Source organism: Sulfuriferula plumbiphila (genome assembly GCF_009938015.1).
Classification (GTDB): Bacteria; Pseudomonadota; Gammaproteobacteria; order Burkholderiales; family Sulfuriferulaceae; genus Sulfuriferula; species Sulfuriferula plumbiphila.
This window is the reverse complement of the sequence record NZ_AP021884.1, coordinates 1996904-2054574: the sequence shown is the minus strand read 5'-3', so window position 1 is coordinate 2054574 and position 57671 is coordinate 1996904. Positions and strand designations below refer to the sequence as shown.

Annotated in this window: 50 protein-coding genes (2 of these 50 running past the window's edge); 21 read left to right on the top strand and 29 right to left on the bottom strand. The window is 60.3% G+C overall.

Annotated features, from left to right (window positions below):
- Positions 1 to 945, top strand: partial view of a multicopper oxidase family protein gene (locus tag GZH91_RS10670; protein ID WP_147074834.1) — the 3' portion only. Its footprint begins 543 nt before the window's first position; 945 of the gene's 1488 nt are visible here — the last part of the coding sequence; the start codon falls outside the window, past its left edge; its stop codon occupies positions 943 to 945.
- Between the two features lie 106 nt (positions 946 to 1051).
- On the opposite strand, the gene GZH91_RS10665 is transcribed toward GZH91_RS10670, so the two are convergent.
- The 4 genes from GZH91_RS10665 to GZH91_RS10650 form a co-directional block, all read right to left on the bottom strand.
- Positions 1052 to 1189, bottom strand: coding sequence for a hypothetical protein (locus tag GZH91_RS10665; protein WP_161984246.1), 138 nt, complete (start codon positions 1187 to 1189; stop codon positions 1052 to 1054).
- Positions 1190 to 1453: 264 nt separating this feature from the next.
- Positions 1454 to 2221, bottom strand: a complete 768-nt coding sequence (gene istB / locus GZH91_RS10660; RefSeq protein ID WP_147074833.1) for an IS21-like element helper ATPase IstB — start codon at positions 2219 to 2221, stop codon at positions 1454 to 1456.
- Between the two features lie 11 nt (positions 2222 to 2232).
- On the bottom strand, positions 2233 to 3756 hold the full coding sequence (gene istA, locus GZH91_RS10655) for an IS21 family transposase (protein WP_147074832.1): 1524 nt from the start codon (positions 3754 to 3756) through the stop codon (positions 2233 to 2235).
- A gap of 214 nt (positions 3757 to 3970) precedes the next feature.
- Positions 3971 to 4432 carry a tyrosine-type recombinase/integrase gene (locus GZH91_RS10650; protein WP_371860387.1) on the bottom strand — a complete coding sequence of 154 codons (462 nt, stop codon included), beginning with the start codon at positions 4430 to 4432 and terminating at the stop codon, positions 3971 to 3973.
- A gap of 177 nt (positions 4433 to 4609) precedes the next feature.
- On the opposite strand from GZH91_RS10650, the gene GZH91_RS10645 reads away from it, so the two are divergent.
- The 3 genes from GZH91_RS10645 to GZH91_RS10635 are packed head-to-tail and all read left to right on the top strand — an operon-like array spanning position 4610 to position 6917.
- Positions 4610 to 5116 (top strand): DUF2924 domain-containing protein, encoded by a 507-nt coding sequence (locus tag GZH91_RS10645; protein ID WP_147074830.1) that lies wholly within the window; start codon positions 4610 to 4612, stop codon positions 5114 to 5116.
- Positions 5113 to 6468 carry a recombinase family protein gene (locus GZH91_RS10640; protein ID WP_147074829.1) on the top strand — a complete coding sequence of 452 codons (1356 nt, stop codon included), beginning with the start codon at positions 5113 to 5115 and terminating at the stop codon, positions 6466 to 6468. The genes GZH91_RS10645 and GZH91_RS10640 overlap by 4 nt, the downstream gene beginning before the upstream one ends.
- Entirely contained in the window at positions 6465 to 6917 is a 453-nt protein-coding gene (locus GZH91_RS10635) for a LacI family transcriptional regulator (RefSeq protein WP_147074828.1), read from the top strand. The genes GZH91_RS10640 and GZH91_RS10635 overlap by 4 nt, the downstream gene beginning before the upstream one ends.
- Here the strand turns inward: GZH91_RS10635 and GZH91_RS10630 are convergent.
- Complete coding sequence (locus GZH91_RS10630) at positions 6911 to 7915, bottom strand: nucleotidyl transferase AbiEii/AbiGii toxin family protein (RefSeq protein WP_147074827.1); 1005 nt, start codon at positions 7913 to 7915, stop codon at positions 6911 to 6913. The two genes, GZH91_RS10635 and GZH91_RS10630, sit on opposite strands and share 7 nt — an antisense overlap.
- Positions 7908 to 8528: a DUF6088 family protein gene (locus GZH91_RS10625; RefSeq protein WP_147074826.1), complete on the bottom strand. Its 621-nt coding sequence runs from the start codon at positions 8526 to 8528 to the stop codon at positions 7908 to 7910. Before GZH91_RS10625 ends, GZH91_RS10630 begins: the two co-directional genes overlap by 8 nt.
- A gap of 617 nt (positions 8529 to 9145) precedes the next feature.
- On the opposite strand from GZH91_RS10625, the gene GZH91_RS10620 reads away from it, so the two are divergent.
- From GZH91_RS10620 to GZH91_RS10590, 7 genes are all read left to right on the top strand, one after another.
- The gene (locus GZH91_RS10620) at positions 9146 to 10414 is read left to right on the top strand and encodes an AAA family ATPase (RefSeq protein ID WP_147073207.1); all 1269 of its coding nucleotides are present in this window, start codon (positions 9146 to 9148) and stop codon (positions 10412 to 10414) included.
- Positions 10414 to 11088, top strand: coding sequence for an RloB family protein (locus GZH91_RS10615; protein ID WP_147073209.1), 675 nt, complete (start codon positions 10414 to 10416; stop codon positions 11086 to 11088). The genes GZH91_RS10620 and GZH91_RS10615 overlap by 1 nt, the downstream gene beginning before the upstream one ends.
- Before the next feature lie 344 nt (positions 11089 to 11432).
- Positions 11433 to 11711 carry a hypothetical protein gene (locus GZH91_RS10610; protein WP_198415292.1) on the top strand — a complete coding sequence of 93 codons (279 nt, stop codon included), beginning with the start codon at positions 11433 to 11435 and terminating at the stop codon, positions 11709 to 11711.
- Between the two features lie 171 nt (positions 11712 to 11882).
- Complete coding sequence (locus tag GZH91_RS10605) at positions 11883 to 13448, top strand: recombinase family protein (protein ID WP_223264563.1); 1566 nt, start codon at positions 11883 to 11885, stop codon at positions 13446 to 13448.
- Complete coding sequence (locus GZH91_RS10600; protein ID WP_058719320.1) at positions 13445 to 14347, top strand: plasmid partitioning protein RepB C-terminal domain-containing protein; 903 nt, start codon at positions 13445 to 13447, stop codon at positions 14345 to 14347. Before GZH91_RS10605 ends, GZH91_RS10600 begins: the two co-directional genes overlap by 4 nt.
- Positions 14344 to 15225, top strand: a complete 882-nt coding sequence (locus tag GZH91_RS10595; RefSeq protein WP_147073216.1) for a plasmid partitioning protein RepB C-terminal domain-containing protein — start codon at positions 14344 to 14346, stop codon at positions 15223 to 15225. Before GZH91_RS10600 ends, GZH91_RS10595 begins: the two co-directional genes overlap by 4 nt.
- A gap of 18 nt (positions 15226 to 15243) precedes the next feature.
- Positions 15244 to 16608 (top strand): DUF3987 domain-containing protein, encoded by a 1365-nt coding sequence (locus tag GZH91_RS10590; RefSeq protein ID WP_232522175.1) that lies wholly within the window; start codon positions 15244 to 15246, stop codon positions 16606 to 16608.
- 142 nt (positions 16609 to 16750) lie between these two features.
- Here GZH91_RS10590 and GZH91_RS10585 read toward each other — a convergent pair whose 3' ends face one another.
- The 4 genes from GZH91_RS10585 to GZH91_RS10570 are packed head-to-tail and all read right to left on the bottom strand — an operon-like array spanning position 16751 to position 21180.
- Positions 16751 to 17500: a hypothetical protein gene (locus tag GZH91_RS10585; RefSeq protein WP_161984245.1), complete on the bottom strand. Its 750-nt coding sequence runs from the start codon at positions 17498 to 17500 to the stop codon at positions 16751 to 16753.
- A gap of 57 nt (positions 17501 to 17557) precedes the next feature.
- Complete coding sequence (locus tag GZH91_RS10580) at positions 17558 to 18607, bottom strand: hypothetical protein (RefSeq protein WP_147073221.1); 1050 nt, start codon at positions 18605 to 18607, stop codon at positions 17558 to 17560.
- An 11-nt stretch (positions 18608 to 18618) separates the two neighbouring features.
- Entirely contained in the window at positions 18619 to 19152 is a 534-nt protein-coding gene (locus GZH91_RS10575) for an HD domain-containing protein (RefSeq protein ID WP_147073222.1), read from the bottom strand.
- 27 nt (positions 19153 to 19179) lie between these two features.
- Complete coding sequence (locus tag GZH91_RS10570) at positions 19180 to 21180, bottom strand: NUDIX hydrolase (protein WP_161984244.1); 2001 nt, start codon at positions 21178 to 21180, stop codon at positions 19180 to 19182.
- A 151-nt stretch (positions 21181 to 21331) separates the two neighbouring features.
- On the opposite strand from GZH91_RS10570, the gene GZH91_RS10565 reads away from it, so the two are divergent.
- Genes GZH91_RS10565 through mcrC form a run of 10 tightly spaced genes read left to right on the top strand, consistent with a single transcriptional unit; the run spans position 21332 to position 39565 of the window.
- Positions 21332 to 22246: a WYL domain-containing protein gene (locus GZH91_RS10565; protein WP_147073226.1), complete on the top strand. Its 915-nt coding sequence runs from the start codon at positions 21332 to 21334 to the stop codon at positions 22244 to 22246.
- A 10-nt stretch (positions 22247 to 22256) separates the two neighbouring features.
- Positions 22257 to 22712: a BREX-3 system P-loop-containing protein BrxF gene (gene brxF, locus GZH91_RS10560; protein ID WP_147073228.1), complete on the top strand. Its 456-nt coding sequence runs from the start codon at positions 22257 to 22259 to the stop codon at positions 22710 to 22712.
- A 22-nt stretch (positions 22713 to 22734) separates the two neighbouring features.
- On the top strand, positions 22735 to 26487 hold the full coding sequence (locus tag GZH91_RS10555; RefSeq protein WP_198415290.1) for a DUF6079 family protein: 3753 nt from the start codon (positions 22735 to 22737) through the stop codon (positions 26485 to 26487).
- Between the two features lie 11 nt (positions 26488 to 26498).
- A complete protein-coding gene (locus GZH91_RS10550; protein ID WP_174861852.1) occupies positions 26499 to 27845 on the top strand; it encodes a hypothetical protein in 1347 nt (448 codons plus the stop codon).
- Entirely contained in the window at positions 27838 to 30618 is a 2781-nt protein-coding gene (locus GZH91_RS10545) for a DNA methyltransferase (protein WP_147073230.1), read from the top strand. Before GZH91_RS10550 ends, GZH91_RS10545 begins: the two co-directional genes overlap by 8 nt.
- Positions 30619 to 30620: 2 nt before the next feature.
- Entirely contained in the window at positions 30621 to 33464 is a 2844-nt protein-coding gene (locus GZH91_RS10540) for a DEAD/DEAH box helicase (protein WP_147073232.1), read from the top strand.
- Positions 33461 to 35482 carry a BREX-3 system phosphatase PglZ gene (pglZ, locus tag GZH91_RS10535; RefSeq protein ID WP_147073235.1) on the top strand — a complete coding sequence of 674 codons (2022 nt, stop codon included), beginning with the start codon at positions 33461 to 33463 and terminating at the stop codon, positions 35480 to 35482. Before GZH91_RS10540 ends, pglZ begins: the two co-directional genes overlap by 4 nt.
- Positions 35479 to 36201, top strand: a complete 723-nt coding sequence (locus GZH91_RS10530) for a hypothetical protein (RefSeq protein ID WP_147073237.1) — start codon at positions 35479 to 35481, stop codon at positions 36199 to 36201. The genes pglZ and GZH91_RS10530 overlap by 4 nt, the downstream gene beginning before the upstream one ends.
- Positions 36202 to 36209: 8 nt before the next feature.
- Positions 36210 to 38441: an AAA family ATPase gene (locus tag GZH91_RS10525; protein ID WP_147073239.1), complete on the top strand. Its 2232-nt coding sequence runs from the start codon at positions 36210 to 36212 to the stop codon at positions 38439 to 38441.
- A complete protein-coding gene (gene mcrC, locus GZH91_RS10520; RefSeq protein WP_147073241.1) occupies positions 38441 to 39565 on the top strand; it encodes a 5-methylcytosine-specific restriction endonuclease system specificity protein McrC in 1125 nt (374 codons plus the stop codon). The genes GZH91_RS10525 and mcrC overlap by 1 nt, the downstream gene beginning before the upstream one ends.
- On the opposite strand, the gene GZH91_RS10515 is transcribed toward mcrC, so the two are convergent.
- From GZH91_RS10515 to GZH91_RS10425, 19 genes are all read right to left on the bottom strand, one after another.
- Positions 39559 to 40026 carry a lysozyme gene (locus GZH91_RS10515; protein ID WP_170227448.1) on the bottom strand — a complete coding sequence of 156 codons (468 nt, stop codon included), beginning with the start codon at positions 40024 to 40026 and terminating at the stop codon, positions 39559 to 39561. The two genes, mcrC and GZH91_RS10515, sit on opposite strands and share 7 nt — an antisense overlap.
- On the bottom strand, positions 40023 to 40499 hold the full coding sequence (locus GZH91_RS10510; protein WP_147073244.1) for a hypothetical protein: 477 nt from the start codon (positions 40497 to 40499) through the stop codon (positions 40023 to 40025). The genes GZH91_RS10515 and GZH91_RS10510 overlap by 4 nt, the downstream gene beginning before the upstream one ends.
- Entirely contained in the window at positions 40496 to 40798 is a 303-nt protein-coding gene (locus GZH91_RS10505) for a DUF6127 family protein (protein ID WP_147073246.1), read from the bottom strand. Before GZH91_RS10505 ends, GZH91_RS10510 begins: the two co-directional genes overlap by 4 nt.
- A 76-nt stretch (positions 40799 to 40874) precedes the next feature.
- Positions 40875 to 41096, bottom strand: a complete 222-nt coding sequence (locus GZH91_RS10500; protein WP_147073248.1) for a hypothetical protein — start codon at positions 41094 to 41096, stop codon at positions 40875 to 40877.
- Positions 41089 to 43104, bottom strand: a complete 2016-nt coding sequence (locus tag GZH91_RS10495; protein ID WP_147073250.1) for a hypothetical protein — start codon at positions 43102 to 43104, stop codon at positions 41089 to 41091. The genes GZH91_RS10500 and GZH91_RS10495 overlap by 8 nt, the downstream gene beginning before the upstream one ends.
- A 3-nt stretch (positions 43105 to 43107) precedes the next feature.
- Complete coding sequence (locus GZH91_RS10490) at positions 43108 to 43503, bottom strand: hypothetical protein (protein WP_147073252.1); 396 nt, start codon at positions 43501 to 43503, stop codon at positions 43108 to 43110.
- Entirely contained in the window at positions 43500 to 44585 is a 1086-nt protein-coding gene (locus GZH91_RS10485) for a hypothetical protein (RefSeq protein ID WP_147073254.1), read from the bottom strand. The genes GZH91_RS10490 and GZH91_RS10485 overlap by 4 nt, the downstream gene beginning before the upstream one ends.
- Before the next feature lie 3 nt (positions 44586 to 44588).
- The gene (locus GZH91_RS10480) at positions 44589 to 45854 is read right to left on the bottom strand and encodes a hypothetical protein (RefSeq protein ID WP_147073256.1); all 1266 of its coding nucleotides are present in this window, start codon (positions 45852 to 45854) and stop codon (positions 44589 to 44591) included.
- 23 nt (positions 45855 to 45877) lie between these two features.
- The gene (locus GZH91_RS10475; protein ID WP_147073258.1) at positions 45878 to 49441 is read right to left on the bottom strand and encodes a hypothetical protein; all 3564 of its coding nucleotides are present in this window, start codon (positions 49439 to 49441) and stop codon (positions 45878 to 45880) included.
- A gap of 1 nt (position 49442) precedes the next feature.
- Positions 49443 to 49850, bottom strand: a complete 408-nt coding sequence (locus GZH91_RS10470) for a hypothetical protein (protein WP_147073260.1) — start codon at positions 49848 to 49850, stop codon at positions 49443 to 49445.
- Between the two features lie 10 nt (positions 49851 to 49860).
- On the bottom strand, positions 49861 to 53904 hold the full coding sequence (locus tag GZH91_RS10465; RefSeq protein WP_147073261.1) for a tape measure protein: 4044 nt from the start codon (positions 53902 to 53904) through the stop codon (positions 49861 to 49863).
- Between the two features lie 3 nt (positions 53905 to 53907).
- Positions 53908 to 54558 carry a DUF6441 family protein gene (locus GZH91_RS10460; RefSeq protein ID WP_198415289.1) on the bottom strand — a complete coding sequence of 217 codons (651 nt, stop codon included), beginning with the start codon at positions 54556 to 54558 and terminating at the stop codon, positions 53908 to 53910.
- Positions 54558 to 54740: a hypothetical protein gene (locus GZH91_RS10455; RefSeq protein WP_198415288.1), complete on the bottom strand. Its 183-nt coding sequence runs from the start codon at positions 54738 to 54740 to the stop codon at positions 54558 to 54560. The genes GZH91_RS10460 and GZH91_RS10455 overlap by 1 nt, the downstream gene beginning before the upstream one ends.
- A 17-nt stretch (positions 54741 to 54757) precedes the next feature.
- A complete protein-coding gene (locus GZH91_RS10450) occupies positions 54758 to 55159 on the bottom strand; it encodes a hypothetical protein (protein WP_147073266.1) in 402 nt (133 codons plus the stop codon).
- A gap of 11 nt (positions 55160 to 55170) precedes the next feature.
- On the bottom strand, positions 55171 to 55923 hold the full coding sequence (locus GZH91_RS10445; protein WP_147073268.1) for a phage tail tube protein: 753 nt from the start codon (positions 55921 to 55923) through the stop codon (positions 55171 to 55173).
- Positions 55920 to 56114 (bottom strand): DUF7210 family protein, encoded by a 195-nt coding sequence (locus GZH91_RS10440; protein ID WP_147073270.1) that lies wholly within the window; start codon positions 56112 to 56114, stop codon positions 55920 to 55922. The genes GZH91_RS10445 and GZH91_RS10440 overlap by 4 nt, the downstream gene beginning before the upstream one ends.
- Before the next feature lie 5 nt (positions 56115 to 56119).
- On the bottom strand, positions 56120 to 56566 hold the full coding sequence (locus GZH91_RS10435) for a hypothetical protein (protein ID WP_147073272.1): 447 nt from the start codon (positions 56564 to 56566) through the stop codon (positions 56120 to 56122).
- Positions 56567 to 56570: 4 nt separating this feature from the next.
- The gene (locus tag GZH91_RS10430; protein ID WP_147073273.1) at positions 56571 to 56873 is read right to left on the bottom strand and encodes a hypothetical protein; all 303 of its coding nucleotides are present in this window, start codon (positions 56871 to 56873) and stop codon (positions 56571 to 56573) included.
- Positions 56870 to 57671, bottom strand: partial view of a major capsid protein gene (locus GZH91_RS10425; protein ID WP_058719286.1) — the 3' portion only. Its footprint extends 218 nt past the window's final position; only the last 802 of its 1020 coding nucleotides appear in the window; its start codon lies beyond the right edge, outside the window; it ends in the stop codon at positions 56870 to 56872. Before GZH91_RS10425 ends, GZH91_RS10430 begins: the two co-directional genes overlap by 4 nt.

The window sequence follows — 57671 nt, the reverse complement described above, 5'->3', positions numbered from 1 at the left end:
CTCAAGGAATTTGATCCGTTCTTCAGCAAGGGTGGCGACATGGCGATGGACTTTCTAAGCCCCGGCGATCGTAACCGCACACTGGAGGAGCGCGGCGAGACTGCGATGAAAAACTCGCTGGCCCGGGGCCAGCCACATGGCTACGAGGTCGGCTATCAATCTTTTGCGATCAACGGCCGCATGCGCGGCCACGGTGAGCCGGTCCGGGTGAAGGCCGGCGAGCGTGTGCTGTTCCATGTGCTGAATGGCAGCGCCACAGAAATCCGCAGCCTGGCACTACCGGGTCACCACTTTAAAGTCGTGGCACTGGATGGCAACCCGGTGCCGCACCCGGCCGAGGTGCCGGTGCTGTGGATCGGCACCGCCGAACGGGTGTCGGCAATTGTTGAGATGAAGCATCCCGGGGTGTGGGTGCTGGGCGATCTGGCCGACGACGATCGCAATCGCGGCATGGGTATCGTGATCGAGTATGCGGGGCATCGCGGCAAACCCCGGTGGGTGAGCCCCAGGCCCTTCTCGTGGGACTACCGGCGCTTCGCGCAGCCTGATGCACGTCCGGTGGCGCCCGACGACGTGATTGAGATGACTTTTGCCAAGCTGAATGCGGCCGATCGCGGGTTCAACGCCTGGACCATCAATGGTGTTCAGTTCGACATGGCGGCGATGAAACCGATGTTTCATCTGCGGCACGGCAAACGTTATCGCCTGCGCATGCACAACGCCAGCGACGACATCCATCCGATGCACTTGCACCGGCACAGCTTCGAGATCACACGCATTGCCGGCCAGCCGACCGGTGGCGTGATCAAGGACGTGGCCATGCTGGGCGGATACCAGACGATGGAGGTCGACTTCACCGCCGATCAGTTGGGCCTGACGCTGTTTCATTGCCACATGCAGTTGCATATGGACTACGGCTTCATGGCGCTGTTCGACTGCGTCTGATTGTTGCTGACGTGATTTCTGGCCGACGGCGTCAGAGTAACGCGCCCTTATACCCCGTCGCTCAACTTTTCTTCGGATGACGCGTTTGCCGGTTGCGCGTCGACGCCTATGCCTTACACTCCGGTTTCCGGCGGATTTTCCCGTCGTCGCCTGCCTTGATGATGCCTTCCGGGACCGGGCGCTCTTGCACCGGCACGCCTTTTAGCACTGCCTGCATGTAGCCGGTCCAGATCGGAAGGGCCACGATGCCTCCGGTAGCGTGCCTGTCAAGATTCCTTGGCCGGTCATATCCCATCCACGTGATGCCGGCGATTTTCGGCTGATAAAGCCGCCTTTGTAGCCTTGGATAGCGCGCAACAGGTTGCCTATTGCCTTCGGATCAGTGAGCGCCGGGTAGTGTGTTTCTTTGGCTGGCTGCGTATTCCGGTGAACGTGACCGGTGATTCCGGCGTATCGTGACCACTTGCGCATGGCATGGTGTTACGCAGTTAAATTGTAATGCCTGCGGTCACGATGGGGTGGTTTTTTCCTCCTTTTTGCTTGTTTTTGATTGTTCTGTTCGCAGCGACTCGCCGGTCAGCGTGAAGCGGTGGTTGCGCTGCATGATGCGGTCGAGGATGGCGTCGGCGATGGTGGCATCGCCTATCCAGGCGTGCCAGTGCTCCACCGGCAACTGACTGGTGATGATGGTGGCCTTGTTGGCGGCACGGTCGTCGATGATCTCCAGCAAGTCGGAACGGGTCATGCTGTCGATAGCGCCCATGCCCCAGTCATCGAGAACCAATACGTCGGTCTTGGCCAGTTGCAGCAGCCATTTGCCGAAGGTGCCGCTGCCGTGCCGGATGCGCAGTTCTTCCTGCATGCGGGGTACGCGCTGATAGATGGCTGAGTAACCACGGCGGCAGACGTATTGTGCCAATGCGCAGGCCAGCCAGGATTTACCGGCGCCGGTCGGTCCTGTAATCAGGATGCTGTGGCCGGCGTTGACCCAGTCGCCCAAAGCCAGGCTCATCACCTCGCGCCGGTCGATACCGCGTCCTGCGCGGCTGTCGATATCCTCGATGGCCGCCTGCCCGTATTTCAGGCGAGCGTTCTTGAGCAGGCGCGCCAGTTTGCGGTCATTACGGGCATGGACTTCCCGGTCCACCAACAGTGCTACGCGTTCTTCGAAGCTGAGTGCAGCCATACCGGGCTGTGCCAGTTGTTCTTCCAGCCCCGTCGCCAGGCCATCCAGTTTCAGGCTGCGCAATTGCGTCAGCGTGGTATGCATCATCATGTTGTCTTTCCTTATTGGTAGTAGCCAGGACCGCGCACGTGGACATGGTTGGGGCTGACCCATTCTTCAGTGCTGAGCGGCGCGGCTGCGTCGCGGTTATTCTTCAGGATGTCGCGCACATGGCGGTACTGGCAGACGCCGATCTGCAAAGCCAGCGTACAGGCCGCCTCCAGTCTGGGTTTGCCATAACGCTTGACCAGCGACAGCAGCCCAAGGCAGGCGCGGTAGCCATGTTCGGGATGCTTGTACTTGTTCAGTAGCCGTGTCACCACTTCGGCGGCGGCAGGGCCAATGCTTTGGCCCCAGTGGATCAGCCGTTGTGGCGACCATTCCATCTGGGCGCGATGCGCCGCCGGCATGTGCGCGGCGGTGGTGGTAAAGCCACCGGCCAGACTGCTGCGGGCATGGCTGGCCACGCGGTTACCGCGATGCAGGATCTCGACCACTGCCACTGTGATCCGTGCTTCAAGTACTTGTCCGACCAATGAATGCGGCACGCTGTAGCGGTGTCGTTCGACTTCTACGTGATAGTCGATGTGAACCTTGACCGTCTTGAAGTGTGCCATCTCATAAGCTTGCAGCGGCAACGGAGCCAAGGCGGGTGCGCCGATTTCGGCAAATGCACTGGCGCGACTGCCGGGCAGCTTCTGGAATGGCTTCTCGTTGAGCCTGGCAAGCAGCGGTGCGATGGCCTGATTGACATCATCTACGCTGGCAAATTGCTGGTGGCGCAGGCGCGCCATGATCCAGCGTTCGACGATCTGTACCGCCGATTCTGCTTTGGCTTTGTCCTGCGGGTGGTAGGGTCGTGCTGGCAACACCGACGTCCCATAGTGGCGCGCGAAATCGAGCACGGTATCGTTGCTGCGCGGCTCGTAACGGTTGGCGTCCGCAATCAGCGCCTTCGGGTTGTCGGGCACGATCATCTGGGGCATGCCGCCGATGAAGCTTAACGCGCGCGCTGTCGATTTCAGCCAGTCGGTCATGGTCTCGCGCGGCGTGGCGCAGGCAAAGGTATAGCTGGAAGCGCCCAGTGCCGCGACGAAGATGTGCGCGCGACTGCCGTCGGTCAGCGCGATGGTGGGGCCGGCGAAATCAATGAACAGCTTCTCGCCGGCACGGTGAACCTGGCGCATGGAGCGCTTGAGTTGCCTGGCGAAGCGCCGGTAGTTGTCGCAGAACTGCGAGTAAGCATAGGTCTGCCGGTCGGCGTGGTCGGCTCGGTACTCTTCCCAGAGCAACATCAATGTCATGCCTTTGCGCCGCAGCTCTTGATGCAAACGGCCGTAGTCCGGCTGAACATGATCGCGCGGTCGCTCGGGGGTAACCAGCAGGCGCCGCCCCAACGTGGTTTCGTCAATGTCTTGCACGGCAGCCCAATCCAGGCCTGCGGCGGCGGCCAGACCGACATACTTGGTGACGACTCCCTTCGATATGCCCAGCGCAGCGGCGATCTGCTGGTGCGACAGCCTGGCGTCCAGTTTCAAACGCAATACGTCTTTAATTTTACGCATGGTGATCCTTGATACGGGCACGCTGTCTCCAGACAAAAGGCTGGAAGCGTACTCGTTCGGTTGCTCTATGCGTAACACCATTTCCATGCGGTACGACACCATTCCGCTATCGTGACCGATGATTCCGCTATCGTGACCACTGATTCCGGAAACCCTGCAAAATCGGTCACGATAGACCGGAATCGCCGGTCACGATGCGCCGGAATGACCGGTCACGATAGCCCGGAATCAGCGGTCACGATGATCCAGAATACCCAGCTGGCGGCAATGCGCCGCGCAAGTCGGGGCTAGGATCGCGTTCAGCGCGCCCAGTGGCGATTGCATAGCGGAACACTTGCCCGCAGTTTTGATGCGCACGGTGCGCCGTATCTAGCGCGCCTCGGTTTTCAATGCGGCGTAAGACGGCTAACAGTTCAGGTGCGGTGATCTCGGCAATAGGGCGTTTACCGATCCAGGGAAACAGGTCGCGTTCTAATCTGCGGATGATTTTTTCGCCATGGCTAGGCACCCATTCGCCCGAGAATTTTGCATACCATTCTCTCGCTATTGCTTCAAAACTGTTTTCAGCAGACACGCGCGATGCGCGCTTAGTCACCTGTTTGAGCATAGCCGGGTCTACATCATTGGAAAGCAGCTTGCGTGCCTCATATCGCTTGTTTCTCGCAACAGATAGCGTCACGTCAGGATAGACGCCCAGTGCTAAACAGCGTCGTCACGAGATCGCGTCGTTGCTGGCCAACGGCCTGGCACGCTTGCGTATCACCGGCACAGAACAGTCCGCAACCAGGGCAGAAGCGAGCGAGTTTGAGCTTGGCTTCTCTGGCAACCAGCGCGTTCATACAGACCCCGTCAACAAGACAACTACGGAGTCGAAATGAGCACGCAAACACCATCATTTTCCACGCCGCCATCGGTGGCGGCGCAGATCGCCAGGCTGCCCGAGATGCCGATGGCAGAGATCCGGGCCCTCTGGCAGAAGCTGGTCGGTGGCGACACTCCCACCCACAACCGCCAGTTCCTCGAACGCCGGATTGCCTACCGGCTGCAGGAGCTGGAATTCCGCAAGGCCGACGCCAACCTGCTGGATCGCAACCAGCGTCGCATCGCATCTCTGGTGGAAACAGGCAAGGTGAAAAAGCGTGACCGCGATTACCGTCCGGCGGCAGGCACGGTGCTGGTCCGGGAATACAAAGGCGTCGAATACCGCGTGATCGCAACCGCCGACGGCCAGTATGACTTCCAGGGACGCATGTACCCGAGCCTATCGATGATCGCCCGCGAAATCACCGGCATGCGCTGGTCGGGGCCGCTGTTCTTCGGGCTCAAGCCGCCGTCCAACGCCAAGGCCAAGCCGTCCACCAAGAAGAGAGGTGGACGATGAGCGAAGTCTTGAAGCGCCGCATGCGCTGTGCGGTCTACACGCGCAAATCCACCGATGAAGGGCTGGACCAGGAATACAACTCCATCGATGCCCAGCGCGACGCCGGCCATGCCTACATCGCCAGCCAGCGCGCCGAAGGCTGGATACCGGTCGCCGACGATTACGACGATCCAGCTTTTTCCGGCGGCAACATGGAACGCCCGGCGCTCCAGCGAATGATGGCGGACATCGAAGCCGGCAAGATCGACGTGGTCGTCATCTACAAGATCGACCGCCTGACGCGCAGCCTGGCGGACTTCTCCAAGATGGTCGAAGTGTTCGAGCGCTATGGCGTGTCGTTCGTGTCGGTCACCCAGCAGTTCAACACGACGACCTCGATGGGCAGGTTGATGTTGAACATCCTGCTGTCCTTTGCGCAGTTTGAGCGCGAGGTCACCGGTGAGCGCATCAGAGACAAGATCGCGGCCAGCAAGCGCAAGGGTATGTGGATGGGTGGCGTGCCGCCGCTGGGCTACGACGTCGAGAACCGGCGGTTGGTGCCCAACGAGCGTGAGTCCAAGCTGATCCGGCACATCTTCCAGCGCTTCGTTGAACTCGGTTCCAGCACCGCACTGGTCAAGGAGCTGAAACTGGATGGCGTGACGTCGAAGGCGTGGACCACACAAGACGGCAAGACCCGCGATGGCAGGCCGATCGACAAGGGCCACATTTACAAGCTCCTGAGCAACCGGACCTACCTTGGCGAGTTGCGGCACAAGGACCAGTGGTACCAGGCCGAACACCCGCCGATCGTCAGCCGCGAACTGTGGGACAGCGTCCACGCGATCCTGGAGACGAATGGCCGGGTGCGGGGCAACAAGACGCGGGCCAAGGTTCCCTATCTGCTCAAGGGCATCGTGTTCGGCAACGATGGCCGCGCACTGTCGCCGTGGCACACCACCAAGAAGAATGGCCGGCGCTACCGTTACTACGTGCCCCAGCGCGACGCCAAGGAACACGCGGGTGCCTCGGGGCTGCCGCGACTGCCCGCCGCAGAACTGGAGTCGGCGGTACTCGATCAACTACGCGCGATTTTGCATGCCCCGAATCTGCTCGGCAACATGCTGCCACAGGCGATCAAGCTCGACCCGACGCTGGACGAGGCCAAGATCACCGTGGCCATGACCCGGCTTGATGCGATTTGGGATCAGCTATTCCCGGCGGAGCAGACCCGGATCGTGAAATTGCTGGTCGAGAAAGTCATCGTGTCACCCAACGACCTCGAAGTGCGCCTGCGCACCAACGGCATCGAACGCCTGGTGCTGGAACTGCGTCCCGAGCCGGTCGAGCAAACTGAGGAGGCCCTGGCATGAGCGACATCCGCATCCAGAAAACCGGCGAGCCGGACATCCTGCAGACCAGCGACGGCAGGCTGACCCTGTCTGTACCGATCCAGATCAAGCGCCGTAGCGGCCGCAAGCTGGTCACCTTGCCGAACGGAGAAACCGCGCCGGTCAGACCGTGGGACATGGCGCCGACCTCCATCCAGCTGGCGTTGGCCAGGGGCCACCGCTGGTTGGCGATGCTGGAATCAGGAGAAGCGAAGTCCTTGAAGGAGATCGCCACACGGGAAGGCATCGACAACAGCTACGTCAGCCGTATGGTCAACCTGACCACGCTAGCCCCCGACATCGTGGCCGCCATCCTGGACGACGCACTGCCGAACCACATCACGCTGTTTGATCTGGCGGTTGATCCGCCAGCCTTGTGGGATGAGCAGCGGGCGAGGATTGCCGACTCAACGCCAGCGGGAGGTCACTGATTGATTGTTGTTTCCAGCGCGCGCAGGCGATCGACGATGGCATCGAAGGCGGGAGGCTCGCCGATGAACATGCCGGCACCGATCATGCGCTGGAAGTCATCGCGCAGCGCGGCCAGTGCAGCATCTTCCGGAATTAGTCTGAGCTGCCCGGACAGGCATGCGTCGTAGTTGGCGTAGCTCGCGTTGTAGAAGACCTTCTTGTGCTTGACAACATCCGCGAGCAGAGCGCGATCGGCCACAGCGGCTTGCCCATGGGCAAGATCGGCCAGCATGGCCAGGTCGTACCAGTGGCGTGACAGACGTTCGGCGCCTGTGCGGAACTCGTCGCGCTGACACTCGACGTGTATCAGCGTCGCCTTTTCCCAGAAGGTACGTGTCGGAGACAGCACACTGACCGTCGAGCGAGGGAAATCGAGTTCAGCGACATGTTCCGCGATGTCGGGTCGCACCTCACGCTCCTCATTCGGCTCGGTGATGTTACGGCCACCGAACTCGATCAGGACACTGTTGCCCACATAGTCTCCTGGTGCCTCCAGCACGCTCGGGTAGTGCACCCGCATCTGCTCGCCGTCATCGCTGACTTCAAGCTGGAATGCATCGGCATCGAACTCGTCCGCCAGCATCTTCTGAAAGTGCGGCGCCACGACACCGTGGGCATGGCCGCGCACGAAGGACTTGAGATCCTCGCTGAATTTCTTCAGCCGATTGCGTGAGACGCCTTCGGCAAACGGGTCGAAGGAGCCGTCTAAGCCACGGTAGTCGAGCGTGATGTCCACGTCCTCGGAGAAGCGCGCAATGGCGCCGAACACCTTGGAGAGTGATGTGCCGCCCTTGAAGGCCATCGGCAGTCGGTCGGGCATGGTGAACAGGGTCTGCAGCACCCAGCAGACCCAGACATCTTTTTCCAGTACGACGGGCGTGCGGGCAAGCTGCGGAGCCAGTGCCCGATAGATCTGGGACTGCTCTTGAGGCTTCAGGTGCAGGAAGGACTCAGGCATGAGCGGCCATCCGCTCGTTTCGGAAGATGGCGTCGCTCATCCACGCAGGCATCGAGCTGGTGGCTGACTTCAGCACCTCGAACTCGCTCGATCCCAGCTTGCGCCGAATCTTCTCGACGAGGGCCGGCGTCACTTCCTTCTTGCCGAGATACCACATCGCCGCAAGCGCGAGCCCGGCGGGTCGACCTGCCAGGGCCAACTTGCGCTGACAGACGTGCTGCAGACGGATCTCCATCTTCCCCACGCGGATGCGCTTCGACGGGCCGGATGTCACGAATACCGACTGGGTCGGAACCTGCGTGGTTAGTTCGAGCCGACGCGCCGCTTCGGCACCGTGAACCTGGACGACGGCACCCGTGGTCTTGGCGACGGTCTCGGCCACCTTCAGCGGCGAGGGGCTAACCTTGCCGACGAAACGGCTGACCTCGGGACGCACAAAGACACCGCGCGTCACGCGCTCGATCAACCCTGCCTTGACGAGGCGGGAGAGGGTCTGATCGACGGACGCACGCGTGCCGCACTCCAGGAATGCTGTCGGGGTGAAAGGCTCCCCGATCGGCATCGCCTCGATGCGCTCGCGAATCAGCTCGGCAGTCTTGGTCGTCGTGTTCATGTACGAAAATATATGCGAGTTTCTGACAAACTGCAAGTGCAATAGCTCGCTGGGGCAAGCGTGTGTCCCCTCCGGTAGCCAATGCCGCAATCCAACCACTTGATTAGTCCGCGCGTAACTCTTTGATCTGTATAGGTCTGAATTGCGGCCTTTGCGGACTTCGGGCCAGTTCCAGGGAGCGAGGTCGGAGCGAGGAATGGCCAGGAGAGAGTGGAATGTGGCCCGGAACGGGCTGGAAGGCTGACCGGTGCAGTCCGCAGGCTTCCGCAGGAAGCCCCAACAACACGCGGAAACCGGCGCGATCAGGCAAGAAAAAACCCCAACCGAGAACGGTTGGGGTTTCATTATTGGTGGTGGAACACGGAACCGAACCCGCGTCCGCTTTCAGAACCAGATAGTAACGCACGGGTCTTTAGGGCGCGGATTCGACGATTTGGCCGAACCGCAGCTGGGTGCCACGTCAAGGCTCCAGCGAAGTTCAAACGGGGACTTGACACCCGGCAGGCCTGCGATGCCAACCCAGATCACTCAAACCACCCCAGAATTCAAAAATATATTTGTTTTTTGCACTTTTGAGTCATAATAAGACTCTATTTTATAAAAATGAGGTGAATGCAATGCTGGTCGAGTTCCGCGTCAAGAACTTCCGCAGTCTGCGCGACGAGCAGGTGCTTAGTCTTGTTGCGTCCAAGGACAAGACCCTGCAGGACACCCACACCCAAGCCACCGGCATCAGTGCCGCACCCACCCTGGTGCGCAGTGCTGTGGTCTATGGTGCCAACGCGAGCGGCAAGTCCAATCTCATTAAAGCCCTGCAGTACATGCGCGGCGTGGTGACCGAGTCCGCGACGGCGATCCAGCCGGGCCAGACCTTCGCAGTTCAGCCCTTCCGACTCGATGTCGATTCCGCCAGTCAACCCAGCGAGTTCGAAGTCACGTTCCTGCTCGATGGTGTGCGCTACCAGTATGGCTTTTCCATGACAGCTCAGCGGATCGTCAGTGAGCACCTGCTGGTTTACAAGGCGTTCAAGCCCCAGCGTTGGTTCACACGCCGCTTTGACACTGAGACCGGCAAGGATGTCTACGACTTCGGTCCCGGCCTGAAAGGACCCAAGAACCTGTGGGAAGGTGCCACCCGACCGAACGCCCTCTTCCTGTCGATGGCCGTACAACTCAACAGCGAAGCCTTGCGACCGGTGTTCGACTGGTTTGTGAATCGCCTGGTGATCTTCAACGAGCAAGCCCAACTCAGTCCACAGGTGTCCATTCAGATGCTCAAGCAGGATGACGGCCGCAAGGAGATTTGCAACTTCCTCTCTGCTGCCGACATCAGCATCGCCGACATTGATGTGGAAACACGCAAAGTCCCTGGGCAGGCCGTTCACTTTGACTTGGTGGCCGGTAAAACTGAAGTGCGCTCGGAAGAAATGGAAGAACACAAGCTGCGCTTCCATCACGTCACCGAACAGGGCAAAGCCGTGTTTGAATTGATGGACGAATCCAACGGCACGCGCAATTTGCTGTTTCTTGCAGGACCAGTGCTCGACATCCTCCGCAAAGGGCTAACGCTGGTCATCGACGAGCTCGACACCAGCTTGCACACCTTGCTGGTGCGCGAACTCGTGCGACTGTTCCACCGCCCAGAGATCAACACCGGCGGCGCACAACTGATATTCACGACGCACGACACGTCGCTGCTGGACGCACCAGATTTGTTCCGACGCGATCAAGTGTGGTTCGTAGAAAAAGACCGTGATCAGACCTCGGCGTTAGTCAGCTTATCCGAATTCAGCCCGCGCAAGAACGAGGCACTGGAACGCGGCTACCTGATGGGACGGTATGGCGGCGTGCCATTCCTCAGCCACACCCTGGGGCTGAAACACTGATGGCTCGCGACAACTCCCCCAAAGAGCGACAACAGAAACAGCTTGAGCGCAAGCAGGGACGGCGGGCGAGCTACGACCGCATCTTGATCGTTTCTGAAGGCAGCAAGACCGAGCCGAATTACTTTCGTGAGATCCGTGCGGCCTTCCGCTTGCACACTGCCAATGTGGAAGTTCGACCCAGCGAATTAGGCACTGCACCTATCCAGGTGGTGCAGTACGCCCAAGCATTGTTTGAAGATGGCGACCGCCACAAGAACATTCAGCGTCGCGCGTTCGAGAAGGTCTATGCCGTGTTTGACCGCGATGACCATGACAGTTATCACGAGGCGCTGACGCTGGCTGCCTCGCTCGATGGCAAGCTCAGGAACGATGCCAAGCAGCCGGTAGCCTTTCAGGCCATTGCTTCCGTGCCCAGTTTTGAGTTGTGGCTGTTGCTGCATTTTGAGGATATTCAGGCTCCGCTGCATCGTGATGAAGTGATGCGCCGCCTCAAGCTGCACATTCCAGGGTACGACAAAGGTGCTGGCAACGCGTTCGCGATCACCGGCGCGCATTTATCGGTCGCCACCCTGCGTTCAGAACGGTTGTCAGCGCGTTTCACGGCGCACACAGATCCCGAACCGTTCACTGCCATTGTCGAATTGGTGAGGTTGCTGACAACACTTCGTGGCTGACATCGCAGCGATAAGCGCAGCCATTGCGGAGCGCACCGTCGTGTCATGACATCGTTGTGACGATTCGTCTCACTTGTAAAGACAAGGAGAAGAAATGGGTGTGAATGGGTGCTTGATTGGTTTGCAGCCATACCGAGTCGCCAACATCGTTGCACAAGGCAATAGGCCACCAGAGTTGGCCAGCGGGTTCCATACAAATTTTCGTATGGAGAAACTCGATGCCCACCAAAAATTGCGCCTGCTGCGGCGAGCCGTTTACACCCCGACCTCAGGTCCCCGATCAATCCTACTGTTCGGCACCCGCCTGTCAACGCGAGAGACGACTTCGGTGGCAAAGCGTCAAGATGCAGACCGATCCCGACTACCGTGAAAACCAGTCACGCAGCCAGCGCGCGTGGCTTGATCGTAATCCTGATTACTGGCGAACGTACAGGAGCCAGACTGACAAAAGTAGCCCAGCACCGGTGGCGACCGTGGTGACCAAAGGCACCCCACTATCCGGCCTGTACTGGATCAAGTTCCAGCAAGAACCGTCTGCAAAGAGTGACGTCTGGATCGCGGAAATCACCCCGGCGCGCGTGGAATGTCCCTGCAAAAAGGACGCGTGCAAAGAGAGGACGTGATGGTCATCTCACATGCCGGGTATTACCGTTGCGCCCAAATGAGCTCTCGAACACCTGCATGGCAACCGCCTCAACGGTACCTCGACGCTGGCAACCACCGGCGCCACAGCTACAGATGAAGTGAAACGCAGGGCCCGAGAGCACCAATCAAAAATTGTGTGATCGGTCCCTATGCAATCAGAAGAATCAGAAAGTGGAAAGCCAGACCAACCTGCCTTGTTCCGGGCCGCCGAATACGTCCGGATGTCGACCGAGCACCAACAGTACTCGACCGAAAACCAGGCCGACAAGATCCGCGAGTACGCTGCTCAACGCGGCATCGAGATCGTGCGGACCTATGCCGACGAAGGCAAAAGCGGCCTGAACATTGGCGGGCGGCTGGCGCTGCAGCAATTGATTAAGGACGTGGAGTCCGGTACCACCGACTTCCAGATGGTGCTGGTATACGACGTCAGCCGCTGGGGTCGGTTCCAGGACGCTGATGAAAGCGCCTATTACGAGTACATCTGTCGCCGCGCTGGCATCCACGTCACCTACGTGGCCGAACAGTTTGAAAACGACGGCTCACCGGTTTCCACCATCGTCAAAGGTGTCAAACGTGCCATGGCGGGCGAGTACAGCCGGGAACTGTCCGCCAAGGTGTTTGCCGGGCAGTGCCGCCTGATCGAATTGGGGTACCGCCAAGGTGGCCCGGCCGGTTACGGCCTGCGCCGCGTCCTGATCGACCAGAGTGGCTCCGTCAAAAGTGAGTTGACTCGCGGAGAGCACAAAAGCCTGCAAACGGATCGGGTGATCCTGATGCCAGGCCCCGACTCCGAGGTACAGACGGTCAACCAGATCTACAAGTGGTTCATCGATGGCGGCATACCGGAGTCGGAAATCGCGGCCCGACTCAATGGCCAGGGAATTCGTACCGACTTGGACCGGGATTGGACCCGGGCCACTGTCCGCGAGGTGCTGACCAACGAAAAGTACATCGGCAACAACGTCTACAACCGGATCTCCTTCAAGCTCAAAAAACACCGGATCACGAACCAGCCGGACATGTGGATCAAGAAGGAAGGCGCCTTCGAGGCGATCGTGCCGCCGGAGGTGTTCTACATGGCTCAAGGCATCATCCGGGCCCGGGCGCACCGTTTCAGTAGCGAGGAGTTGATCGAAAAACTGCGCAACCTTTACCAGCATCGTGGCTTTTTGTCGGGTCTGATCATCGATGAGGCCGAAGGGATGCCGTCGGCCGCCGCTTACATCCACCGCTTCGGCAGCCTGATCCGGGCCTACGAAGCGGTGGGCTTCACCCCCGATCGGGACTACCAGTTCCTGGAGGTCAACAAGTTCCTGCGCAAGCTGCACCCGGAAATCATCGGCCAGACCGAACGAGCCATCGCGCAACTCGGTGGCACGGTCGTGCGAGACCCGGCCACCGACCTGCTGACGGTGAACCGGGAGTTCAGCATTTCGGTCGTTTTGGCCCGGTGCCAAACCCACGACAGCGGGCGTCTGCGCTGGAAGGTTCGCTTCGACACCAGTCTGGCACCTGACATCACGGTGGCCGTGCGCCTGGACCAACCGAACCAAGCTCCACTGGATTACTACTTGCTCCCGCGCCTGGACTTCGGCCTGCCACGCATCAGCCTGGCCGAACACAACGGCATCGAGTTCGAGAGCTACCGCTTTGACAGCCTGGACTATCTCCACGGCATGGCAGAACGTACCCGCGTCAGGAGGGCCGCATGAGCAAAGAACATCCGTCCAGCAATCTCCAGATGATTCCGATCGACAAGATCGAAGTCCTCAATCCGCGCGACCGCAATGGTCGAATCTTCGATGACATCGTCGGAAACATCAAGAACATTGGCTTGAAGAAGCCGATCACGGTCACGCCGCGCAAGGACGGCGATGGCCGGGAGAAATTCTTGCTGATCTGCGGTGAAGGTCGGCTCAAGGCCTTCAAGTCCCTGGGCGAGACCACCATCCCGGCCATGGTCGTCGATGTCAGCGACGAAGACGGTTTCATCATGAGCCTGGCTGAAAACATCGCCCGCCGCCAGGGGCGAACCCTGGAGTTGCTGGCGGGCATCGAACAGATGCGCGATCAGGGCTACGACAAAAAGGCCATCGCCCAAAAGACGGGGCTGGGCCAGGACTACGTTCATGGCATCTTGCAGTTACTCAAAAACGGTGAGGAGCGGCTACTGATTGCGGTTGAAAGTGGCCGCATCCCGCTCAACGCTGCGCTGGCCATCGCAGGGGCTGGTAGTAATGACAAGGACATCCAGGCGGCCTTGCAAGAGGCCTATGAAAACGGCCAATTGCGCGGCAACCACCTGATCCAGGCGCGCAAGGTCATCGAAAAACGCCGATCGCTGGGGCGGTCCATCGCAAGGGGGGCGCCGCGCAAGGTCCCGGACGTGACGTCCTCCAGCCTGATCAGGACGTACCAGCACGAGGTCGAACGGCAAAAGCTCATGGTCAAGAAAGCGGAATTCGCCCAGCAGCGACTGCTCTTCGTGGCTGAAGCCATGCGTCAACTCATGGCCGATGAGAACTTCACAAACCTGCTGCGCGCCGAGGGGCTGGATAGTCTGCCGAAATACATTGCTGAACGCGTCTGGCCCGCAGGAAACGCCTCATGACGCAAAGCAACCTGGGATTCATCCCTGAACCCATTACAGTGGCCTTCGAAAAACTGTTGCCCTCTCGCAAAGCCCCTGACGGGCTCATGAGTTCGCGCAAGTTCAAGCAGATCATTTCCTCTATCGATGCCGTTGGCCTGATCGAACCCCTGACGATCGCCAAAGCAGACAGGACCAGTGGTATGCACCTGCTGCTGGACGGGCACATCCGAATGTTTGCCTTGCAGGAATTGGGCTTCACTGATGCTCCATGCCTGATCGCCAAGGACGACGAGAGCTACACCTACAACAACCGTATCAACCGGTTGTCGACCATCCAGGAACATTTCATGATTCGGCGGGCGGTGGACCGTGGCGTCACACCGGCTCGGTTGGCGAAATCATTGGAACTGGACCTGGAGCACATCACCAAGAAGATCAACCTGCTGGACGGGATCTGCGCGGAGGCTGTTCGACTGCTCCGAGACAAGCACTTTTCGGCCAACCTGAGTCCGGTCCTGCGCAAGCTCAAACCGACGCGCCAGGTCGAGTGCGTCGAACTGATGGTGGCCACCAACAACATCACGGTGTCCTACGCCCAGGCCTTGCTGGCGGCCACGCCCCCAAACATGCTGGTCAACGAGGGAGGCCCAAAGAAAGTCAAAGGTGTCACCGCCGATCAAATGGCGAAGATGGAGCGCGAAATGGCAAACCTGGAAAGTCAGTTCAAGCTGGTCGAGCAGTCGTACGGGCAGGACGTCCTCAACCTGGTGCTGGCCAGGGGCTATCTGACGAAACTGCTGGACAACGAAGCCGTGATCCGGTTCCTGTCGCAGAACAACCCCGACATCCTGCGCGAGTTTTCGGGGATCGTCCAGGCCACGGCTCTGGACAAGTAGTGAATGCAGGGCCCTGGAATGCCCAGGGAGGATGTATCAGGTCCTCCGCTCGGCTCCTCCCTCGATGAGGTTTCGCCTTTTGCGAACTCAGGAGCTGGCATCCATCGAAATGCGCCGCACCCCCACCGGTCTTGCCTTTACGGCTTGGTTGGCGAGGTGGCCTGTGCTGGCGGCGAGGGCACGGAAACCAATCCCTATGCCATCGCGGCCAATTTCATCGCTTACCTTTCCTGCGCCATTGGACGGGGCGTGTACCTGCCCATCGGGAATACTTGGCACCACACTCGAATTTTCTGCCTGCACATCGGGCGCTCGGGGCGTGGCCGCAAAGGCGACGCCGTGCAACTGGTCTTGCGAATCGATCAGGCTCTGCGCGAGTTGGATGATCGGTATGCACCGCAGATTCACCGTGGCGGTCTGTCCAGCCGCGAGGGCCTTGTGGCCCTGATGCACGACGGCTATCGACAAGGCAAACAGGAGATTCCGGCGATTGACGACAAGCGACTGTGGGTGGTCGAGTCCGAATTCGCGAACGTTCTGCACCAGGGACGCCGCGAAGGCAATACGCTATCTGCCGCTCTGCGAGATTGCTGGGATGGCGTCAGTCTCAAACCCGCGACGAAGTCGAACCGGATGTACGCCAGTCATCCACACGTATGCCTCAGTGGTGCGATTTCGCCCAGCGAACTGACGGAAATGATGACTTCTCGAGAGTTGACCAATGGCTTTGCCAACCGGTTTCTGATGATCTGGGCCGAGCGATCGCAAATCTTGCCTTTTCCGAAAGCGACACCACAGGCCACCGTGAATGCCTTGGCAAGCAGGGTTCTGGAGATACTCAGATTCACAGGAGCCGATCAGGTGGATCAGCGTGACCACTTGCGGATGGAGTTGTCTGCGCAGGCACAGTGGCGGTACGCCCAACTCTATCGAACCGAACTCAACGAGGATCAGGGTAGCGAAGTGGTCAATTCGATGCTGGAACGCCGTGCACCGATGTTGCTGCGCTTGGCGATGTTGTTCGCGCTGACCGATTTGCAGACTCGAGTCGATGTGCCGCACATCGATGCAGCGATGGCTTGGATACAGTACATCACGGCATCCGTCCGGTACGTTTTTGTGAGTGCTGCTGACGATGCCAGGATGGCCCAAGCGCTCGAACTTTCCAACCGGGTGCTGGCTTTCCTGCACGATAGAGGTCAGGCCACGCGCAGTCAGATCAGCACAGAATGCTTCCGTGGCAAGGTGCCGAAGTCGTTGATCGATGACAGTCTGCAATGCCTTCTGACGAGTACGCCGCCAAAGATTACTGTGCGACAGGCCGACCGCAGCGACGGCGCACCTGGCGCGCCACTACGGGTGTACAGGCTGGCAGCGCCATAGCGCCAGGCTGAGGGGGGTTTTTTCGCTGACTTCGCCGACGTTGGTCACCCGCAAGTGCTTGTCGCATCACTAATTTCGCTGATTTCGCTGATTTCGCCTAAGTCCTTGCACGGACGTTCCCAGGAGAAAATCCAAAACTGGGTCACATCCTGTAGCGCATTGGCGCCGATTGCTTTTCCTTGATCAGTTTGCCAATGAGGTTGCTGGTTACGCCGACATCTCGTTGGTCAAGTGTCAGAATTACTTTCTGGGACTCATCAAAGCGACCCTGCTCTCGGTACAGCTCTGCAAGCTCCATGGTGTACCCAGGTCGCGAGGCGAAGCCCCATTTCTGCAGTATCGCGCTCAGTAGCTTCATGTTTTCAAGCTGCGCGTCTGTGGCTTCGAACGCCGGATACGTGAACGGGCTGTCCACCGGCCTGCTGTAGCTGGGCGGTTTCTGGCGGCGCAACTTATCCCACCAAGTTCGGCGATCGGGGTTGGCGGCCTCCCATACCGCCTTGGTGGTGGCTTCTTCCGCATCCCTGTGCTGACGGTAAGCCTGTCGATATTCGTGATTGAGATGTCGCCAGTACCCGAGCCTTGCCGCGACCTCCATTTCCTCGCTTGCTGCCTTGGAAATGCACTCGGGTAAAAGCTCATCTGGTACACGATCCATATACGGCAGCTCCGAGGAGTCAGCGGCATCGACTGCGACCATGTCTTTCAGCAAGACAAATTGACCGCAAGTGCAGCGACGAATCCCCTCATCGTTAGGCATTAGTGAGTACTCTCGCCAGCCGTCGGTCCAGTATTCGAATGCCGAAAAGTTCATCGACACATACCTGGGAAAGGAATACTGTGCCCCACAACACGGCGAAGCCATAATTCTGACGCCACGAACAATGGTCATACTGAACTTTGCCTTGCAAGCTCACCACAGCCGCGAGCGCTGTCGAGGTTCCGAGATTTACCCAAGGCTGTATCCATCACGATCCGGGTCAATCATGCTGTTTTCGAGTATCTGCGTCACACCCATCGACAGCACTTCGTTTTCCGACTCGGGGAACCCGTAGGTATCAAACAGGTAGTTAACGGCTGCAAATCCTCTCTCCAGAAAGTGCTTCAGACCTTCCGAATCGATGTGCGCGGCACCGGGTGCAACTTCAATCGCCGAGGCCAAGCACATTGCGACCACTTTGATGGACTCATCTGCCTGATTGAAGAAAAATAGCCAGAACGGCCATTCGGCATCCAGCGCGCGCAAGTAATGGCAGACCTCAGAAATCTCGTACAGCTCTCGCGGATCACTGTCATACCCGCTGATCATCAACGACAAGCGCCCCTTGTAGGCCCATGCGTGTTCAGGGCGTTCGACGGGAACGAGGGACCGGAGGAAATCGAGAGAGCTTTCAACATCCACGTCATCGATCAGCTGCCTAGTGATAACAAAAACCACCGGGTCAGCTACTGCAGGTCGCAGGTCGAAAAATCGCTTTGTGGTTTCCGCTTGCTCTTCTGCTCCATCGTCATCCAGTTCCTCGTCATCCTCATCTTCCTCGAGTTCGTCGTAGCCATCCTCGTGGCGCGCGAGAAACTTCGTGATGCGCGAGTTCGAATAATTGGCTGCCGCTGACAACAACTCATCCTTCAGCTTGCTGACAATTTCATCTTCTGAGACAGGGACGTCACGAACGCCGTCTGTGTCTGCCTGGTGGTCATCAACATAGTCCGAATCCTCGTCGGTAACTGCCCACAAGGCCATGCGCGCGTCCCTATCCAGCAACTCGACGAAGCCAGTCAAAAGACCCTCCATAGTCTCGAGGTAGGCATCCCAAAAGATGGACTCTTCCTGTTGTACCTGGACGCAAATCTCCTCCCACACATTTTTCAGGCCCGAGTCATCTCCGGAGAGCATTTCATTGGCATCCATCTGCTCCAAAGCCGCGATGGAATCCTTGATGAGCTTGTCGCTCAGTTGCCTTGCCCAGGCTGCAACGATGTGCTGTTCGATTCGCATCCGCGCCACCGTTAAAGCAGTTCAGCCTGTCGGCCGTACAGCCCGTCAAAAACAGCCTCTAGCGCAGGATGCACACCACGAAGCCCTGCCACCACCCTTGCGGCCCAGTCAAAGTACGCCCGTTTTCGGTCAGCGCTCCAGTCCGCTGGCGGGGATGCCAGGATGTCCCTGAGATTGCAGATCTTGTCGGCCAGCTTGACGAGTTTGGCCTCCGGCGAAATGTGCGGGGCATGGCGTACCTGTTCTTCTTTTCGCACCGCCTTGTCGAGACTCTTATCGTCGGTCACCTCCAGCACGATGCCAGTCACCGTGGCGCCGAAGATGGCCGCCAGTTCCTCAGCAGTGGTTTCTGTGTCCTCGACGGTGTCGTGCAGCAGTGCGGCACAAATTACTTCCGGCGTTTCACCCCCCCCCTCAACGGCCAACACACTGGCCAACGCCAGGGGGTGATTGATGTACGGGGACGCATCGGCATCCTTTCGACGTTGGTTCTTGTGTTTCTCGGCCGCAAACTGGGCTGCCTTCACAATCGCTGCTGCACTCATCTCTGCTCCCTTCTTTGCATTTAAACCTCACTGTTCTTCATCTACGAAGATTTTCAGGACATTGCCCCATTCATCCCAATCGATCACAAGGCCTTTTTTCTTCCGGGTCTGCAAGGCCTTGAAAACTCGATCGCAAAACTCCGAATGAACCGTCAGAGGATGAAGTTGAGTCCACGGGTGTGCATCAAGTTGCTTCAGGGCACTGCGCCACGTTCCCACCCATGGACGCTCCGGCAGATCCGTCATATCCTCATCGTCCTCCAGTGCAGATTCATTGGTTTCAACCCGGAACTGCCAGCCCTCGGGAGACTGCACGCCGTACAAGGTCAATGAACCACCTTCGGAACCCACGTCGACGATGACCTGCTTATTCCCGGCTCCGGCGGCAATCGGCACCCACTGAAAGTCGCTCAAGGTCTTCCCGCCAGACAGCACCGTATTGGTGCCAAGAAGAACTGTCACCACGAACTGATGAAGCGCGTTGAGTTGAACCAGCGCGTGCTCCTCCCAATTGGCGGCAGGGTCCTGCAAGAAACCACCCAGCATTTCCTGCAACTTGGCAATTAACGCGGTCATGCCGTTACCAATGATCTCTGCCAGGTGCTCGCCCTGATCGCTGCCGATGAGGTACTTTTTGATGTAGCCCCCCATCTGCTCGGCGCTGTGCCAACCCGGCATCCGGGTGTAGCCCGCGTTGTCATCCGTAAACGCTGCAATCACCTTCCCTACGGCTTCGACGAAGTCTTTCTCGGTCGCTACTTCGGCCAACGCGCGAATGGCGACGTCGAAAATATCTTTGACCAGCGCTGTCACCACCTCTGGTGATCCGAGGTATTTCGGTTGCATGGCCAGACCCATTGCCTTCACGAAGCCATCCACCTCCGGCTCCTCCAACGGCTGAAGCAAGTGAGACCGAATGATCTCCTCCAGCAACTTCAGGTCTTCATCGTCATCCGTGTTGCTGTACTCCCGGCTTTCCCGGTTCACGATCACGTCGGCGACGTAGGCGGCACCCTTGGGGTCAAAGGCGAATCCCACGTCAAAGATCAGGACGCCAGTCCAGCTCCGGTGCATCCTTAGCCGTTCGCCGGTGAAGTACAAAAACCACTTCTGCTCCATTACCGTGGGGAAGAAGCCGCGACGGATGTTCGCCATCTCATCGGGGTTGAAGCACAGCTTCGGATAGAGCACGGTGTGCCGCTCAGGCATGGACTTGAGGTCCGTCCAGTCTTCCGGCTGGACATTCGGGTGTTCCTTGTAAGCGATGATCCCGGCCACCTTCTCCGCCGCGTCAAGAATGGCCAGATCCCGATCGCGACCTTCGGCGTTCGGTGACTGCCGAAGCAGATCGCGAGCCTCATCAAAATTTACCCAACGCAAGGCAGCGGTCTGCCAGCTCGGCTTCGCAGGGGGATGCTTGGCATCCATCACGTAGTAGCAGGTGTTGGACGAGGAGCCTTTGAAGACGCCCGGGACGCTGATGCGGATTTCCGCGTCGTAGCCCGTTTTCTCTCGCACGGCGCGGATGGCAGCATCGCGCGGTGACTCTCCCTCCTTGGCCACGGTCTTGGCAAAGGTCCAGGCATACCCACCGTGGTGCTTGGCTGGCTCGCGAAGAAGAACTTTGTGCCCACCACTGACCACCACGCCACCATAGCTGTCTGCGGTGGGTTCTGTTTCGACAAAATTTGGGGAGGTCTGCAACTGGTAGAGCACATCCCAAACCTGGTGATACAGGCTCGCGCGCTTGGGCCCCTGCTTTTTGGCCACCTCTGACTTGAAGTTGCCATAGTCCAAGTCTTCGATCATCCGCGCCATCGCGGCGGAGACCTCGGCGCGCGGCGCGACCGCCCTGAAACGGTAGTCGGTATCGAGACTCTCCTGGATCGGCCCCAAGCCAGGAAGATAGTGCTGCTTGAGAGCTGCCAGGTCGCTACGGACTCGCGAGCGCACCGTCAACGTGCCGTTTTGCTTGTCGCCCGGCTTCTGTACAACGCTGAAAAATCCGATGGAGGTGATGAGCCACATAGTTTTGCTCTCCTTGACTTGCACAATCATACTTCAATCAGACTCTTTTTGATGCTGATTATTTAACTACCGGATCGTATCGACACACAACAATCGCTCCCTTATACTCTCGACGATCTACACCAGTCCACTTGGAATCGAGTAACAGAAGATGACCACAGATCGCCTACAAGAACTTGGACACGCCCAGCGTGACCGAATGGCGTACATCGAGCTGCGACTATGGTTCGTGGGCGAAATCCGCCGCCAGGACATGGCGTCACGCTTCGGAATCCAAACAGCCGCAGCTACCCGAGACCTGGGGCTCTACAAAGAGATGGCCCCAGCAAACATCGAGTACGACGGAAGCTCCAAGACATACATCATTGGGCGAGCGTTCACACCCCTGTTTGACTTTCCAGCCGAGCGAGTCCTGACGTGGCTGGCTGAAGGCTTTGGGGATGGAGAACCGGTCCGCTCCCGCACCGGTATCACCTGCGACATTCCCAACAAACTGGGGCAGCCCGATCTCAGCACGCTGGCCAGCATCACCCGGGCCATCAGTCACAAGTGCCCCGTGCGTATCAAGTACCAATCTGTCGAAAACGGCCAAAGCGAGCGTGAGATCGTCCCTTTCGCCTTACTGGACACTGGCTTGCGCTGGCACACCCGCGCCTTCGACCGCAAGTCGGGTGAGTTTCGAGACTTTGTGCTGACCCGGATTCAAGATCCTGCCGTGTTGAAAGATGCCCCGGTTGAGGCACATGAGCGTCCTGATCAGGATATCCAGTGGACTCGTATCGTTGAACTGGAGCTCGTTCCCCACCCAGATCAGTCACGACCAGAGGTCACACTGCTGGACTACGGCATGCGCGATGGCCTGCTCAAGATGAATCTGCGCGCCGCCACTGCCGGTTATGTGTTGCGCAAGTGGAGCGTGGACTGCTCCCCCGATCACAGCCTGCGAGGCCCTGAATATCGACTGTGGCTGCGGGATCACCTGGCGCTCTATGGCGTGAAGAACGCGCTGCTCGCTCCCGGCTACCGCTCGCCTGACCACCTTCGGCCAGAAGCCGAAGTGGAATGAGGGGCTGCTGATGCTGACAAAACTGGAACGGTACGTAGACCAGCTTGGCGAGCTACACACAAAACTCATCGTGCTGGCTGGGCCGCGCGGCAGTGGCAAAACCAAGTTGCTGCAAGAGTTGGGAGCCAAACTGGGTGTCCAGCCGCTGAACGTCAACCTGGAGTTGGGGCGTCGCTTGTCGGCTACGCCGCACGCAGCGCGTGGCTTTTCTGCGGGCCAGCTGCTGCGGGATATCGCTGACAAGCAGGGTAAAGAAGCGGTGCTGCTGCTCGACAACATCGAGTTGTTGTTTGAGCGTGGCTTGGAGATCAATCCGCTGGATCTGATCAAACGGCTGGCGCACTCCAAGCGCGTCGTGGCCGTTTGGCCCGGCGAACTGCGCGGGAATCGGCTGTATTACGCCGAGATGACGCACCCGGAATACCGCGACTACGACGCTGATGGCGTGGTCGCACTTGAGATTTAAAGCTTAGGGGAACGAGGAAAACATGGCTAACAAGATGAAATACGGTGATCTGGTCCAGTTCGAACAAATCGAATCGGTCATTCAATTGCTCGACGCCGGGCGGCCCGATGAGGCAAAGAAGCTCGTCACCACCTATGTCATTTCCGATGACATGGCCGAGCGGATCGCCAAGCTCATGATTCCTCAAATCAGCTTCGACGACACCGTTGACCATAAAGGTGTGCTGATCGTCGGCAACTACGGAACGGGTAAGTCGCACCTGATGTCGGTGTTGTCGCTGGTGGCCGAAGATGCGGCCTACGCCCCGATGCTTCGCCATCCGAAGGTGGCCGAAGCCGCTGCGTCCATCGCGGGCAAGTTCAAGGTGCTGCGTATCGAGGTGGGTGGTCTGGAGATGCCCCTGCGCCAGATCATCACCCGTAGGCTGCAAGAGTTCCTGGCCAACCTTGGCGTCTCCTACACGTTCCCCACGGCTGACCAGGAGCTGGACAACAAGCACTCCTTCGAAGAAATGATGGGAGCGTTTGAAGACGTCTACCCGGGCCAGGGCATCCTGTTGGTGGTGGACGAGTTCCTTGAATACCTCGATTCGCGTCGCGGCCACGAACTGGCACTCGATCTGGCCATCCTGCGCCAGATTGGCGAAGTCACCAAGCACCTCAAGTTCCGCTTTGTTGCAGGTGTGCAGGAAGCCATTTTTGATAGTGCCCGCTTCGAGCACGTGGCCAGCAGCATGCGCCGCGTGCACGAACGCTTTACGCAAATTCTGATCGACCGCAATGACGTCAGCTTTGTGGTCGCCGCGCGTTTGCTGAAAAAGAGTGCCGATCAGCAAAACAAGATCCGCGAGTACCTCACGCCCTTCACCAAGTTCTACGGCTCCATGAACGAACGCATGGACGAGTACGTCCGGCTGTTCCCCGTTCACCCGGACTACCTCAAAACCTTTGAGCAGATCCACTTCGCCGAAAAGCGGGGCGCACTGACCACCATCGAAGCCGCGATGAAGGCGCTCCTCGATCAGGAAGTGCCAACCGACAAGCCAGAGCTCATCAGCTATGAGACGTACTGGCAGACCATCAAGAAGAATTCCGCTCTGCGCCCAGATGCCAACATCAAGGAGGTTCTGCGCGTCTCCGACGTGCTGGAGTCTCGCGTGCAGCAGTCGTTCACGCGCCCGGCCTACAAAGGGATGGCACTGCGCGTCATCAACGCACTGGCCGTGCATCGCTTGACCACCGGCGGTGACATCCATGTGCCGATCGGCCCCACGGCAGCAGAGTTGCGTGATGCGCTTTGCTTGTTTGACCCGACCATTGCTGATTTGCCGGGTGATGCTGCGGAGAACCTGCTCTCCAAGGTCGTCACGGTCCTGCGGGAAGTGCTCAAAACCGTCAACGGCCAGTTCATTTCCAAGGCCGCTGACACCGAGCAGTACTACCTCGACCTGAAGAAAGACATCGATTACGATGCGCAAATCGAAAACCGCACCGGCAGCCTTGATGACGACCAGCTTGACCGCGCCTATTACGCGGCACTGCTGCAGTTGGTTCGAGAAAACCCGAACGACCCGAGCTATGTCTCGGGTTTCCAGATCTGGCAGTACCAAATCGAATGGCAAGAACGCCGTGCCGATCGCATCGGTTACCTGTTCTTTGGCGCACCGAACGACCGGCCCACAGCCCAGCCCGAGCGGGACTTCTACATCTACTTCATCCCGCCGTTCGAGAAGCGTAAGTTCACGGACAACAACCTGGCCGATGAGGTCTTCTTCCGCCTGAAAGGCCTGGACGAAGACATCAAACGCCACCTGTCTTCCTACGCTGCGGCGCTGGAGTTGGCTTCCACCGCCAGTGGCGGAGCCAAGGCCATCTACATGTCCAAGGCCCAGGACTTCCTCAAGGCCATGGGCAAATGGCTGCAGGAAAAGCAGATGACTGCCTTCGAAGTGACCTACCAGGGCAAAACCAAGACTCTGCAAGACTGGTCCAAAGGCATCTCCCTGCGTGACCGTGCGCGCCTTGGGCCGGATGAGCGCATCAACTTCCGCGACGTGGTCAACATCACCTCCGGTCTGGCCCTGAGCCAGCACTTCGTCGATCTGGCCCCGGAGTACCCCACGTTCTCGGTTCTGTTCACCGAAGGCAACCGCAAGCAACTGGTCGGCAACGCACTGCGCGCCCTGGCCGGTGGCAACCGCACCAAAGACGCCATTGCCGTTCTGGATGCACTGGAGTTGCTGGATGGCGATCGTGTCGAGCCAGCCAACTCCCGCTATGCCCAGGAGGTGCTGAAGCGCTTGAAGGAAAAAGGCCACGGCCAGGTACTCAACCGCAGCGAACTACTCTCGGGCAATGCGGATGTCGAATACTTTGCGCCCATTAAGTACCGTTTGGAACCCGACCTGCTGGTCACCGTGTTGAGCGGCTTGGTGTACTCCGGTGACTTGGTGCTGTCCATCACCGGCGACAAGATCGATTCCGGCAAGCTGGCGCAACTGGCTGAGCGCTCGCTGGAAGATCTCAAGCAGTTCAAACACATCGAAGCGCCCAAGGAAATCAATGTCGCCGTCCTGAAAGCCTTGTTCGAGTTCTTTGGCTTGGCCTCCGGCTGGGCGCAAAAGGCCACGCAAGGCGACCCAGAGGCAGTGCGTGAACTGCAAGACCGCATCAGCGCCATGACGCCGCGTGTGCTTAAGGCGGGCTCGGATCTGCAACAAGGCAAGCTCGGCTTTTGGGGCCAAAACCTGCTGCGCGAAGAAGAATCCAAGGGCTGGCACGCCCGGCTGGATTCGCTCAAGAAGTTCACCGAAGACCTGTCGCCGTACAACACCGTCGGCAAGCTGAAGAATCTGCGCGTCACCCAAGAGGACATCGAAGCGCAGAAAAAGAATCTGGAGGTCCTGGCCGCCGTTGAGCGCATGCTCGATCTGGTGGTGGAGCTGGGCAGCACGGCTGCCTACCTCTCGCAGGCCGAAATGGTGCTGCCTGCAGGGCACGAGTGGGTCAAGCAGGCCGAAGCCGCGCGCAAGGCGATGCAAGAAAAGCTGAGCAAGGACCGCACGACCGAACACGCCAGCGAGTACCGCCAAACGCTCAACCAGCTCAAGGAAGACTACAAAAAAGCCTACATCGCCAGCCACACCAAGGCGCGGCTTGGCGTGTCGGAAGAAAAGAGCCGGAACACCCTGCGTAACGACCCGCGTCTGCAAGGCCTGCGCGTTCTGGCTGGTGTGGAAATGATGAATGTCAGCCAGCTCACCACGTTTGAAGAAGCGCTGAATGGCCTCAAGAGCTGCTCTGCACTGGACGAGCCCACCCTCAACACGGTCGCCGTGTGCCCGCACTGCCAATACCGCCCCTCGGCCGAACAGTTGGAGCTCAGCATCCCTGCAGCCAAAGCACTGCACAAGCTGGATGACGATCTGGATCAGCTCGTCGCCAACTGGCAGCAAACCTTGCTGGAAAACCTGGAAGACCCCTTCACACAGGAAAGCCTCGGCCTGCTGCCGGACGCCAGCAAGAAGCTGATCAACTCCTTCCTGTCGTCACGCACGTTGCCAGACCCAGTCACCAGCGAGTTTGCCAACGCAGTGCAGATGGCGCTGGTTGGCTTGGAGAAAGTGGTGGTCAAAGCTGACGAGATAAAGCAGGCACTGCTGCTGGGGGGGTCACCTGCCACGCTCAAGGATGTGCGCGAGCGCTTCGAAGCCTTCCTGAAAGAGCGCTGCAAGGGCAAGGAAGATCCCGAAAAGCTACGCTTCATCATTGAGTAATGTGAAAGCAAATGGCTAAAGCAAGCGGCTTCGTCGCTGTTCTCTCCAAGAGTCGGATGACAGCTTTCCTCGCGTGTGTCGAGGAGGAACAGCCGTTTGCCGAGCCCGTGGCAGACTTTCAACATAGTCGCAATGCGGCTTTGGTCTGCTTCATTCTCGATGGCCGAAAGATTACGCATATTGCAATGGGGCGCAGAGGTAGTCGCGCGGGTACTGGCCTTCGACGACTCAATTTCGACAAAGCAGAGACGCTACCGGAGCCATTGGCACTACACCGGATATTCAAGCTATTGCCAAAGCGCAACCTGTCGTCAGTCCAAAAGCGGTTCGAGTCTGGCGGGCTGCTTACTGAAAAAGGTTTCGCCGTCGTTGTTGAGGCAATCCGTAAGCTTGCGCCGAAAGCCAGCTCACTACTTGAGCGATTCAGCCAGGAGCGCGCAGAGCGTATTCAGCGGCTGTCTGCCAAAACCCGAAACGGCCTGGCGCAGCAGAAAGAAGCACTGCTAACCGCTTTGTCGATTGCCAACCTGAGCAGGGAATCAGTACAGGAATGGACGCCGACTGATCGTCCCCCTGTCTCTTTTCTTGATGGACTGCCCAACACGCGTTTGCGTGAGGACCCGATGGTCATTCATGACCTGATGCATCTGCCCGGTTTTGACATCATCAAGACCTACCCATACAACGCAGCGGTATTTGAATCAGGGGCGACGTCTGAACGACTCACTGTCATCCTTGCCAACAGGCTCCCCCTGGAAGAGCAAACCGGCACCGATCTCATCTATTTCAATGAGACGTTCCAGAGTTTCGTCATGGTCCAGTACAAAGCGATGGAGCGTGAAGATGGAGCTGACGGTGTCTCGCAAGCCGTTTTTCGGCTTCCCAATACCCAGCTCACAGAAGAAATTGCAAGGATGGATGCGCTGCTTGCGGCGATCAAGGCTTGTCCGGCCAACGACTCCCATGACGGTTTTCGCCTGATCGAGAACCCCTTTTTCCTGAAGCTGTGCCCAAGACTGGTTTTCAATCCAGATGACATAGGTTTGGTGCCCGGCATGTACTTGCCACTGGACTACTGGAAGCTACTTGAGCAACACCCAGGCATCAAAGGGCCTCGGGGTGGGCTGCGGATTAACTACGATAACGTTGGCCGACACTTCGACAACTCAGCATTCACCTCAATCGTTGCCAAAGCATGGGTAGGCACGACACCGGCTCAGTCAGTTGTTCTTAAAGAAGCCATCCGTCAAACACTTGAAACCGGGAAGGCTGTTGCCATCGCGGTAAAACCAAAAAAATCAGATCAGTCGGCTGTCAATACGCCGATCGACTTTAGCGAGATCACACCCAATGAATGATTTTTTTCAGAGCCAATCGTCAAAATCCGGTCCGGTGGAATGTCTGGGCCAAACATTCCCGAACGAGAATGCGCGCCGCGACCATTTTCTGAAGCTGTTGGCCGAGAAGCTAAAAGATCCGGCGTTCCGCAAGATCGAAGGATTCCCACAGGGCACGGATGAAGCCATCCTGGCGATGTCTGATCCGCCGTACTACACAGCCTGCCCGAACCCGTTTCTTGAGGACTTCGTGCGTCACTACGGCAAGCCTTACGACCCGAGCGCAAAGTACAGCAGGGAACCACAAACAGTCGACGTGACGGTTGGTAAAACAGACGCGCTTTATAAAGCCCACTCGTATCACACCAAGGTGCCCCATCTTGCAATCGTGCCGTCGATCCTGCACTACACAGAACCCGGTGACATCGTTCTCGATGCTTTCGGCGGGTCAGGAATGACAGGGGTTGCCGCGCAGTGGTGTGGCTTGGCACCGGCGACCTATCGGCATGAATTGGAGATGGAATGGAAAAAACAAGGCAAGCCAGCGCCCAAATGGGGCGCACGGCGCGCCGTCATCAATGATTTGTCGCCAGCCGCCACCTTCATTGGTGCCAACTACAACATTCCGCTCGATGTCGCAGTCTTTGCCAAAGCTGGCAAGCAAATGCTCAAAGAGCTGGAACAAGATATTGGCTGGATGTACGAAACCACTCACACCGACGGCAAAACCAAGGGACGGATTGAGTACACGGTGTGGAGTGAGGTTTTCACCTGCCCGCATTGCGCTGGGGAGGTCAACTTCCTTGATGAAGCATTGGACGAGGAGACCAAGCGGGTCCGAGACGACTTCCCTTGCCCACATTGTGGTGCTGAACTTACCAAGAAGAAGCTCGAAAAACTCTTCGAAACGACAGTCGACCCCGTTTCAGGAAAAGCTCTCAAAACCGCAAAACGGGTACCGAGCCTGATCTTCTATATAGCGAGTGGCAAAAAGTATGAGAAAAAACCTGACAACTTCGATCGTCAGGTATTGGGGAAAATTGCGGCACTGAGTTTTCCTGCAGCTTTCCCGGCCAGTCGAATGATGCATGCCGCAGAAGATCAGCAGAAGTGGGGTGACAAATGGCGTGCCGGATCGGCGTCTTTTTCACACGTTCATCACCTTTTTCTTCCGCGCGCTGCACAAGCCGTTGGGAAACTTTGGGAGAAAGCCAATGCAAACCCAGATCCTCGCATCCGCGCTTTCTTGTTGTACATGGTCGAGCAGGCGATTGCCGGCCTATCAGTATTGAATCGGTATGGGCCCACGCACTTTTCTCAAGTTAACCGCATTTTGACCGGCGTTTACTACGTCGCATCACAACATTCCGAATGCAGCCCTTGGTACAACTTGGGCGGCAAACTCGACCGCCTGATCAAAGCGTTCAGTGATTACAAAGTCGGTGCTGGCAATACGGCGATCACTACAGGCACGGCCGCCCAGCTCGGACTGCCCGACAGCAGCATTGATTACATCTTTACCGACCCACCTTTCGGCGACAACCTCGCGTATTCCGAACTGAATTTTATCGTCGAGGCCTTCCATCGCGTATTTACACACCAAGGGCCTGAAGCGGTTATGAGTGACAGCCAACAAAAAGGCTTGCACGAGTACTACCGGCTGATGAAGTCCTGTTTTGCGGAGTATTACCGCGTACTCAAACCCGGGCGCTGGATGACGGTCGTTTTTTCGAACACCCAAGCTGCCGTTTGGAACGGAATTCGAACCGCTCTGCAGGAGGCGGGATTCGTCATCGCCAACGTATCCGCGCTGAACAAGGTGCAGGGCAGCTTTAATGCGGTTTCAAACGCAACATCTGTCAAACAGGACTTGGTCATCACTGCCTATAAACCCAATGGCGGACTGGAAGCGCGGTTCATCAAAGCGGGAGGTCAAGTCGATTCTGTGTGGGACTTTGTTCGAACGCACTTAGGGTATCTTCCGTCCGTCAAAATGAAGGGTGGCGAACTTGAATTTATTCAGGAGCGCGACCCGCGAATCATCTTTGACCGCATGGTGGCGTGGTTTGTGAAGCATGACTTTGTCGTGCCATTGTCCAGTCAGGAATTTCAGTCAGGTCTCAGCCAGCGTTTTGAACCGCGTGACGGGATGATTTTTCTACCTGAGCAAGCTGCGGAATATGACAAAAAGCGGCTGCAGGTGGCTGTGGCACCTCAGATTGAAATGTTCGTTTCTGACGAGCGAAGTGCTATCGACTGGCTATCTGATTTCTTGAAGAAACGTCCGTCAACATATGCAGAAATTACATCGGAATACATGCCAATTATTGGCGCGGCGAAAAAGAAAGGTGAAGTGATACCTGAGCTCGCCCGACTGCTGGATGAAAACTTCATTCAATACGATGGCAAGGGTGAAGTACCCAGCCAGATTCACAGCTACCTCTCCTCGAACCACAAAGACCAGCGTGGCCTCGAAAAGAATGACCCGGCCCTGATGACAAAGGCCAAAGATCGCTGGTACGTGCCTGACCCGAACAAGGCGCAAGACTTGGAAATGAAGCGCGAAAAAGCACTGCTGAAAGAGTTCGAGACCTACAAGGCCTTCACCGGACGCAAGATCAAAGAGTCGCGTCTGGAGGTGCTGCGTGCTGGTTTCCGGGCGGCGTGGGCGACCAAGGAATACCAGACCATCATCAACGTCGCCAACAAGCTGCCCGAGGAGACGCTTCAGGAAGATGAAAAGCTGCTCACCCTCTATGACATGGCGTTGACCCGCACAGAGGACGGGCTCTGAGCGTGGCGGGCGGCGGCTTCAACGTTGGCGATTGGTGCTGGCTGACGCGACAGGCTGCGTCTTGTCGCGTCATCGATCGGCAAGAGGTATGGGGTGAGAGTGCTTACCGCGTCTGGCTGCCAGCCAAAGACGCAGTGGTGCGGGCACGTGCCTCAGATCTTGCGCCGTTGGACAGCGTTCGCCCTACGGTGGAGGAAATCCTGCACACCACGGCGGCGGCCAAGCTGCTGGATGCGCTGGAAGACAACTTGTTGCTCGCGCCCATCCAGTCCAGCGTGGTGCCACTGCCGCATCAGTTGTACGCACTGAATCGCGCCATCAGCCGCGACCGTATTCGTTACCTGCTGGCAGATGAGGTGGGCTTGGGCAAGACCATCGAAGCCGGGCTGGTGTTGCGGGAATTGAAGCTACGCGGCCGGGTGAAAAGAGTGCTGGTGGTCGCGCCTAAGGGGTTGGTGCGCCAGTGGCAGGCGGAAATGCGTTTGCATTTCGGTGAGCATCTGCAGTTCATCGAGCCCTCTGAGTTGGCTGCATTTCGCCAATGGCGCAGTGGCAACCAGGGGGATGAAGACAACCTGTGGCGTATGCATGACCAGGTGATCTGCTCACTGGATTCGGTCAAACCGATGGAGAGTCGGCGCGGCTGGAGTCTGGAGCAGCTCAACAACTACAACCGCGAACGCTTTGAAGACCTGATCTCGGCCTCTTGGGATTTGGTCATCATCGATGAAGCCCACCGTATGGGCGGCAGCACCGAACAGGTGGCGCGCTACAAGCTGGGTGCAGCATTGGCAGAAGCATCGCCCTACCTCCTGTTGCTGTCAGCCACGCCGCACCAGGGAAAGACCGACCAGTTCCTGCGCTTGATGCAGTTGCTGGACCGCGACGCCTTCCCTGACGAAAGCAGCGTGAACCGCGATCGCGTGCGGCCGTTTGTGATTCGTACAGAAAAGCGGCTGTCGATCAACGCCGATGGTCAGCCACTCTTCAAGCCGCGAGTCACCCGGCTGCAGGCCGTGGCCTGGCAGGCGCGCCACAACGCGCAGCGGCGCTTGTATGAGGCCGTGACCGACTACGTGCGCCATGGCTACAACCAGGCAATGGCCGCCAAGCAGCGTCATATCGGGTTTTTGATGATTCTGATGCAGCGTTTAGTGACGTCCAGCACTGCCGCTATTCGCACGACGCTGGAAAAGCGGCTGGCATTGCTGGAGGAGCCCCAGCCACAACCCTCGTTGTTTGAGAACACCAGCGAGGAAGACTGGGCTGACCTGGACGGCCAGTCGCAGGTGGATTTGGCCATGCAGGCCACCGGCTGGGAGCTGGAAAAGTCCGAAGTGGAAATACTGCTCGCTCTGGCCCGCGAGACCGAAGCCTCGGGCACCGATGCCAAGGCAGAAGCCTTGCTGGAGCTGATCTACAAACTGCAGCAGGAAGAAAACGACCCTGCCCTGAAGGTGCTGCTCTTCACCGAGTTTGTGCCGACCCAAGCCATGCTGGCCAATTACCTGGAAAGCCGTGGCTTTTCGGTGGCCACCCTTAACGGCGGCATGGATCTGGATGCACGCAGCAAGGCGCAAAAGGCGTTCTCTCAAGACGTGCGCGTACTGATCTCGACAGACGCTGGCGGCGAAGGTTTGAACCTGCAGTTCTGCCACGTCATCGTCAATTTCGACATGCCTTGGAACCCGATGCGCATTGAACAGCGCATCGGCCGCGTCGACCGTATTGGCCAGCGGCACGTGGTGCGCGCCATCAACTTTGTGCTGGAAGACACCGTGGAGCACCGGGTTCGCCAGGTGCTGGAAGAAAAGCTGGAAGTGATCGCCCAACAGTTCGGCGTGGACAAGGCGTCCGACGTGATGGACTCGGCGGAAGCAGAGCCTTTGTTCGAAGAGCTGTTCGTGCATGGTTTGCAGAACCCGGCTTCGATAGAGCAGGAATGCGATGCGGTGGTTTCGCAGTTGCGCGAGACCTTGGCCGAGTCAAAAAAGAGCAGCGAATTGCTCTCGGACGCGCACGAGCTGGAAGCGGACGATGCCCGCAAATGGCGCGACCACCCGGCACAGTTCTGGCTGGAGCGAGCCATCACCTCTGGCTTGGCCGCACGCGGCGGTGCAGCAACCAAGGTGGGCAAGGCGTGGCGTGTGACTTGGGCGGATGGCAGCGAAGCAGCGCAGGTTTGCTTTGACGCGCGTACCGCTGACGAGAACCATGACATTGAGTGGGTGACGCTGGAAGACCCGCGCGCGCGCGCAGTGATCAGCGAGTTGCCCCGCTTTGTGGCAGGCCAACCCTTGCCAGTGATACGGGTGACGGGCCTGCCTGATTCTGTGAGCGGAGTGTGGTCCCTCTGGGAGATCAGCCTTGCGGCGGAAGGCTTGAACCGCAAGCGTTACCTGCCCGTTTTTACCAACGAAGAGGGCCGCGCTTTTGTGCCGACGGCCAAACGCGTGTGGGATTTGCTGCTGACCGAAACAGTGGTCGTACACGGGGTCAGCGGCACCGAAGAGGCTGTGAAATGGTTTGACGCAGCACTCACGGCGGCAAAAGCCCAAGGCGAGCGGATCTTTACCGAGATGCTGGAGGCGCATCGGACCCGACTGCAAGAGGAGCGGGAGCGTGCTGACTACGCCTTTGAAGCAAGGCAACAGGCTATCGGCCGCATCGGGCTGCCTGCTGTCCGCGAGCATCGTCGCAAGCGTCTGCAACAAGAACACGACGCCAGACTGGCCGCCTTGGCCGAGGCTGCGGCCAGTGTGCCGGATCTGAACGCGGTAATGATGGTACGCGTCTCCGCCGAGGTTCAGCCTGGCGAGAACGTGAGGGAGACACAAAGCACATGAGCCAGTGGATTGAACGAATTCTCAGTCGCTTCACAGCTGATCTCGACCGGCTGTGGGTGGCCTGCGATCCGGACGACGTCTTGCTGGACGAGCGTTTGCTGGCCGAACTGCGCAGCCGTGGCTTCGAGGTGCTGTTGTACGAAGACCCCTTTGTGTTCCGTACAGAGTTTGAGGAGCGCTATCGCGCCGCCTGGGACCGAGGCGAGCCCGGCCCCACGCCCGCTGTGGTTGTGCATTGGCGCGGTGCAGATCCCAATGAGCTGCCTTGGGACCTTGGGCACTATGGTCGTGTCGTAAGTCTGGGCTTGGCACAGTTGTTTCCGCGTTTGGCTTACAACGTGGTCAAGCAGCTTGAACCCGAGCACTTTGCCGCCTTGCTGGAGGCGCACGACACCGAGCTGCAGGGTATTCGCGGCGAGAACGAGTCCAAAGATTTCATACTGGAGCGGGTCTACCACCTGGCACCGCGCTCCAGCATTCGCACGGAAAGTGATTTCTGGCGTGATGTGCTGCGGATGCACTTTGCTAACCGTGCGCTGCCCCTGGTCTTTGCCGAGCACGCAGCCAGCATCATCCAGAGCAAGGGACTGCTTGCAGGCCTTCCGGTGGCCGCGTGGCTGTCGTCGAAGAGTGCGTTGCTGCGCGTGGTGCAGGAGGCTTGGCATCGCTACCTGGCGAACTTGGGCATGGAAGGCTCACGCATTGGCGAGCCACCACCCCCCGATTACGTGGCCAAAGTCGATATTCCGTTTGCGCACTCGGATGTGCAATCCATCGTTGATTCGATGTTCTTGAATGGCTCCTTGCACCCGCTGGTCGTTGAGGTTGTGCCAGCTGACGCGCCAGGCTGGATCAAGGCCGGGATTGTGCAAGACCCGCAAGCGCGCAACGCTTTTGTGAAAAAGGGAATTGCCAAGCTGATTGACGCGATTCCAAGCGCGACGGCTACGCACAAGGCCTGGAGCGAGTTTGCCAAGCAGTACGGCGAAACTCTCGCCCGCGTGCACGATCTGGGCAATGCCTATGGCACAGACGGTTTGGCAGAGGTGCAGGCTCTCGTGAAAACACTGCAAGAACAGTCGGATGCGCAGCTACATGCGTGGGTGGCTGCCAAGCACTATGCGGATCTGAGCACGCTCTCGTTCCACAACGGGCCGGTGATGGTGCATCGGATTCCCGACTATCTGAGCTCTCGCCGGAAAGCGCTCGGGGCCGACAAGATCGCACTCCTGGTTTTTGATGGCTTAGCCTTGGACCAGTGGGTACAGATTCGGGAGCGGTTAGTCGAGGCGACGAAGCGCTTTGCGTTTGATGAAGGTACTTCCTTCGCTTGGCTCCCCACCGTGACCTCGGTGTCGCGGCAGGCCCTGTTCTCTGGCCGTAAACCGCGGGAATTCGAAGAGTCGATCGGCCATACCAACAAAGAAGAGTACCTGTGGAAGGCCTACTGGCAGGAGCAAGGCGTCAAGCCGGGCGAAATCTACTACCAGCGCTCGTTGCGGCAGATTGAGCAGCTGGATGCCTTGCAAGCAGCGCTGGACGATCGTCGGCCCAAGGTGGTCGGGTTGGTGGTCGACGAGGTGGATGACCGACTGCACAAGGAACGCTCCAAACAAGATGTGGCCTTGTGGATCGCGAACTGGTTGAAAACAGGCTTCGTCGATCGCTTGTTTGCGATGCTGCTCGACAGAGGCTTTCATATTTACCTGACAGCGGATCACGGCAACGTTGAAGCTGTTGGCGTGGGACGTCCATCTGAAGGGGATGTTCCAGAAGCCCGTGGCGAACGGGTGCGCGTGTATCGCAGTGAATCGTTGTTGGCTAAATCCGCAGCGGCAAATGCCAACTCAGTGCACTTGGACATCGCTGGACTACCGGCGGGCTATATGCCCTTATTCGCGGGTGGCCGAACGGCTTTTGTTCCCGATGGCGAGCAAGTGGTTGTCCACGGCGGCATCTCGGTAGAAGAGCTGATCGTGCCGTTTGTGAAAGTTAAATATGTGATTGGAAACGAATGAATACATCAGCCCCTCAGATTGGGTTCGATCGGTTCATTCAGCTTGATTGGGCGGCTGCGGCACTGCGGGTTCGTGCGGGTACAGCTGGGCTAGATGATCTGAATGCACTGCTCGACGCAGCCGAACTTGGCGTGGAAGCCAAGAAAAAAACACGAACCGTCTTGAACCGGCTGTGGTTGGAGCCACGCGCCGAGCTGGTGGACTTCGCCGACCGGGCGGCGGCTCTTTACAAAAGCCAGCCCGACACACCAATTCCGGTACTGTGCTGGGGCGTGGCCATAGCCTGCTATCCGTTTTTCGGGAAAGTGTCTGAGTTGGTGGGTCGCTTGTCGGCCATCCAAGACGACTGCGCAGCTGCCGAAGTGCATCGCCGTATGAGCGAGATCTACGGCGAACGCGAAGGCACGCGACGCATGACCAATATGGTCATCCAGACACAAGCAAGCTGGGGCGCGGTAGAGCGTGTCGAGAAAGGCAAGCGCGTCATCCGTCTTGCAGCGACGCCTATCGACAGCGACGAACTCACGGTATGGCTGATCGAGGCGGCTGTGCGCTACGTCGGCAAGCCTGTTTCAGTTCATAGCCTGCAATCACTGCCTGTCCTGTTTCCATTCCGTTTAACGAGACCTTTGGCCTACGTCGTCTCGAACTCCCCATACCTCGACCTACGGTCGGAGGGGCCGAGTAACCAGTTCGTCGCTTTGCGCAGCACTATCTGAGGACATCCATGAACATAAAAACAGAGAACTCGAGCGCACAGGCGAGCTGGTTTGTTGGCGCAAGCTACGGGGGCACGGACGATCAGTTGCCACGCTTTCTGTCCGAGGGGATTTGGGAGAACGGCTACGAGGACAAGCATCTCGACGTGGTGCGATCGATGCGACCAGGAGATCAGATCGCCATCAAGTCGTCCTACACGCGCAAGCATGGGCTACCCTTTGACAGCCGTGGACAAGCGGTTTCGGTGATGGCGATCAAGGCAATTGGTACGATCACTGAGAACCTGAATGATGGTCAGCGAGTTAAGGTTGACTGGACAAAAATCGAACCGGTGCGTGAGTGGTATTTCTATACCCACCGGGGAACGGTGTGGCGCGTTTTGCCTGGTGAATGGATGACCGATGGTTTGATCAGCTTCGCCTTCCACAACAAGCCGCAGGACGTTGAGCGTTTCCGAAACGCTCCCTACTGGCGGGAGCGATTCGGGACGGTGGCAGCAGACAAACATCGCTTCGGCTGGACAAAGTTCTATGAAGCAATCGCGGACAAGCTGCTCACCTATCGCGCCAACAGGGCAGCCCTTGTGGAGGGAATCCGGGAGATCTCCGTTCGCGTCGACGGACTCGGCCATCTGGCAGAGGATAAGTATGCAGACGGCACTACGGGCTTCGTAAAGGACATCTGCCCGTTCACGACGATGGGTCTGTTCAATCGGGGCATCAAGGACTCCAACCGCAAGATCATCGCGACCGAGTTGGCAAAATTCCTGGGCGTCGACGAGCCGGTTCCAGAGACGTTCGAAGGCATCCCGCTGCTGAACAACTTGAAGTCCTGGTACTTTCCATTCGAGATCAATCGCGCCACCGACCACATTGACGCGCTTTGGGGGGTCTTCGCAGCGGGTATCGCGTACGCAGATACCGACGATGACCTTGCCCGCGAGGAGTTCGCCAAGGCTTTCGACAGCGCGAACGGTCGGCGAGGCGTTGCATGGAATCTGACGTTCGGCCTGTATTGGATCAGGCCTTGGGCGTTCCTGAGCCTTGATCACAACTCTCAGCTCTATGTCAGCAAGAAGCTCGGTGTGCCGATTGGCATGCACGGCCCGAAGAGGCGCTGCAATTCGGCAGACTACCTTGCCGTGATGGATGTATTGGAGCCGCGCTTCCAGGAGACCGCTTACCCGGTCCATTCCTACCCTGAGCTTTCGCTGGAAGCATGGCTGTACAAGGACCCCACCGATGAGAAGTCTCCGGTCGGCGAAGACGACGCTGGTGACGTCGATGATGGTGACGATGCTACCGAGGCAACTGCACCAGAGGACGTTCATGTTGCCGTGCCGATCGTGCCGTACTCGGTCGACGACATTCTCAAGGACGGATGCTTCCTTGAACGCAACGAGATCGATCGGCTTCTGGACCGCCTTCGCACCAAGAAGAACCTGATCCTTCAGGGGCCACCAGGCACCGGCAAGACGTGGCTTGCGAAGCGCCTGGCGTTTGCGCTGATGGGTCAAAAGGACGAAAGCAAAGTCCGTGCGGTGCAGTTTCACCCCAACCTGTCCTACGAGGATTTCGTCAGAGGATGGCGGCCGACCGGCGAGGGGAAATTGTCGCTAGCCGACGGCGTATTCATGGAAGCGATCAAGGCAGCGTCGAAGGACCCATCGTCGAAGTTCGTCGTGGTGATCGAGGAGATCAACCGTGGCAACCCGGCGCAGATCTTCGGCGAACTCCTGACGCTGCTTGAAGCTGGAAAGCGCACGCCCAATGAGGCACTGGAACTGTGCTACCCGGACGCGGATGGCAAACGTCGCCCCGTCCACATTCCGGAAAACCTCTACGTCGTCGGCACGATGAATATCGCCGACAGGTCGTTGGCCCTGGTCGATCTCGCGTTGCGTCGGCGTTTCGCCTTCGTGGGGCTCGAGCCAAGGCTTGGCACCGCATGGCGGGATTGGGCTGTCAAGGAGTGTGCTGTCGATCCTGCTCTGGTCGCGGATATTGAGCACCGGATTGCAGAGCTAAATGACCAGATAGCGGCTGACGCTCGCCTTGGAAAGCAGTTCCGGATCGGCCATAGCTACGTGACGCCCGCCCATAGGCTGGAGGCCGGGGACACGAAAAAGTGGTTCCAGCAGGTGGTCGAGACTGAGATCGGGCCACTGCTCGATGAGTATTGGTTTGACGCCCCTGACGAAGCGCAGAAGGCGTGTGCGCGGCTGCTTCAGGGCTGGTAATGGGTGTGGTCGCGGAGCAGGTCGAGAGCGCGTCGGTCGACGCAAATGGCTACATCGGACGTATTCCGGTGCGCAATCTGTGGCTGCTGATGCTGTACGCGTCGGAATTGTTCCGCACTCGCGGCATCGGCAAGGTTGGCCTGGAGGACAACCCTGACGATCTCCCCGATCTGGTCGCCGAGATTCTGGCCCACGCAGTCGAAGTCAGGCAGCGCCGCCGCCTCAACCTGGGCTACCGATCTCGGGATGCTGTCCTAAATCGCGTGCGCGGGCGAATTGATGTCCTGAATACGGAGCGGCATCGATTGCTGGATCGTGGCTTAGTGGCCTGTCGATTTGATGAGCTGACCGTCGACACGCCACGCAATCGCTTTGTGCGCGCGGCACTAGAGACCATCGCCCGAATTGTGCAAAGGAAGGACGTGTCTCATCGCTGCCGCTCACTTGCCAGCGGCATGAAGGCCATGGGTGTTTCCGGCGATGTACCCACTCGCGCGCAGATGAGCACAGATCGCTTTGGCCGCAACGACGCTGATGACAGATTCATGGTGGCTGCGGCGAAGCTGGCTTTTGATCTTGCCTTGCCAACTGAGGTGGCAGGGACGAACGTGTTGACTCTGCCGGAACGCGAGGTCACCTGGGTCCGGCGACTGTTCGAGAAGGCCGTGGGCGGCTTCTATGACGTGGTACTGCAACCGCAGGGATGGCGGGTTCGCTGTGGCGGTACGCTGGGCTGGCAAATCGAACAGAAGACATCGGGAATCGACAAGATCTTGCCGACGATGCGAACCGACGTGGTACTCGACCATGCGCCTTCTGGCCGGCGAATCGTCATCGACACCAAGTTCACGTCGATCGTGACGAGCGGATGGTATCGAGAGGAGACGCTGCGCAGCGGGTACGTGTACCAGATCTACGCCTACCTGCGATCCCAGGTCGGGCGCGGCGATCCGCTTGCGGATGACGCCAGTGGGCTGTTGCTTCACCCTTCCGTCGGCGACGCCGTTGATGAGACGGTTGTCATCCAGGGGCATGGCATCCGATTTGCGACGGTGGATCTGACAGCATCGCCCGGCGAGATTCGATCGCAATTGCTGCGCTTGTGTGAGCCAGCGCTTCAGTAGTGAAGGCCAGACATCAGCGCCGCCTCGACCTTTCGCCTTGCCACCAAACCTGGCAAGACCTTTCCGCCACCATAGATCCATCGGCAGAGCTCCTGAGCTGATACCGCCCAATCCCGCTGGTTGATCCGTCGCCGAAGCGTCGATGTCTGCAGCCGCCCCGCGCCAAGGTTGAAGGTGAAATCCACAATGGCCGAAAGTCGCCCTTCGGGTTCGGTTGCGAGCACCGGGCAGTAGCGCAGCGTTGCGGCGAGCGCCGTTTGCAGGTCGTGCGTAAGATAGACCTCGGCCTCGGACTCCGTGATCGGCGGGTGCGTCGACTCGCACAGATGGCCGTAGCCAATCGTCCAGTAGCCCGCTGGGCAGATGTACGGATGCGCGCGGCCCGGATCGATCCTCGGCACCCGGTGGAACCCCTCAAAGCGCTTGGCCAGCTCGATGGCCGTTTTCGGCACCCCGGTCACGAGCGCACCCGGTCGAACACGCGCCCGAGGAACCAGAAGTTCAGAACCCCGGCCCACAGCGCCTGATCGGCTTCCGTCCATGCGTGCAGGATGGCCGTGCCCCAGCCAGAGCCAGCGGTGACGGCGGCCGCGAAAGCAGCCGTCTTGGCCGCACAGTACAGCGCCATGAACCAGTAGGTGATTACCGGTCGCACGCTGATAGACAACGCATCGGCCCAGCGCACACCGGTCTTCTCACCTTGGGTGCGGACGGCCTCACGCAGCGCATCGACGGCACCGACGTTCCAGGCGGCTTCGGCGCTCGCACCGATCTCGGCCATCCGCTGCGCGCCGCGAATTTTCTCGAACTCCAGCGCCTTGTCCTGCATGGCCAGCTCGTGGCCGCGTTCGCCCTTGCGGTCCAGCCACTTGAGGATTTCGGGCGCAAGACGGAAGACCCCGCCCAGGAGGCCACCGAGGAGGGTTTCGATCATTGGGGGCCTCCCATCAGCTTGAGCTTGATGGCGGCACCGACCAGCAACGCGGCCAGGATGCCTGTGGTGGCCACCTTGATGGTCGTCTGCCAAGCCGTGCGGCGGGCGTCGCGCCAAGCTTCCAGCAGATCGCGCAGCTCCCGGATGTCGCGGGCAGCGTGGCCGTTCTCCAGTCCAAGATGGGCGAGGCAGCGTTCAGCACCACGTTCGGCGGCACGGTCGAGCAGATCGTCGAAATCCTCCTTGCGCAGCAGGAGCATGTTCTCGACGAGCGCCGGTTGTTGTTCAGGTTCGGTCATTTGCTTTCTCCAGAAATACGAAACCCGCCCGATGCGTGAGCATCAGGGCGGGTCTCAGGGTTGAATCAGTTGGGTTTCAGATCTCGATGATTTCCAGCGTCAGGCTGGGCGCAATGCCTTCGATGGCGTCGTCGCGCACGAACACCTTCTGGCCAAGGGCCGCAGAGCCCCTCGCCTTGATTCGGCCGCCACCGGGCAATGCGACCGTGACCACGCCAGAGCCGACGTCGCTCACTGTGCCCGCCTGCAGCGGCGGGTCGGGGATCAGTTGGCGAAACTGCTCGTAGAGGTTACGCATAGGCCTGCACTCCCAGCGTCTGCCAGACCTCGGGCAACCCGGCTTCCACTTGGGTCGCGCGGACAATGCCCAATCGCGTGACGCTGCCGTCCTGGTACTCCACGAACGCACCGGGCTCGATGATCCCGGTCTCGGCGAGCACCGGCAGGCGCAGGCTGACCTCGAGCTGGTGACCCGTGTCGGCGAGCACGGCTACGCCACGCTGCCGCGCGGCGGCCGCCTCGGTGATCAGCGGGTCGACGACCATCGGTGCCAGCACTTCTCCGGCAGTCCCGGCCCGGGTCACCTGCCCGAGCACGCCTACGTCCTGCCCGGAAACGAACACGCGGTTGTACGCAGGCTTTTCCAACCAGCGCAGCGACTCGCGGGCGACAGCATCGACGGGCAACACGAAGTCGGGCGTGACCGTGCTCCATTCCCAAGGCGCGACCGGGTAGCGGTGACGCACGCGGATGCTCTGGGCCGAGGGATGCGGAATCAAGTAGCCACCTGCAGCACCGGCAATGGCGGTCAGTGCGTCGATCCACGACCCCTGCTGCGCGAACGCACCGGCGGGGACGTTCCAGTCCGTCAGGCCCCAATCGACCGCCCAGCCCAGCGGGATGCCATTGACCGTGAGCACATCGTCCATCAACTGCCGAGCAGTGCGGCCTTCGGTATTCGAGAACGTCATCACCGGCGCGTAGGGCGCGGCCAGAACGGCGTTGCGCCCCCGTCCGGAGATGCGGATGCTGGCGTCACCAAAGATGCGCTCGCGGCTGATGCTCTCGGCCAGCACGCGAAACGGGGTGCCGTTGACGCTGGCCACGAGTTCGACGGGCCCGGAAGCGCTGCCCGCGACCAGCGCCTCGGCTTTCGCAGGGAGCACCGCATCGAAGCCCCACGCCCAGGACGATGCATCGAGCGACAGCGAAAGGTTGAACACCGGCACCGGCGCGCCATCGGACACGCGGTACAGGGTCACGTTGTTGATCACGAAATAGACCCTCCGAACAGGAACGACCACCGGCTCCCCATCGGGAGGCGGTGGGTTGATGTGGTTTTCACAGACGAACAGCAAGTGGCTGTCCGCTGGGGCCAAAGCGGCGAACAGCAGATGCGCGCTCGGCGTGTAGCAAGGTATCGGCGCTGGCGGTTGTGGAACCACCCAGACGCTGATCCCCAGCGGTGGCGGCACGGCGTCCTGATACCGGACACTCCAGCCCTTGAGTGACGGGCTGGCAATCTGAAAATCACTCCCCTGGCGCTCGGTGAGCAGACGCGCGATTTGCCAAAAGCTCACCCGCCCCGCGCGTTTGGTGCGGTCGCCGTCCTGATGCCGAAATCGCGTGGTGTCCCGCAACGGGCCTGCGTTCTGGAACAGACCTTGTCGGGTCGCCGCAAAACGCGTGGCGTCCTGGTGCGCAAACCACGTCGAATCCTGCAGCCGGGTCGCATCCTGGTGGCGAGCGCCTCGTTGCTCGGGCGCTGCCGCCAGCACCGGCGGCAACCTGTGCTCGATGCCTTGAGGAACACCCAAGGTGCGTCGCCAGAACGTGTCCCAGCCTGCGGGTGTAGCGGCAGCGTCCTGCTGGCCCTGTGTCGAACCATCTTCCGTCTGCGCTGCCACCTGCCAAGCGTGTGCGGTCTGGCCGACTGTCGGTCGCTGCGTGCGCGAGTAGTACCTGACCTCGCCGGAGAACACGACACCAGGAAGACTTGCACCGGTCACGTCCAAGGGGACGCTCGGGCGCAGCAACAGCGTGGTCACCGTCAATGCAGGTAGCTCGGCCAGCAGTGCGGCCCGCGCTGGCGGGATGAACTTGATCGCCACGACCGGCAACGGCAGGCTGGCCAGCACCACGACGTCGTCGCGCGGCGCGATGTAGTTGGCCCCGAACACCAAGTTGGCGTCGGTGGCAGCCGGTTGGTCAAACAGCAGATCGACCAGCGGAGGCCCGACCGCCACGCTGGCGGTGGGCGCAGGCAACGCGGCGACCAGGGTCACCTCGTTGAGAACGGCAGGCACGGACTACCCCAGGATCGCAGACACCATCCGGGCATCGCCGCCCAGATAGAGGTTGGTGCTGGCCAGCTTCACGTCACCGCTGCCGTCGGTACCGCTGCAGTCCAGATCCAGGGCCGTGACTTCGTTGCCGTTGACCAGCCGCGCCCAGGTGGCGATGCCGGTCGCCGTGATCAGCCCGTCTTCTTGCTGCGTCAGCGTCAAGAGTCCACCTGCAATCGTGCCTGCGGGTTTGGTCAGCCTGATCTCGACCAGCATCGCGCTGGTCGGCGTCGTGGCCGGGTTGGCGGGTCGTGTCCCGCCGTAGATGCGCAGACGCGCCGGATTGCTACCGGCATCCAGGAATGCCAGGGTGCCCGCCAGTCGCGCCTCGTTGTGTTCGACAGTGATGGCAACGGTCACGGCATCATCTCCGGATGAAGGTTGTCCGCGATCACGGCGCGGTACATCTGCTTGTGGTCGTAGCTGACCACGGTGTATCTCTGGGCCGGGTCGATAAGCTCGAACCGGTACGCGCCCGTGGTGTCGCTCCAGGTCTCGGCCACCAGGACGCGGGTGTTCTCGCTGACCAGTTGCACCCGCCGCACCAGGGGCTGGTCGGGCTGGCCCTTCTCCTTGACGGTTCCGGCGATGAAGCCGTGGCCGCTGAAGTGGATGTTCTTGCGGCCATTCGGAATCGCGTGAAAGTGCCAGTCGTAGCCACCACCCCGGTTCCACAGCTCAGAGTTGGGGCTGTTCAAGCGCATCAGGTCGCAGTCGGCGTTGACGGCGATGTTGGCGGCCGGATCAGGGGGCACCGAAGTCGACCCACCCGCGAGCGGCAGCAGGTCATCGGCGGCGTTCACGCCCACGGTTGCCGGAAACGCGGGCAGACCTGACGGCGTGTCACCCGCAATCGCGTGGACGCGCGCCGTGGCCCCATACAGGAACACGCCCGGGATCAGCTTGCCCCTGTAGGCAGCATCCCCGACCTGGAACATCAGCACCCCACCGGCCTTGAACTGGATCAGGCGCGCCCACGGAACGCCGTTGGCGTCAAAGGCTCCGACGATGACCTCACAGCGCAGGGGCATCCGCTGGCCGACGTTGAAGGTCGGGGCCACGTCTATAACGCCCGCGACCGGCTTCGCTCCATCGTTGACACCGCCCGTCACTGCCGCGCCGTCGCCAAAGCCGCTGTTCCAGCGTGTCACGCTCCAGGCACCGTCAATATGTGCGAACCGGTAGCCCTCGGAACCGTTGCCGGTGGTCATCCACAGGCCGATGTGCTTGCGGGCGCTCGGGTCGGTCAGAAACTCAACATCCGCCTCGAACCAGAAGTCACCGTGGGCGGTTTCGTTGAAGCGCAGGATGGACTGGCTATTGGGGGCCGAGATATCGATGGACTGCTGCACGTTGTTGTGTGTCGCGGCCATTCCGCCGAGGACGGCGGTGTAGCCGGTCGCAGGAGCCGTGGCGAAAGACTCGCTCAGCGGGTAGCTCATGGCTTACCTCCACGGGCCAGTGATGTCGAACGCGATCTGTGCGCCTTCGGTTTCCGAGCTGTACTGCGTCCTGACCAGCAAGAAGCGCTTACCCGCCTGACCCACCACGTTGTCCACGATGGTCTGATCGCTATAGGGCCGGTCCTGGGGCATCCACAGCATCCCGGGCAGGATGCCGCGCATATGGCCGTCCTCCTGCCGCACGTAGGTGGGCAACAGCCACAAACTGTAGTCGGCTCCATTCGGGAACGGCATCGGGCCCCGACCGCAGATCTGCTGGCCGTTGTTGGTGTTCAGCGACGTGAGTCCGAACCGGACGGGATTGCCGAGTTGGGTGTGATTGCGCAGCAGCACCTTGCCGGTGAAGTCCAGGGACGAAACCAGCCCGTAGCCGCTGAACTGCCCTGGATAGCTCCAGTAGTTGCTCATCCCCGAGTAGTTGTCGTCGGCGGCCAGCACCGTCGCGTAGTTGTCACCGGGTTTGAAGCTGATCAGATCGCCGAAGCAATAGCTGTTGCGGCCATACCAGCCGTAGCCCGCTGCATTGGTGCAGAACAGGAAGAACAGACGGTCGTCACCGATCAACACCCAGTTGCGACCTCCGCCGCCGCTGTCGCCGTTGCTTTCGTACTGGGGGCCACGTGCGTGGAACCATTTGTACCAACCCCACTGGCTAGCGGTGACCTGTTTCCAGTTCTGCGTCGGGTTGTTCGGGTCATACGGAGCCTGTGCGCCAACGATGGTGTCGATGTCGGACAGGTCTTCCACGATCCCGACGTTGGCCCACTTCGCCCACCCCGTCGTGTAGTTGGGCGTCTTGAGGCTGTTGTCGATCAGCAGGATGTTCTGCGGCGACTGTGGGTTTTTGCTGCGATAGGCGGCCTTGCTCGTCCCCGCGAACGGCTTCTCCCACCCAAGTGGAGCCACTTTGGCGCTCAGGTTAGTGGTCGTCGTCGCGGGCGACACCGGCGCTCCGGTCACCGCATAGGTGAAGGCGGTCGTGGTCGTCGACAGCACACGGAATGAACCGTTGTACTCAGGCTGCTCGGCTCCAGCGATCTCGACCACCTGAAAAGGCCGATAGGCGTGGCCGGTGGAAATGGTGGCTGTGGCGATGCCATCGGCGAAGGTCAAGGTGTCGATGGCTTTCAGCGCGAAGCCATTGACGAGGCAGGCATCGAGCATCGTCACCAGATCGCCCCAGTTGTTGGAGATCTGTGGCGCGCCGGTCATGCCGCTGTTGAAGTATTTGACGGTCAGGTCGATCATTTCATGGGTTCCTGTCTACGAAATCAGGGGGTGTCCACGTCGCCGCGAATCAGCAACGTGAAGTTGTCGTCGGGCACGGACTCCGGCCCCTGCTGAACGGTGCGCACCACCCAGACCGGGAACTGCGCGCCGATGGTGTTGAAGCGCAGCACGTTGCCGGTGGCCCAGCCATTGCCCCAGCCAAGTGCGGGCAGATGGAAGTACGGCACGCCGGTCGCCGGGTTGTTGGGCGCGCAATCCGCACTGGTGTTGCCCGTGGCGATCACGCCGACGTTCTCGCCGATGACTTCGAACGAGGTGCTGTTGGTCAGGCGCACGATCCAACGCTCGGTCAGTGCCCCCCGGTTCGTCACGCGGATCGGGTACTGCGTGTTGTTGAACGTTGCTGTTGCGGAACTGCCTGACAAGGCATCTGACCACGCGCCGTTCCACGTTGACTGGTCGAACACCAGATTCACGCGGGCAAACAGGTCACCGGCCACCAGGGCGCTGGAGACGTGACTCCCCAGCGGATATTCGTGCGTCAGGGCGCGCGTGAAACTGATCTCGCCGCTGATCTGCACATCCCGCACCACGGCCATGTCCTCGATCCGGTGCTCGATGGTCACGGGCTGGCTGTAGCCCGACACGTTGATGAAGGTGACGGTGCCCGCTTCCAGATCGGTGGAGTACCCGGTGTGGATCACCGCTCCGTCGTGGCCGACGACGCGCACGCGCGACAGGCGCACCCGAGCGCAGTTGATGGTCTGGCCGTTGCTGACCGAGGAGGTGATCTTGCCGGTGTGGCCCACCACGGCGAAGCCGCCGGGGCGGAAGATCGGCACCCGCCCATCACTGGGCAGGCGCACCGGATCGATGCCAAGCAAATCAGCATCCAGCGGCAGATAGCTGTAGGCGACCGCGCTGTAACGCACGCTGGATGCGGCCACCGGCTCGGGTCGGAAGATCTTGCCGTCCGTGCCCACCCGGTCGGCGGCGTACCAAGGCTGGCTCTCGTTCCCGGCCGCCGTGACCATCGTTCCGAAGCGAACGCGCACCAGACCGGTCTCGTAGTCGACGCTGCCGCTGATGCCGGTTGCCTCGATCTTGCCGTCAATCCCGGCCGTCACGTTTTGCGTGCCACCAACCGCGCGGGCGTACTGGATCGACAGCGACCCAGGACGAAGCGGTGCCGCGCCAGTTCGGAACACGAACTCGCTGGAGATGTTCTCGCCGACCGTGGTCACGCAACTGGCTCGTGTGATCGCGTTGTTCGTGCCCGCCGTCCAGGACGTCAGCGCCACGTCCCCGGATAGGTAGTTAATCGTGCCGCGCGTGACCCAGCCACTGGTGGTGAACTCGCGCAGGGTGCCCTGGCCGTTGTCGCCCCAAGGCTGCGCGCCACTGATGGAGAGAAGCACCGTGCCTGTCACCACCTGGGCATTCACCCCCGGTACCAGCTTGAAGGCCGGTAGGAACTGGAACGTCTCGGTCTGGTTGCTGGTCGAGCCCGCGCTGTTGTAGCGCAGCTTGACGTAGCCGGATTCGTCGTTGGGGTACAGCGATGGCGCATCGACGTAGGCGATGCCGCCGTAGTTCAATCGCCACCGACCGGTGCCGTTGATGGCGACTGCCGTGTAGACCGGGCGTGGGATACGGATCGAGACATCCGGATTGAAGGTCACCTGACCGGTTGCGTAGTTGACGGTGCCAATCGAGATCCCGTTCAGCACTACACCGCCGTTCCCGTCATCTCGGGCGATCTGGGTGGGGTCGCGCCAGATCGAGACGGCGATACCCATCTCCTGCAATTGAGCGAAGGTGTACGCACCGAGAACCGCCTCGTCGGTGAACGTGTTCCACTCGACTTCGAGCGAGCCCGGTTCGATGGCCCCCAAGGTCGCGGTGACTGGCAGCGTCCCCGCACCATTGCGGGAGGGGTGAGCAAACGAGTCCTCCTGCTTCGGGCCCGCGACGTAGCTCACGGTGAGTTGCGTGCCCACCGCTGGCAGCACATTGGGCGCGAAGTCCACGCGGTTCTGCGCCACGCTCAGACTGCCCGTGGCGGCACCCGACAGCACGCCCGACGTGGCCGCCGTTGAGGTCTTGGTGCCGCCGTACTCCCAGGACACGGTGAGCGACCCGGGTTGCACCGCCGTCCCTGCAGGTGGGTTCAATGCCAGGCTCTGGGTGGCCTTCAGGGTGGTGGATGGCTGCTGCGTCTCCTGCGTCGGCACGTTCCAGGTCAGCACGAGCGAACTGCCCACGTCGGGCAACGCACCCAGCGTGACCACGAAGGCTCCGGTATTCCTGTTGAAGGTGCCCGCGCCGTAGCTGGCGTCCAGGCCCTTGAGCGAGCCGTTGCCACTGTCGGAAAGCACATACCAGCGCCCTTGGGCCATGTAGCTGATGGACAGCGTTCCGGGCTGCGGCACCGGGTTGACCGTGCCCACGTAGGACTGGCTGCGCGACTCGGGCGTGACCGGGATCTCCGAGCTTTGCGGAGCACGCAGAATCTGCGCGGCGGGCGTGTAGGTGATGGCCTTCGCGTTCGACATCGTCCCCGAGTTCAGGGTCAGGATGCCGTTGGCGTAGTCGATGGTTCCGACCGTCCCGCTGGCGGTCTTGAGCAGGCCCGCGTCGTCAAATATCGTGATGCCGTCCGTGCCGATGGTCAGTGACCCCGGCAAGCAACCGCCCGGGAGATTGAATTTGATGCTGGTCGTCCACGCGTGGCTGGCTGTGTAGCTCACCGCGACGGCCCCCGGCACCGGCAGTCCGGCGGCCGCGTAGGGAGGAACGAAGGAAATGGGCGTCTCGGTTTGCGCGCTTGGCACCAGCTGCGTGTAGATCGAGGTGCCCTTGATCGTGAAGTCGCCGACGGCGGCGGCCTGCGTCAGCGGTACTACGCCGACGTAGGTTCCGGCGTCCGCCACGACCGTGTCGCGCGTCTTGGTGCTGTTCGCGGCCCGGGTGAACGTGCGGCTTGCAGGCGAGCCGGTGAAGTCGTAGCGCAGTGCGTCGCTGATGTCGACCGTGACGATGCTGGCCTTGTAGTCCTTGTCGCCGTCGTAAGTGAACGTGCGCTCGACGACGGACACCGAGGTGGCCCGGATGTACTGCTCCTTCTGGGTGCCCAGGCCCTCGTTCTCGATCAAGACCAAGGTCTGGCCGACATTGGGAACGGTGTCGGTGGTGCGCTGGAAAAGCTGAATCACCCGCTGACCGGCGATGTGGTTCTCGAACAGGTAGCCAGCCCACTCCGGGCCCTTGTTGAGGTAGGCCTCGATGCGGACTTGCGCCTGCTCGCGGGTGTCGAAGGTCTTCTCGGTGCTGAACAGCGTGACGCTGACGCGCGCATCCTGCGGCGGCTCTGCCACGATCACGTTGGCACCGAAGTAGGTGTCGGTGTCGTCGGTCTGCACCGACACGAAGGACTTGCGCAGGTTGACCCGACCCCCGGCGCGATCCAGCTCGGAGATGTCAGGAAAGATGGCGTTCGAGACGCCATCGGCAATGGTGTTGCCCGTGGGCGCGCCACCGCCCTCGGGCACATCCGCCATCACGGCGGACTTCAGCAGTTTCACGTCGCCGGATTGGATCGGCATTTCAAATCTCCAGGAATCGAAGGGTCAGGCGATAGAAGTCGGTAGCGGCACGGGCCGGGATGCCCAGCACGGGCTCGGCTTCGATGGCCGTTTCTGCGTGGCGGAATGCCACGGTGAACGAGCGGCCATCGGAGAAGGTCAAGCCGAAGCGACCTGTGGCGCTGCCCACTGGAAGCGCGGCCCAGGCCTGCAGTTGCTCGACCGTGGCCCGCGTCACCCAGGCCATATCGGGTGCGCCCACCAGCGTGATGGGGCGACCGGCTTGCCGGGTGGCAGACTGGATAAGCAAGGCTCCGGTGATGAGGTAAGACGTGGTCGCCACGGCGGGCGACCACGCGTGCTCATCACTCCACAGCAAATCGTCAGGCAATGGCAAAGCCACCCCGGCATCGAGGTTCGTCAGTTGCATCGGGAATCCTTCAGGCAGTGCGGGCGCGGGCAGCGTCCAGAAGTTGCAGCAGACGAGACTCGTCTCGTGCGTCGACGGTGGCATTGACCTTCTGCTGCCCCGAGGACAGTTCCACGCGTACCGTGCGGCTGGGCCCGGCATCGGCCGCCAACACCGGTCGGGCCAACCGCGAGCCACTTGGCTGCACCAGACCGCCGGTGGCGAAGCCCTGAACGCCCGCAAGCGCGCGACCGGCCAGAGCTTGTGCCGGGGCAGACAGGTTGTTGATCGCTTCGAAGAAGCCAGCGCCGTAGCGGGAAACGGCATCCTTGTTCACGACGAACTCGCCCGGCGTGAGCATCGCCGGGACGGTGTCGGACTTGGCCATGCCACCGCGACGGTAGAACTCGCCCTGGTTCTGCTCCATATAGTCGATCAGCTCGCGCTCTAGGTCTTTGCCCCAAAGCAGCGGCTGGGCCATTGCCTGCCGCCACGTCTGCTTGATGCGCTCCAGGTTCTGGCGCTCGTTGCCGGTGAGCGTCTTGCGGCTGATGAAGTCCTCCAGCGCGCGCCGATCCTGTTGGGCCTGCTTGCCGTAGCTATCCATCGTCTTGCTACGCATATCCAGACTGACCGAGGCACCGTAGTTCCACTGGAGCCAATTGGTGTACTCGTTCATCCCCTGCAGGCCGAGGTCGATCATCTTCATCGCCTCGACTGCCTCCCGGTTCTTCTTTGGTGTGCTGGGCGTGCCATCAGCATCGTTGCCGGATGGGCGCTTGCCGCCACCCAGCATCACCGCGCCGCCAGTGGCAAACCGTGCCACGCCATTGGCCAGACGCGAGAGCGCGCCGCCGCCGTACTTCTGCACCGCCGCCTTGCGAATCACGAAGGCACCGGCATCCAGGGTGCGTGGCACGGTGTCGTGGTGGCCCGAGCCCGGAACCGAGCCACCACTCATCCGAGGAAAGGCCGGGGCCACAGCGCCGCCATCGGCGTAGCGGCGCACGCCACCGCCCACCAAACCGCCAGTCGCGTTTGCCTCTACCTTGCGCACATAGATCGTGTGCGTGCTCGAGGTGTTGGCCCAGTTGAGACTCATGATTTCCGAGCGGGCTGCGTCGGCATTGGTGCTGACCTGATGCCGGGACTCGGTCTGGATGCGGTCCAGCGCCTTGATCATCCCTTCGACTTTGGTGATCGCGGCCTGCGCCTTCTCGGTCGCCACCTTCAGTTCGAACTGCGAGTTCTGGTCGGCGTAGGTCTTGAGTTTGTCCAGCGCCTCCTTGGCCTTGGACACGTCGGCATCGACCGGGAGTGTCTTGCCCTCTTTCAGCAGTTGTTCGTACTGCTGCAGCTTCTTCTCGGCCTCCTGCAAGTCGGCCTGAATCTTGAGCAGGTACTCTTTTTCTGCCAGGGCCTTGTCGAGATCAGCGATGGCTTTGTCGAAGCGGGTCGTGTCGGCATCCAGCGTGACCTTCAGACCGTCTTTTAGCTTGGCTGTGATTTGGTCGATCTGGGTTTCGGTCTGGGTGAGGGTCTGCTGGATCTGGTCGCGCGCGGTCAATGCCGACTGCGCGGCGGTCTGGTGCGCCTTGGCTTCGGCATCCAGGGTCTTGTTGAGAATCTCCTCGGACTCGCGGATGCGCTGGATGGCTTGATTGACGCCATCCTTGCCCTGTGCGATCTGTGCGTCGGCATCCTTGGTCTTCTGGGCCAGTTCGGCGCGCAATGCGTCCGCTTGGCGCATCAGGGCTTCGGCTTGCGCGTATTCCTGCTTGCGATAGGCATCGCGTGACTGCGATTCGAGCTGGGTGACCTGCGAAACCGCCTGCTCGGACTGCTTGCGGGCATCTTCGCCGCGCTTGGCTTCACTGGTTTGCGAGCTGGCCACCTGTGCGGCCAAGTCCATCGCTTTCTGGGCGAGTTGCCGAGCCTGCTCGAACTCGCCGTTGGCCAGCGCCTCACGTGCCTTCCCCTGGTACTCGGCGATCTGGCGCTTGCGATCTTCCGTCGCCTCGAAATCGGTCATGCCCTGCCGACGGATGTCGCGGACACGTTCCTCGGTCGTCATCGAGAGCTGGCGCTTCTCCTCCTCGATGCGCTTGATCTCAGTCAGATGCCGGTTGGCCTCTGCGTTGAGCGCATCGATGTGCTGCCGGTACTCGGCCAGCGCCTGCGTCATCGTCTGGCGCTTGGTGGCCAGGATGTCGTTTTCGACCCGCTGGACGTTGGCGCGGCGCTCTTCTTCCGTCTGACCCTGGCGGCGGGCCGACTCGATCCGCGCCTTGGACTCATCGTCAATGAGCTTCAGCGTGTCTGTCGTGGACTGCCGCCGCAACGTGGTCTGCTGCGTGAGGGCTTCCGTCAGCAACTGTGTCGACTTGGTGATCAGCGCCGCTTCGGACTGCTTGGATGTCTCCAGCGCCGACTGTTCCTGCTGATAGCGCGCCTTGACCGCTTCGATCTGGCGCAGCAGGTTGGCCTCAACGATGGACGTCAGGCCCTTATAGGCCTCGGCCATTTTGGCGGTGGCGTCGTTGACTGTCTGATTGGCCTTGCCGACAGCCTGCTCAACCTCACCGAGGCGGGATTTCAGCTTCTCCAGGGCGCTGTGGACAGCCTCGATACCGCGCCCGACTGCCTCCTGCGTGCCCTGACGCACGGCTTCGAGCCGCTTGGCGATTTCCTCCGCAGCCGTCGCGGCGGTATTCATCGCGCCCTTGGCAGCATCCGCCCCCTTGGTCGCGTCGGCGTACATCTGCGCGAAGATCTGGTTCATCTCCGCGAGACGGGCCTCGTGGCGCTGGGTCGCCTCGGCAATCGTGTCCGAGGTGAAGATGGCGGCGAATGCCTCCCAGCGGTAGCGCAACTGCTCGACCGCCTTGACCAGCATCTCGACCATGAAGATGCCCGCCTTGCGGACGATCTCGAACTTCTCCGACAGCCACGTGCCGATCTCCCAGCCGACCAGGAAGGCACCCAGCACGGCGAATGCCGTCTTGAGCAAGCCGACGCTGGCCACGGCGGCCGACACCGACAGGTTGGCCGTCGTCCACGCCGCAGCGGTGGCACTGGCGGCCGTGACGGCCGCCGCACCGGCGGTCTGCCACGCGGTGATGAGCGCCGGGATCAGGCGGTAGATCAGCACCGCCAGACCGACTTCGGCGATGCGCTTCAACCACTGCATGACCGTGTCGAGGTTGTTGGCGAGAATGGTCAGAGCCTCGGCCAGCTTCTTGGTCAAACCCGTCGATTCATCGACCCGGTTGATCCACTGCCCGAAGGCATTGCGCAGGCGCTCGAAGGCCTGGCTCACCGTCTGCGGCAGTTGGGCGTACTCGCTGGCCAGCTTGTCCTTCTGGCTCATCAGCGCGTTGACCACCACGTCAGCGGTCAGGCGGCCTTCTTCGGCCAGCTTGCGCAGTCGCCCGATGGGCACATTCAGGCCATCGGCCAGTGCCTGCGCCAGACGGGGGCTGTTTTCGACGACGGAGTTGAATTCCTCGCCTCGCAGCACACCAGAGGCGAGCGCCTGCCCGAATTGCAGCAAAGAGGACTGCGCCTCGGTGGCCGAAGCGCCCGACAGGCGCAGTGCCTGCGAAATGCTCTCGGCGATCGTGAGCGCGTCCTTCTGCTCGCCACCCAGCATCCGAATTGCCTGCTGGAGCTTGCCGTACAGCGTGGCCGTTTCCTGAATCGGCACACCGATGCGCTGGGCGATGTCGAACAGGGCCGCTTGCGCGGTCGTGAATTCACGCTGTCCCGCCGTCGCCAACTTCAAGCGCGCCGACATCATGTTCCATGCGTCGGCGATCTGGACGATCTCTTGCACCTTTCCTGCCGCCCAGCTGATCGATAGGAAGGCCAGCAATTGCGTCTTGGCCGTCGCCACCTGATCGCCGAAGGCCGACATCCCGGCCTTGACCTCGGCCATTCCGGCGGCAGCCTTGGCTCCGGCGGTCTTGGCGGTGGTCGACAGCTCACCGAGACTGCGCTCGGCCGACGTGATGGCGCGTTTGAGCCCCTCGTCGGCCCCTTCGAGCGCGACGAGGATGGAAATTCGCTTGGCCATGAATCAATCCACCGTACTGATCTGATTCTCGACGGCCGCCGCCAGACGCGGGATGCGACTCGCGACCAGCCGCTCGACATCGAGGCGCTTCTTGAGTACGACCTTGGGCACTAGGACGGCAATCGGGATGTCCGCGCCGCGCTTGAGGCGCTTGATGCCCTCTGCCTTGCGGTAGCGGCGCTTGAAGCCCGCCAGTGGCCGGTCGTGCTCTTTGATGTTCTCGGCCATCAGGACGATGTTTCCCTTCGCGTTCTTGATGAAATAGGCATTGCCGCCGCGCATCAGCTCGGCCACCTGCGCCTTGAAGCGCTTGCGGCCCACCCGACCGTTCAGTGGAATCAGCATCCGCCCGGCAATCTGGCCGCCGGTCTCGTGCATCGCCGACCACGGAATGCGCGAACCCACGTACAGCGCGGGCAGTCGGTTCAGGTCTTTGTCCAGCACCTTGGCGGTGAAGCCCTTGAGGAAGGACTTCTTGACCACGGCCATCTGGCTGGCGACGTGGCTGCGCACGTCCTGCTTGAGTTCGACCGCCTCGCTGGCAATCGCCCGCGACACCGCCTTCTTGACCTTGTCGCGGAATTCGCCGCCCCAGCGGCGCAATTGCGCCTGGGCTGCGGCGCTATCGATCTGGACGGAAATGCGCATGGTCATCAGGCACGGTCGGTGGCCTTGTCAGTAAGTCGGTCGAGGGTTTGGTCGAGCTGGCGGGCATCGCTGCGCGTGCCGATGGCAATCACGGACAGCAGCCGTGCATCGCGGGCCGCATCGGTGCGCGCCGTCGCTACGACGAAGCCGCGCACCTGCGCCAACGTGTAGTCGAGGATGTCGGGCAAGCGGTGACCGTGCTCGATCAGGTGCTGGACGGCATCGAACCAGCCGCCGCTTTCACGATGGGCGGCAGCTTCACTTGGCCGAACAGCCCGTCGAGCTTCGGAATCACCGTCTGGGTAAAAAAATCGGCGTTCACCTCGATCACCTTGGCCGCCAGCAGGATGGCCTCGTCGGCAGCCAGCTCATCGACCCACGCCCGAGGCTTGCCGACGGCAATGGCGATGGCCGACAGCAGGTCGTCGCCGCGCTCGCCGAACAACGCCAGCCAGTCGATGTTGGAGGCAGTGAGCTGCTGCATCACCGGCGACATCGCTCGCAGAAAACCGGGCATCTGCCCGACCTTCAGCGGTTTGATGGCCAGCGGCTCACCGTCGATCACCAGTTCGACCGCCTGCGGAATCAGGGTGTCCAGATCACTCATGGCGGCACCCATCACAGTTGCACGATGCGGCCGAACTGGCCCAGCACCGCGTCGAAGGGCTTGGTGGTGTCGGCCAGCAGCGATCCCTCCAGCTCGAATTTGTTGTACTCGTCCGAGATGAAGGAGATTTCCTTCAGCGGATCGAATGCCACGCGGTAGAGCTCGACCAGCACCTTGGCATTGCCCTGGGCCGTGTTGATGCCTTCGAGCCGCAGGAAGCGTTCCGGCAGCGCCTGCGTGAAGATGCCGATCTCGGTGGCCACACCGTAGGCGTAACTGGCCTTGAACGGCGCAGTGAAGCCGGTGGTATCCAGAAACTGGAGGGCACCGAAGTCGGGATCAGCCGTGTAGTTCGTGCCCAAGGCCAGGGTCGCGGGCGTGCCAGCCGAATCCGTCACGACCAAGGACGATACCTTCGGGTGGGCAAGGAAGTAGCGGTCGCCCGCAATCGGCGTGGCACCGCCCACTGGCTCGGCGGTGACCGTGCCCGGCGTGCCGACGACGTGGTTGCCGTACAGGGCCAGCGCGAGATTCTCCTTGGTGAATTCCTCGATGGTGAGGTTCACGGTGGCGGACTTCTGCTTGACCATCCGGTGATCCAGCGAGCGCTGGCCGGTCTGGCTCTCGTAATGCTCCAGGACGTCGGTCTTGAGGGAGAGCTTCAGCTCTGCGACGTTGCCGGGCGAGCGCACTTCGATGGGAAGGCCGTCGGTGTCGCGCTTGCCGAGGAAGACGCGGCCTTGAAAACTGGCATAGGTGCTCATTGCTTGGGTTCCTTGCGTTGGAGGGGTTTGGGTTCGGGGACGGGTTCAGCAGTTGGGGCGGTCGGCTCCGGCGTGGCGATGTCGTGCGCGATCAGCCAGTCGGCTGATGTCGCGTCGATCTCGATCCGGTCACCGACGCCATAGGTCTTGCCCGCGTGGGTGTGCGGGCGCGTCAGGACAAGTTGGGTCATAGGTGTCATCCAAGAGTTGAAAGGTCATTGGCCAGCGTCCGGTACGTCAGCCGATAGCGCGCCGGGAGGGCCACGGCCACCGCGTCGGCGTCCTCGACCTCCCACTCGCTCTCTTGTTCACGGATGCCCAGCGCCAACCCACCGAACGTGCCGTCCCCGAACAAGGCAGCGTGGGCAGCGGTGAGCAGACGGTCGGCCTCGGTTTCGGGGGACGCGGGTGGAACGGCCCGAGCCAGAGCCACAACGCGAACGGTCAGTTCGCGTGTGACGCGGTCGTTGGCGCGCTCAGTGATGGACTCCGACTCGGGAAACACCGCGAGCGCCGGGCAAAGTTCGCGGCTGATGGCCACCGTGGGCGACCGGTGCAAAGTGGCCCCGAGACCTTCGACCGCCGGACGGGCAGCCGCCATCACCGCCAGCAGAATCCGCTCGCGGATCGAGTTATCTGCCATGGGTTTACAGCCGGGTGAGCTTGGCGCGGATCTCGGAGCCGTCGCTTAACGATCGGATGTCTCGCACCTGGAAGGACGTGCCACCGATTTCGACAACCTCGCGGACTGCAAGACCCCCGAATGCCGTGACCGGGTAGGTCATCTCGTAGTCGGTGCTCAGGGCCAGGCCATCGAGCAGTGATTCATCGGGCGCGGCAAAGCCGATCTGATGTAGTTGCGATGGCGCACCGTTCGACGGATACCAAAGGCATTCCTTCAGCAGCCCAGCGTTCGCGGCCGACTCATAGATCTGGGCGACCAAACTCATACGCCACCACCCATGACGAGCCTGACCAGAACCCCGGGACGATGGCACATCGGTAGCGGGTTGGCCTGCGTGTGCAGATCTGTGCCCCTGTCGAATTTGCGCGGCTCCTGCTTCGCATAAAGCGGCTGGCCCATCGTGTTGACAGTCTCGTTGAAGTCGGCCGGTGCAAAGTAAGTTCCGAAGGTGTCGATAGTGCCAAGAGGGAACGCATGTGCTTCGCCAGCAGCGATGAAGCGACGAACCGTCTTGTTGACATCAGTCGCCTTACCTCGGTACTCCTCGAAAGTGATGCCGCCAAAAGTGAAGCCACGGCGAACATCATTGATAAGGACGGCGCCTTGCTGCCAGTTCGTGAAGGCAGTCTTGACATCCTTGTGGCCGGTCAATGCCTTGAAAAACTCTGGAGAACACAAGCAGTGGACTCCCGTCATGAACTCGCCGAGAAGGGCTTCTTCGATGATGCCCAACACATCAGTGCACTTGCCCTTGACATCAGTGCCAGTAGTCGGGCTGCTGATTTCGAAGTCCACACTCTGTTGATCGATGCCAAACTCGTCAAACAGGTTGTAGATACGGCTGCCGTCGGCGTCGAGAATCTCGCCTTTCAACGCCCCCATACGCAAGTGCTCTAGGGTGATGGCGTGCTTGTTGCGCATCGTCTCTAAGTGTTGGGCCAGCACTCCGGCAATCGACTCCATTTCGGTTTCGCTGCCAAAAGCACGTAGACCTTGAACCTCTTCGGGCAACACAACGTCGTCGTGCGGAATGTGCGGAACGACGAAGGACCGGACGGTTCGC

What these genes read in the sequence shown, in the direction of transcription:
- istB (WP_147074833.1), bottom strand. Translation starts at nt 2,221, where the DNA reads ATGATGATGCATACCACGCTGACGCAATTGCGCAGCCTGAAACTGGAT.
- GZH91_RS10645 (WP_147074830.1), top strand. Translation starts at nt 4,610, where the DNA reads ATGAGCACGCAAACACCATCATTTTCCACGCCGCCATCGGTGGCGGCG.
- GZH91_RS10640 (WP_147074829.1), top strand. Translation starts at nt 5,113, where the DNA reads ATGAGCGAAGTCTTGAAGCGCCGCATGCGCTGTGCGGTCTACACGCGC.
- GZH91_RS10635 (WP_147074828.1), top strand. Translation starts at nt 6,465, where the DNA reads ATGAGCGACATCCGCATCCAGAAAACCGGCGAGCCGGACATCCTGCAG.
- GZH91_RS10630 (WP_147074827.1), bottom strand. Translation starts at nt 7,915, where the DNA reads ATGCCTGAGTCCTTCCTGCACCTGAAGCCTCAAGAGCAGTCCCAGATC.
- GZH91_RS10625 (WP_147074826.1), bottom strand. Translation starts at nt 8,528, where the DNA reads ATGAACACGACGACCAAGACTGCCGAGCTGATTCGCGAGCGCATCGAG.
- GZH91_RS10620 (WP_147073207.1), top strand. Translation starts at nt 9,146, where the DNA reads ATGCTGGTCGAGTTCCGCGTCAAGAACTTCCGCAGTCTGCGCGACGAG.
- GZH91_RS10615 (WP_147073209.1), top strand. Translation starts at nt 10,414, where the DNA reads ATGGCTCGCGACAACTCCCCCAAAGAGCGACAACAGAAACAGCTTGAG.
- GZH91_RS10610 (WP_198415292.1), top strand. Translation starts at nt 11,433, where the DNA reads ATGCAGACCGATCCCGACTACCGTGAAAACCAGTCACGCAGCCAGCGC.
- GZH91_RS10605 (WP_223264563.1), top strand. Translation starts at nt 11,883, where the DNA reads ATGCAATCAGAAGAATCAGAAAGTGGAAAGCCAGACCAACCTGCCTTG.
- GZH91_RS10600 (WP_058719320.1), top strand. Translation starts at nt 13,445, where the DNA reads ATGAGCAAAGAACATCCGTCCAGCAATCTCCAGATGATTCCGATCGAC.
- GZH91_RS10595 (WP_147073216.1), top strand. Translation starts at nt 14,344, where the DNA reads ATGACGCAAAGCAACCTGGGATTCATCCCTGAACCCATTACAGTGGCC.
- GZH91_RS10590 (WP_232522175.1), top strand. Translation starts at nt 15,244, where the DNA reads ATGCCCAGGGAGGATGTATCAGGTCCTCCGCTCGGCTCCTCCCTCGAT.
- GZH91_RS10585 (WP_161984245.1), bottom strand. Translation starts at nt 17,500, where the DNA reads ATGACCATTGTTCGTGGCGTCAGAATTATGGCTTCGCCGTGTTGTGGG.
- GZH91_RS10580 (WP_147073221.1), bottom strand. Translation starts at nt 18,607, where the DNA reads ATGCGAATCGAACAGCACATCGTTGCAGCCTGGGCAAGGCAACTGAGC.
- GZH91_RS10575 (WP_147073222.1), bottom strand. Translation starts at nt 19,152, where the DNA reads ATGAGTGCAGCAGCGATTGTGAAGGCAGCCCAGTTTGCGGCCGAGAAA.
- GZH91_RS10570 (WP_161984244.1), bottom strand. Translation starts at nt 21,180, where the DNA reads ATGTGGCTCATCACCTCCATCGGATTTTTCAGCGTTGTACAGAAGCCG.
- GZH91_RS10565 (WP_147073226.1), top strand. Translation starts at nt 21,332, where the DNA reads ATGACCACAGATCGCCTACAAGAACTTGGACACGCCCAGCGTGACCGA.
- brxF (WP_147073228.1), top strand. Translation starts at nt 22,257, where the DNA reads ATGCTGACAAAACTGGAACGGTACGTAGACCAGCTTGGCGAGCTACAC.
- GZH91_RS10555 (WP_198415290.1), top strand. Translation starts at nt 22,735, where the DNA reads ATGGCTAACAAGATGAAATACGGTGATCTGGTCCAGTTCGAACAAATC.
- GZH91_RS10550 (WP_174861852.1), top strand. Translation starts at nt 26,499, where the DNA reads ATGGCTAAAGCAAGCGGCTTCGTCGCTGTTCTCTCCAAGAGTCGGATG.
- GZH91_RS10545 (WP_147073230.1), top strand. Translation starts at nt 27,838, where the DNA reads ATGAATGATTTTTTTCAGAGCCAATCGTCAAAATCCGGTCCGGTGGAA.
- pglZ (WP_147073235.1), top strand. Translation starts at nt 33,461, where the DNA reads ATGAGCCAGTGGATTGAACGAATTCTCAGTCGCTTCACAGCTGATCTC.
- GZH91_RS10530 (WP_147073237.1), top strand. Translation starts at nt 35,479, where the DNA reads ATGAATACATCAGCCCCTCAGATTGGGTTCGATCGGTTCATTCAGCTT.
- GZH91_RS10525 (WP_147073239.1), top strand. Translation starts at nt 36,210, where the DNA reads ATGAACATAAAAACAGAGAACTCGAGCGCACAGGCGAGCTGGTTTGTT.
- mcrC (WP_147073241.1), top strand. Translation starts at nt 38,441, where the DNA reads ATGGGTGTGGTCGCGGAGCAGGTCGAGAGCGCGTCGGTCGACGCAAAT.
- GZH91_RS10510 (WP_147073244.1), bottom strand. Translation starts at nt 40,499, where the DNA reads ATGATCGAAACCCTCCTCGGTGGCCTCCTGGGCGGGGTCTTCCGTCTT.
- GZH91_RS10505 (WP_147073246.1), bottom strand. Translation starts at nt 40,798, where the DNA reads ATGACCGAACCTGAACAACAACCGGCGCTCGTCGAGAACATGCTCCTG.
- GZH91_RS10500 (WP_147073248.1), bottom strand. Translation starts at nt 41,096, where the DNA reads ATGCGTAACCTCTACGAGCAGTTTCGCCAACTGATCCCCGACCCGCCG.
- GZH91_RS10485 (WP_147073254.1), bottom strand. Translation starts at nt 44,585, where the DNA reads ATGAGCTACCCGCTGAGCGAGTCTTTCGCCACGGCTCCTGCGACCGGC.
- GZH91_RS10480 (WP_147073256.1), bottom strand. Translation starts at nt 45,854, where the DNA reads ATGATCGACCTGACCGTCAAATACTTCAACAGCGGCATGACCGGCGCG.
- GZH91_RS10475 (WP_147073258.1), bottom strand. Translation starts at nt 49,441, where the DNA reads ATGCCGATCCAATCCGGCGACGTGAAACTGCTGAAGTCCGCCGTGATG.
- GZH91_RS10470 (WP_147073260.1), bottom strand. Translation starts at nt 49,850, where the DNA reads ATGCAACTGACGAACCTCGATGCCGGGGTGGCTTTGCCATTGCCTGAC.
- GZH91_RS10465 (WP_147073261.1), bottom strand. Translation starts at nt 53,904, where the DNA reads ATGGCCAAGCGAATTTCCATCCTCGTCGCGCTCGAAGGGGCCGACGAG.
- GZH91_RS10460 (WP_198415289.1), bottom strand. Translation starts at nt 54,558, where the DNA reads ATGACCATGCGCATTTCCGTCCAGATCGATAGCGCCGCAGCCCAGGCG.
- GZH91_RS10450 (WP_147073266.1), bottom strand. Translation starts at nt 55,159, where the DNA reads ATGAGTGATCTGGACACCCTGATTCCGCAGGCGGTCGAACTGGTGATC.
- GZH91_RS10445 (WP_147073268.1), bottom strand. Translation starts at nt 55,923, where the DNA reads ATGAGCACCTATGCCAGTTTTCAAGGCCGCGTCTTCCTCGGCAAGCGC.
- GZH91_RS10440 (WP_147073270.1), bottom strand. Translation starts at nt 56,114, where the DNA reads ATGACCCAACTTGTCCTGACGCGCCCGCACACCCACGCGGGCAAGACC.
- GZH91_RS10435 (WP_147073272.1), bottom strand. Translation starts at nt 56,566, where the DNA reads ATGGCAGATAACTCGATCCGCGAGCGGATTCTGCTGGCGGTGATGGCG.
- GZH91_RS10430 (WP_147073273.1), bottom strand. Translation starts at nt 56,873, where the DNA reads ATGAGTTTGGTCGCCCAGATCTATGAGTCGGCCGCGAACGCTGGGCTG.